43 protein-coding genes and 2 pseudogenes (2 of these 45 only partly in view) are annotated in these 57,671 nt (G+C 44.8%); 32 read left to right on the forward strand and 13 right to left on the reverse strand.

Annotated elements, in window-relative coordinates; all coding sequences use genetic code 11:
• Positions 1 to 667, reverse strand: partial view of an FAD-dependent monooxygenase gene (locus DMB88_RS10440; protein WP_128101295.1) — the 5' portion only. Its footprint begins 458 nt before the window's first position; only the first 667 of its 1,125 coding nucleotides appear in the window; its start codon is at positions 665 to 667; its stop codon lies off the left edge, out of view.
• A 286-nt stretch (positions 668 to 953) separates the two neighbouring features.
• Here DMB88_RS10440 and DMB88_RS10445 point away from each other — a divergent pair, with 286 nt between their 5' ends.
• Positions 954 to 1,436 carry a MarR family winged helix-turn-helix transcriptional regulator gene (locus tag DMB88_RS10445; protein WP_128101296.1) on the forward strand — a complete coding sequence of 161 codons (483 nt, stop codon included), beginning with the start codon at positions 954 to 956 and terminating at the stop codon, positions 1,434 to 1,436.
• 119 nt (positions 1,437 to 1,555) lie between these two features.
• On the opposite strand, the gene DMB88_RS10450 is transcribed toward DMB88_RS10445, so the two are convergent.
• Complete coding sequence (locus tag DMB88_RS10450; RefSeq protein WP_128101297.1) at positions 1,556 to 1,855, reverse strand: hypothetical protein; 300 nt, start codon at positions 1,853 to 1,855, stop codon at positions 1,556 to 1,558.
• 258 nt (positions 1,856 to 2,113) lie between these two features.
• Between DMB88_RS10450 and DMB88_RS10455 the strand changes: the two genes are divergently transcribed.
• The 5 genes and pseudogenes from DMB88_RS10455 to DMB88_RS10475 all read left to right on the forward strand — a co-directional run bounded on the left by DMB88_RS10455 (position 2,114) and on the right by DMB88_RS10475 (position 7,044).
• Positions 2,114 to 4,138, forward strand: a complete 2,025-nt coding sequence (locus tag DMB88_RS10455; RefSeq protein ID WP_128101298.1) for a Na+/H+ antiporter — start codon at positions 2,114 to 2,116, stop codon at positions 4,136 to 4,138.
• Positions 4,139 to 4,231: 93 nt separating this feature from the next.
• Positions 4,232 to 5,170 (forward strand): aldo/keto reductase, encoded by a 939-nt coding sequence (locus DMB88_RS10460; RefSeq protein WP_128101299.1) that lies wholly within the window; start codon positions 4,232 to 4,234, stop codon positions 5,168 to 5,170.
• A gap of 93 nt (positions 5,171 to 5,263) precedes the next feature.
• Entirely contained in the window at positions 5,264 to 6,046 is a 783-nt protein-coding gene (locus DMB88_RS10465) for a polysaccharide deacetylase family protein (RefSeq protein WP_251382997.1), read from the forward strand.
• A gap of 157 nt (positions 6,047 to 6,203) precedes the next feature.
• The gene (locus DMB88_RS10470) at positions 6,204 to 6,410 is read left to right on the forward strand and encodes a YwbE family protein (RefSeq protein ID WP_128101300.1); all 207 of its coding nucleotides are present in this window, start codon (positions 6,204 to 6,206) and stop codon (positions 6,408 to 6,410) included.
• A gap of 41 nt (positions 6,411 to 6,451) precedes the next feature.
• Positions 6,452 to 7,044 (forward strand): annotated as a pseudogene (locus DMB88_RS10475) (DUF4269 domain-containing protein).
• On the opposite strand, the gene DMB88_RS10485 reads toward DMB88_RS10475, so the two are convergent.
• Positions 7,039 to 8,472 (reverse strand): hypothetical protein, encoded by a 1,434-nt coding sequence (locus DMB88_RS10485; RefSeq protein WP_128101303.1) that lies wholly within the window; start codon positions 8,470 to 8,472, stop codon positions 7,039 to 7,041. The pseudogene DMB88_RS10475 and the gene DMB88_RS10485 overlap by 6 nt on opposite strands.
• A 248-nt stretch (positions 8,473 to 8,720) precedes the next feature.
• On the opposite strand from DMB88_RS10485, the gene DMB88_RS10490 reads away from it, so the two are divergent.
• The 21 genes from DMB88_RS10490 (at position 8,721) to DMB88_RS10585 (ending at position 38,981) form a co-directional block, all read left to right on the forward strand.
• Positions 8,721 to 10,637, forward strand: coding sequence for a sensor histidine kinase (locus DMB88_RS10490; protein ID WP_128101304.1), 1,917 nt, complete (start codon positions 8,721 to 8,723; stop codon positions 10,635 to 10,637).
• Complete coding sequence (locus DMB88_RS10495; RefSeq protein WP_128101305.1) at positions 10,637 to 12,256, forward strand: response regulator transcription factor; 1,620 nt, start codon at positions 10,637 to 10,639, stop codon at positions 12,254 to 12,256. The genes DMB88_RS10490 and DMB88_RS10495 overlap by 1 nt, the downstream gene beginning before the upstream one ends.
• 623 nt (positions 12,257 to 12,879) lie before the next feature.
• A complete protein-coding gene (locus DMB88_RS10500; protein ID WP_174715338.1) occupies positions 12,880 to 13,866 on the forward strand; it encodes an ABC transporter permease in 987 nt (328 codons plus the stop codon).
• A 17-nt stretch (positions 13,867 to 13,883) separates the two neighbouring features.
• Positions 13,884 to 14,792, forward strand: a complete 909-nt coding sequence (locus tag DMB88_RS10505; RefSeq protein WP_056700379.1) for a carbohydrate ABC transporter permease — start codon at positions 13,884 to 13,886, stop codon at positions 14,790 to 14,792.
• 123 nt (positions 14,793 to 14,915) lie between these two features.
• Positions 14,916 to 15,482 carry a type 2 periplasmic-binding domain-containing protein gene (locus DMB88_RS31005; RefSeq protein ID WP_254438523.1) on the forward strand — a complete coding sequence of 189 codons (567 nt, stop codon included), beginning with the start codon at positions 14,916 to 14,918 and terminating at the stop codon, positions 15,480 to 15,482.
• The gene (locus DMB88_RS10510; RefSeq protein ID WP_254438524.1) at positions 15,443 to 16,447 is read left to right on the forward strand and encodes an ABC transporter substrate-binding protein; all 1,005 of its coding nucleotides are present in this window, start codon (positions 15,443 to 15,445) and stop codon (positions 16,445 to 16,447) included. The genes DMB88_RS31005 and DMB88_RS10510 overlap by 40 nt, the downstream gene beginning before the upstream one ends.
• 190 nt (positions 16,448 to 16,637) lie before the next feature.
• Positions 16,638 to 17,336 (forward strand): hypothetical protein, encoded by a 699-nt coding sequence (locus DMB88_RS10515; protein WP_128101306.1) that lies wholly within the window; start codon positions 16,638 to 16,640, stop codon positions 17,334 to 17,336.
• Between the two features lie 308 nt (positions 17,337 to 17,644).
• Positions 17,645 to 19,414 (forward strand): sensor histidine kinase, encoded by a 1,770-nt coding sequence (locus DMB88_RS10520; protein ID WP_128101307.1) that lies wholly within the window; start codon positions 17,645 to 17,647, stop codon positions 19,412 to 19,414.
• 89 nt (positions 19,415 to 19,503) lie between these two features.
• On the forward strand, positions 19,504 to 21,123 hold the full coding sequence (locus DMB88_RS10525) for a response regulator (RefSeq protein WP_128101308.1): 1,620 nt from the start codon (positions 19,504 to 19,506) through the stop codon (positions 21,121 to 21,123).
• Between the two features lie 123 nt (positions 21,124 to 21,246).
• On the forward strand, positions 21,247 to 22,935 hold the full coding sequence (locus DMB88_RS10530) for a type 2 periplasmic-binding domain-containing protein (protein ID WP_128101309.1): 1,689 nt from the start codon (positions 21,247 to 21,249) through the stop codon (positions 22,933 to 22,935).
• Between the two features lie 246 nt (positions 22,936 to 23,181).
• Positions 23,182 to 24,072, forward strand: coding sequence for an ABC transporter permease (locus tag DMB88_RS10535; protein WP_128101310.1), 891 nt, complete (start codon positions 23,182 to 23,184; stop codon positions 24,070 to 24,072).
• Positions 24,073 to 24,101: 29 nt separating this feature from the next.
• Entirely contained in the window at positions 24,102 to 24,980 is an 879-nt protein-coding gene (locus DMB88_RS10540) for a carbohydrate ABC transporter permease (protein WP_128101311.1), read from the forward strand.
• Between the two features lie 40 nt (positions 24,981 to 25,020).
• Complete coding sequence (locus tag DMB88_RS10545) at positions 25,021 to 26,100, forward strand: glycoside hydrolase family 53 protein (protein ID WP_251383008.1); 1,080 nt, start codon at positions 25,021 to 25,023, stop codon at positions 26,098 to 26,100.
• Positions 26,101 to 26,165: 65 nt separating this feature from the next.
• Positions 26,166 to 28,238, forward strand: coding sequence for a beta-galactosidase (locus tag DMB88_RS10550; protein WP_128101313.1), 2,073 nt, complete (start codon positions 26,166 to 26,168; stop codon positions 28,236 to 28,238).
• A gap of 215 nt (positions 28,239 to 28,453) precedes the next feature.
• Positions 28,454 to 29,893 (forward strand): NAD-dependent malic enzyme, encoded by a 1,440-nt coding sequence (locus tag DMB88_RS10555; RefSeq protein WP_128101314.1) that lies wholly within the window; start codon positions 28,454 to 28,456, stop codon positions 29,891 to 29,893.
• A 1-nt stretch (position 29,894) separates the two neighbouring features.
• On the forward strand, positions 29,895 to 30,629 hold the full coding sequence (locus DMB88_RS10560; RefSeq protein ID WP_128101315.1) for an HD domain-containing protein: 735 nt from the start codon (positions 29,895 to 29,897) through the stop codon (positions 30,627 to 30,629).
• A gap of 298 nt (positions 30,630 to 30,927) precedes the next feature.
• Positions 30,928 to 31,992: an FUSC family protein gene (locus DMB88_RS10565; RefSeq protein WP_128101316.1), complete on the forward strand. Its 1,065-nt coding sequence runs from the start codon at positions 30,928 to 30,930 to the stop codon at positions 31,990 to 31,992.
• Positions 31,993 to 32,211: 219 nt separating this feature from the next.
• Positions 32,212 to 32,679, forward strand: coding sequence for a pyridoxamine 5'-phosphate oxidase family protein (locus tag DMB88_RS10570; protein ID WP_128101317.1), 468 nt, complete (start codon positions 32,212 to 32,214; stop codon positions 32,677 to 32,679).
• Between the two features lie 395 nt (positions 32,680 to 33,074).
• Positions 33,075 to 35,450, forward strand: a complete 2,376-nt coding sequence (helD, locus tag DMB88_RS10575) for an RNA polymerase recycling motor HelD (RefSeq protein WP_128101318.1) — start codon at positions 33,075 to 33,077, stop codon at positions 35,448 to 35,450.
• A gap of 244 nt (positions 35,451 to 35,694) precedes the next feature.
• Entirely contained in the window at positions 35,695 to 37,551 is a 1,857-nt protein-coding gene (locus DMB88_RS10580) for an adenine deaminase (protein ID WP_128101319.1), read from the forward strand.
• A 509-nt stretch (positions 37,552 to 38,060) separates the two neighbouring features.
• Positions 38,061 to 38,981 carry a hypothetical protein gene (locus DMB88_RS10585; RefSeq protein WP_128101320.1) on the forward strand — a complete coding sequence of 307 codons (921 nt, stop codon included), beginning with the start codon at positions 38,061 to 38,063 and terminating at the stop codon, positions 38,979 to 38,981.
• Positions 38,982 to 39,192: 211 nt separating this feature from the next.
• On the opposite strand, the gene DMB88_RS10590 is transcribed toward DMB88_RS10585, so the two are convergent.
• A complete protein-coding gene (locus DMB88_RS10590) occupies positions 39,193 to 40,107 on the reverse strand; it encodes a helix-turn-helix domain-containing protein (RefSeq protein WP_128101321.1) in 915 nt (304 codons plus the stop codon).
• A 207-nt stretch (positions 40,108 to 40,314) separates the two neighbouring features.
• Between DMB88_RS10590 and yicI the strand changes: the two genes are divergently transcribed.
• The 3 genes from yicI to DMB88_RS10605 all read left to right on the forward strand — a co-directional run bounded on the left by yicI (position 40,315) and on the right by DMB88_RS10605 (position 45,248).
• Complete coding sequence (gene yicI, locus DMB88_RS10595; protein ID WP_128101322.1) at positions 40,315 to 42,633, forward strand: alpha-xylosidase; 2,319 nt, start codon at positions 40,315 to 40,317, stop codon at positions 42,631 to 42,633.
• Positions 42,634 to 42,806: 173 nt separating this feature from the next.
• Complete coding sequence (locus tag DMB88_RS10600; protein WP_128101323.1) at positions 42,807 to 43,817, forward strand: aminoglycoside phosphotransferase family protein; 1,011 nt, start codon at positions 42,807 to 42,809, stop codon at positions 43,815 to 43,817.
• Between the two features lie 132 nt (positions 43,818 to 43,949).
• Positions 43,950 to 45,248 carry a bacillibactin exporter BcbE gene (locus DMB88_RS10605; protein ID WP_128101324.1) on the forward strand — a complete coding sequence of 433 codons (1,299 nt, stop codon included), beginning with the start codon at positions 43,950 to 43,952 and terminating at the stop codon, positions 45,246 to 45,248.
• 112 nt (positions 45,249 to 45,360) lie between these two features.
• Here DMB88_RS10605 and DMB88_RS10610 read toward each other — a convergent pair whose 3' ends face one another.
• The 7 genes from DMB88_RS10610 to DMB88_RS10640 form a co-directional block, all read right to left on the reverse strand.
• Positions 45,361 to 46,665: an MFS transporter gene (locus DMB88_RS10610; protein WP_128101325.1), complete on the reverse strand. Its 1,305-nt coding sequence runs from the start codon at positions 46,663 to 46,665 to the stop codon at positions 45,361 to 45,363.
• Between the two features lie 30 nt (positions 46,666 to 46,695).
• Positions 46,696 to 47,118 carry a MarR family winged helix-turn-helix transcriptional regulator gene (locus DMB88_RS10615; protein WP_128101326.1) on the reverse strand — a complete coding sequence of 141 codons (423 nt, stop codon included), beginning with the start codon at positions 47,116 to 47,118 and terminating at the stop codon, positions 46,696 to 46,698.
• Positions 47,119 to 47,263: 145 nt separating this feature from the next.
• Positions 47,264 to 48,379: a GerAB/ArcD/ProY family transporter gene (locus DMB88_RS10620; protein WP_128101327.1), complete on the reverse strand. Its 1,116-nt coding sequence runs from the start codon at positions 48,377 to 48,379 to the stop codon at positions 47,264 to 47,266.
• A gap of 22 nt (positions 48,380 to 48,401) precedes the next feature.
• Positions 48,402 to 48,608, reverse strand: coding sequence for a hypothetical protein (locus tag DMB88_RS10625; protein WP_128101328.1), 207 nt, complete (start codon positions 48,606 to 48,608; stop codon positions 48,402 to 48,404).
• A 41-nt stretch (positions 48,609 to 48,649) separates the two neighbouring features.
• Positions 48,650 to 49,438, reverse strand: a complete 789-nt coding sequence (locus tag DMB88_RS10630) for a Ger(x)C family spore germination C-terminal domain-containing protein (RefSeq protein WP_128101329.1) — start codon at positions 49,436 to 49,438, stop codon at positions 48,650 to 48,652.
• On the reverse strand, positions 49,402 to 49,797 hold the full coding sequence (locus DMB88_RS10635; RefSeq protein WP_128101330.1) for a Ger(x)C family spore germination protein: 396 nt from the start codon (positions 49,795 to 49,797) through the stop codon (positions 49,402 to 49,404). Before DMB88_RS10635 ends, DMB88_RS10630 begins: the two co-directional genes overlap by 37 nt.
• Positions 49,794 to 51,242, reverse strand: coding sequence for a spore germination protein (locus DMB88_RS10640; RefSeq protein WP_128101331.1), 1,449 nt, complete (start codon positions 51,240 to 51,242; stop codon positions 49,794 to 49,796). The genes DMB88_RS10635 and DMB88_RS10640 overlap by 4 nt, the downstream gene beginning before the upstream one ends.
• 210 nt (positions 51,243 to 51,452) lie before the next feature.
• On the opposite strand from DMB88_RS10640, the gene DMB88_RS10645 reads away from it, so the two are divergent.
• A complete protein-coding gene (locus DMB88_RS10645) occupies positions 51,453 to 51,950 on the forward strand; it encodes a GNAT family N-acetyltransferase (protein ID WP_128101332.1) in 498 nt (165 codons plus the stop codon).
• Positions 51,951 to 52,009: 59 nt separating this feature from the next.
• On the forward strand, positions 52,010 to 52,630 hold the full coding sequence (locus DMB88_RS10650) for a TraX family protein (protein WP_254438525.1): 621 nt from the start codon (positions 52,010 to 52,012) through the stop codon (positions 52,628 to 52,630).
• Between the two features lie 101 nt (positions 52,631 to 52,731).
• Here DMB88_RS10650 and DMB88_RS10655 read toward each other — a convergent pair whose 3' ends face one another.
• Both DMB88_RS10655 and DMB88_RS10660 read right to left on the reverse strand, forming a co-directional pair.
• Entirely contained in the window at positions 52,732 to 56,409 is a 3,678-nt protein-coding gene (locus DMB88_RS10655) for a non-ribosomal peptide synthetase family protein (RefSeq protein WP_128104404.1), read from the reverse strand.
• Between the two features lie 83 nt (positions 56,410 to 56,492).
• Positions 56,493 to 57,671 (reverse strand): annotated as a pseudogene (locus DMB88_RS10660) (methyl-accepting chemotaxis protein) (it continues 563 nt past the right edge of the window).

The raw sequence follows: 57,671 nt of genomic DNA on the forward strand, positions 1-57,671 counted from the left end.
AGAGAGCCAGCTGTTGTCCGTCCATGCTTGCCATTCGTACCGCAGGTTCCCAGCCTACAGGTGCCGGGATGCGAGCCCATAACAGGTCATATCCATGCTTACGAATATCGGGGATCAAGCCTGAATGCTTCCTTACGGCTGAGTATCGTCCATCAGCACCGACGATAACTGAAGCTTCAATGGAAGACGGAATGCCATTTTGACGGACATTGACGCCAACAGGCTTGCCGGTCTTATCTCGCAATATCCCGGTCATAATTGTATTGAAGAGGATATGTTCATGGGTGTGCTCTTGCTGTTGTGACTGGGAGACGATAATCTCTAACAAGTGATCCTGTGGTACATGGATGCCGACGTGCGAGACTTCATCACTTGGGAAGATCGTTTTAATAATCTTGCCGTCTTCCCAATATTGAATCTCCTCCAGTGGGAGTGCTCCGCGCTCAGCGATCGTAGAGTACAGACCATATTTTTTTAAAATAGCTTCTCCATCCGTATTCAGCAGCTCTCCGCGGAACGACTTGTGAAGATGGGGTTGTCGTTCAATTAAAGCTGTAGATATACCCTGTCGATTCAACAGATTGGATAAGAGAGCTCCACCTGGCCCCGCTCCAACGATACAGACATCTACAGTCAGCGTTTGATTTGTTTCATTTGTCGTATTCATATGTTAAAATTCCTTCGCAGTAATATAGGTGATAATCCATATACTTAATAACAATAAATTTATAAAAATCATTAAGTAACTAAAAGTAACTTCTGGCATAAGTCATTATAAACAAACTAATTAACATATTGCAATAGGTTGTTTGCGCTCTATCTCTAAACTTGCCTAAACGTCATGCATTCATCCCATCCGAACCCTTCGAATGCAAACGTATATTTCACAAACAAAATAGTACAAATATGTTACAATATAAGGTAGGTTATGATCATAGGTAGGAGGGACAGTTATGAGTCCGGATACGGAGCGAAACTCTCAATTGGCAAATATCGATCAATTGTTGGAGGCCTTCTTCAGATATAAAAATAAAGTGCTGGATCAGCAACAGAAGAATGAAACAAACTGCAAACTGAATCCAACCAAAAATCATATATTAGCTATGATATTACGTGAAGAACGTTGCATGGCTGTTGATGTGGCAAGACAGCTCAGTCTATCCTCGGGAGCAACAACAATTGTTCTGAATCAGTTGGAGAGCGAGGGGCTTATTCAACGAGTGCGTAGTGAAGAGGATCGGCGGATTGTCTGGTTATCCCTCACACATGAGGGAGAGCAGTTAGCTCGCACTTTGATTGCGAATCGCGGCCGCATGACTTGGGAGTTGTTGCAGGCACTTACAGAAGAAGAACAACAACAGATGATCGGTATGCTCAAAAAAATCGAGTTGAAGTTGCTGGAGAACATGAAAGCACTTGAGCAAGCGAATCGATAAGGTAATACGTTTCAAGCCAAAGCGTCAGCCTTCAAGAATTTCAGACCTTCGTTTAGGTCTAAACCTTGAAGACTGGCGTTTTTTATTGTAGATTAATTTAATTCATTCACTAAAACCTCTTATAGTTGGAATCGGCGAATATGCTCTGTTAGGCCTTCAAACTGCAAAATTTCCTTTTGCTTCTCACCAAGAAGATCAAAATGAGGAAAAGCCTCACGTCGATGAATATAACGAGGATTAAGTCCATGTGTGTGGCACCATTCTTCGAGTCTTTCGAGATCTGCACACCCCACTTTGGTCACACTCTTCACGCCTGGGAAACGGGGATCAATCCAAAAATGAGTAAGATAAGCGATCTCGCCACGGGAAACCCGCTCTTTCCATGCTGCCAGCTCTTTCCGCTTAATTCCAAATGCCATAATAACCAAAATCCTTTCCAAACGGGTATTGTCCTGAACGTATTGTAACATCTTATAGTGGTAGTTCAAAAAAGTCCGCTTTTGATTACGAACTTATAGACAGAATCAATCACAATTGTTTAGACGAAGCTATTATAAAATGGCTTGGCTGGGTAATTGAATATGACAACATTTTTATAACGATTGTTTGTTATATGCTAAAATAAGGATACTTAAAATCAGGCATCCAGGTTCATTATGCGGAAAGGGAATAACATCATGGAACTATTTATCGCTGTCCTCGTTTTACTGGTTCTGATCGGTTTGTCCAATATATTAAACCGATTTGTACCTTTTATCCCGGTTCCGCTCATTCAAATTGCGCTTGGTTTTGTGGTGGCAATGCTACCTGCTGGCGTGCATTTGCCACTGAATCCGGAATTGTTCTTTGTGCTCTTTATTGCTCCGTTGTTGTACAACGATGGTAAACGAACACCACGAAATGAATTGTGGAATCTCAGAGCACCCATTCTACTTCTTGCGCTAGGGCTTGTATTTGTCACCGTACTGGTGGGTGGATATGCGATTCACTGGCTTATTCCTACCATTCCACTTCCTGCTGCCTTTGCACTCGCTGCGATTTTGTCGCCAACGGATGCTGTAGCGGTTGGCGCGATGGCAGGACGTGTACATCTTCCCAAAAGCATACATAGGTTACTTGAGGGAGAGGCGTTAATGAACGATGCCTCTGGATTGGTTGCATTCAAATTTGCGATTGCTGCCACGGTTACCGGTGTTTTCTCACTTGCAGAGGCCTCGGTTAGCTTCTTGATTATCGCCATCGGCGGGCTACTTGCCGGTGCAATATTATCATTTCTGCTCATCCGGCTTGGTGTCTGGATTCGTCGTCTCGGGATGGAAGACGTGACCATTCATATGCTTCTGCAGATTTTGACGCCCTTCGTGATATATCTCGTTAGTGAAGAGATCGGTGTCTCGGGAATCTTGGCCGTTGTTGCAGGTGGTATCATTCATGCGATTGAGCGTGATCGTACAGAATCCGTGCAACTTAAGATGCAAGTTGTGTCGATGAGCACCTGGTCTGTGATTTTGTACATTCTAAATGGTCTGGTGTTTGTTATTCTAGGCGTGCAGATTCCAGATGTGTTAAACACTATTTTTGCCAATGCCTCGTTTAATAATGGTCAGGTACTCGGCTACGTTGGTCTGATTACGTTGTTGTTGTTAGCCTTACGTTTTGTGTGGATTTATGTATTCTGGCGTGGGAATAGATGGTACCGCCCCAAATCTGCGATTGGAAGGCCGAACTTCAAAGCGATGACGTTGATCTCACTCTCGGGTGTGAGAGGAGCGGTGACGCTGGCTGGTGCATTCTCCATTCCATATGTTCTCGAAGATGGATCGCCTTTTCCGGAGCGGGATCTCATTATTTTTTTGGCGGCAGGTGTCATTCTGCTAACATTAATTGCAGCGAGTGTCTTACTTCCGGTATTAGCCAAAAATGATGAGAAAACTACGGATGGCAAGCCGTTTACTACAGAACGTAAAGCACAAGATATTATGCTAAATGCAGCGATACGTGCGGTGAAGTCAGAGATGAACGAGGAGAACAAGGCAGCAGCGCTTGCTGTAGTCTCAGACCTATCGAAGTATATCAGACAGGCAGCTGGTCAGCTCACTGCGGGTAAACGCAAAGATATCCTGAAACAGGAGGCAGCCATTAACCTGATTGGTACTCGTGCTGAACGTAAGGAAGTGCAGAAGATGATGGATGAAAATGTAATTGCATCTGACGCAGCATTCCGGTGTAATAGCTGGCTGGATCGCAAAGAAATGATGCTGGCTAACCGAACCAACACACAAATGATGTTCTCGATCAGTGAGATTGCACGTGTAATTGGACATTTGTTCACCGAGCGTAAAGAAGCTCCGACTTCGTCGTTCATGATCGAAAATGCAGAACTGTTCCAGCAGGTTAAACTTCGTACCTCTGAAGCAGCGATTAAAGCGATCCGTGCCCAGATGAACGATGCCAATCGCACGGTGGCGATAGCGGTCATTGCCAAGTATGAGCGCGTCATTTCCAAATTGCGTAGCTGGAATCAAGGGCAGAAGGAAGATCCATTCGATCAGAACAAGATGGAGCTACAGATGGTAGCGATTCAGGAGCAGCGGAATACGGTACAGCAATTGTATGAGAATGGGGAAATTAACCGGGATGTCGCTGCCAAATTACGGCGCTTTATCAATGATGTTGAGGCTACCGTACTCAAAAACAGTTAATCTGACAAATCCGATATTTTAAATATGGTTATGCGTTTGATATAATACAGGAAGTACGTGAACATACCTTCAGAAAAAGGAGATAGATGAGATATGGCAGAACAACACACTCGTTTAGGCAAAACGGATCTATTTGTTAACCCCATTGGGTTAGGTGCAAATGCAGTAGGTGGACACAATATTTATCCTGATATGTTGAATGATGAAACAGGCAAAGAAATCGTTCGCACTGCATTGAAGCAAGGGATCAACTTTGTGGATACAGCCTTCATCTATGGTCCGGAGCATTCTGAGCGATTAATCGGCGAAGTGCTCAAAGAGACAGGTCAGCGTCAAAATACAATCATAGCAACCAAGGCTGCACATAAATTGGTCGATGGAAAGGTTGAGATCGATAACTCCCCAGCCTTTCTAACCGAAGCTGTTGACCAAGCACTAAGACGTTTACAGACGGATTACATCGACTTATTCTATATTCATTTTCCAGACGAACAGACACCGAAAGATGAAGCAGTAGGTGCGTTGAAGCGATTAAAGGATGCGGGCAAAATTCGAGCAATTGGTGTGTCCAACTTCTCCGTTGATCAGCTTCGGGAAGCGAACCGGGATGGGGACGTAGACGTCTTACAATCCGAATACAATCTTTTCAAACGAGAAGCTGAGCAAGAACTGCTGCCTTACACAACAGAACATCAAATTTCATTTGTCCCTTACTTCCCACTGGCTGCAGGGCTGCTGGGCGGCAAATATAAACGTGATACAACGTTCCAAGATGGTCGAGCAAAGAATCCACTCTTCACCGGCGAGAACTTTATTCGCAATTTGGACAAGGTAGATCAACTTCGTAGCATCGCAGAATCCAAAAATGCTGAGGTTGCACATCTTGTGTTGGCATGGTATCTGTCCCAGCCTTCCATTGATGCCCTCATACCGGGAGCGAAGAAACCGGAACAGGTTATTAATAATTTGAAGACATTGCAGGTAGAATTGTCTGCCGAGGAAATTGCAGTGATAGATCAGATATTTCGCTAGAGTGAGTTTTCTGACAAGTCTTAAATAGTTCCGGGGAATCGGGTAATGCTAACAGGGAAAGTTTAGGTTCAACAACACAGAAAGGATATGAACATGACCCTGACCCTGAAAAAAGCCCGATTAATCGGAATACTCATCGTAATCCTCTTCATTAGCTGCAATACGGTTTATGCGAAGCCTGCGCAGAAGAATCGGCAGTACTACGAGGAACGTGGAGAGATCGTGTGGGAAGTGCCTACACAGGATAAGCTTATCGCCTTAACGTTTGATGATGGTCCCGACCCTGTACAGACACCTGAAATTTTAGCTTTGCTCCAGCAGTATGAAGCGAAAGCGACGTTTTTTGTGTTAGGCAAATGGGCTGAGAAATTCCCGCAGCTTGTCATGCAGGAGCAGCAGGAAGGACATGAGGTAGCTAATCATACGTATGCACATACGTATGCAGGGCGCAATACTGGAGTTGGTACCTATATTCGTGACATGGATGCTGCCGAGAAATCTATCCTTGGTGCGGGTGCGCCTCGCCCACTGTTGTTCAGACCACCTGGTGGTTACTATAATGACATGGTGATTCAGGCCGCCAAAGAGAAAGGCTATACCATTGTGTTATGGTCTTGGCATCAGGATACGCGAGATTGGGCTTCTCCAGGAGTTACGGCCATTACTAACAAAGTGTTAAAAAACGTTCGTAACGGGGATATCGTTCTATTCCATGATAAAGTGGAGGGCAAATCTCAGACGGTACAGGCATTAGCACGAATTCTGCCAAAGCTTAAGCAAGAAGGTTATCGTTTCGTGACGGTTTCGGAGCTGCTCGCCGTTAAGGCGAAGGAAGCAGCAAAGGAAGGCATATCATCCTCGAAAAGTCGCCCATAATTCGCAATCCAAACCCGCCGTCTCTGCAATGTAGAGCGAAGCGGGTTTTTGGATTTAGCAGCCTTGCTTTTGTTTTGACCGCAAAACGTCTACAATAGATGAAGCTTTGGTACAGGCGGCGATATGGATTAGGAATTGAAAAGGAGGAAAAAAACCGATGAACGGACAACAACGGATGAACATTAGAGCAGGCTTAGAAGTAGATATCGTGCTCAAGCAGGATCAGTCTACAGGCAAGCTGACACGGGGAATTGTGAAAGATTTGCTGACCAAGTCACCCACACACCCTCATGGAATTAAGGTTCGTCTCACCAATGGACAGGTAGGACGGGTAAAGCAGATTATCAGTGGAGCAACGCAATGATGAGATACGTGAGTTATTAGATGAGGAGCACAGCAGAAGTAATGGCACATCTCGTAGCAGGAAATGAACGACAGCGTGATGCCTACCGGGTGCTCCAAGAAAGTAGAGTTCTACTGACCTTGGCAGCATTCCACCCTTATCCTGCGGGAACGGTACCTATTGATATTGACATATCAGGCAGTGATCTAGATATCCTTTGTGAAGCAAATGATCTAGATGCTTTTGCAACTCTTATTCACCGAGATTTGGGTAATATGCCGCATTTTCATTGTAGCCATGGTGCTCGAAGCGGTGATGGAGCATCTTATGTGACATGTAACTTTCAGATTGATCATTGGCCTATAGAGATTTTTGCTCAAGCTGTCCCGATTCAACAACAGAACGCATACCTTCATATGAAGGTAGAGTGGGAACTGTTACAACTATGGGGGCTGAGGGACATCGTGAAATTCGAAGATTAAAACGATCAGGTCTCAAGACCGAGCCAGCCTTTGCTCAAGTGCTTGAGTTACAGGGTGATCCCTATGTGGAGCTGCTGCATCTGGCAACGTGGAGTCGTATAGAGCTCAGAGATTGGGCGTGTAAGCAGCCGTCATTCTTTCCGTTTTCTTCAACGATTAATGAACGATTATAATAAAAAAATGGCTACTATGGTCGTAACGGTTAAGCCCAGTAATACAGGCTTCAGGTTTCGACGAGCAAGTTCAAACGGACTTACCCCGCAGATGGCGGCGGCTGGAATTAAGGCCCATGGAATCAAAGTTCCACCGCCGACCCAAATCGCGGCAACCTGCCCTAGAGCGGTAAGCGTAGCTGCAGATGAAGCTGTATCGGCAAACATCGTTGCAATTGAACCAACGAGAGAGATCCCCGAGAACCCCGAACCATCCATACCTGTGACCGCACCGGTCAGTGTGAGAGTAATCGCACCAATTGAATCATTCAGAGGTACTAATCCCGCTAGGGCAACGCCAAGATCATTTACTATACCGTGAGATCCGTCAGGCAAGGGATTGTTAAATAGCTCCGTGATGGCAGCATCCCCAAGATAAAAGAACGCCGCGATCGGGATGACGGGCCCAAATACTTTAAATCCAAACTGGAATCCCTCGATAAGGTAACTGGTCGTTTCTTCAGGGCCTGTGTGACGGTGGGCTACAAGGGTTACTGCGATCAGAATCAGCACAGCTGTTCCACCAATCAGAGCTGTAGCATCTCCACCTTGAAGATTTAACACAAACATAAGAATGACATCAACTGCAAATAACAACGGGATTAAAGTGGCGAATGTTCTTTTCCAAATTGGAGGCATAGGCTGTTGTTCAATGGAGGGAGAAGCTGCTTCCGGTACAGTAGTGAGTGCAGTAGGGGTTACATGCCTTTCTCCTGTGCCTGAGTTACGAAGGGGATCGGCGTGATTCGCTTGCATCTCTTTGCGAAGCATCCAAAATGCCGTAATGGTGGATACGGCACCCATCACGATGACAAGCGGAATACTTGCTGTTATGACTGAGCTTACGGGAAGTCCGGCAGCATCGGCCGTGAGTTTGGGCGCACCTTGGATGATGAAATCTCCTGATAAAGCAATCCCGTGTCCAAACAGATTCATGGCGATGGCCGCTCCGATGGGCGGAAGACCTACACGAACCGCAACAGGTAGCAAAACAGCTCCGACTAGAGCAACTGCAGGCGATGGCCAGAAAAAGAAGGAGACCACCATCATAATGAGGCCGATGCCCCAGAAAGCGACCTGCGGTGACCGGATAAACCGTGTCAGTGGGACTACCATTACTTCATTAATACCTGTTCGAATAAGCACCCGGCTCATAGCTACAATGATCGAGATGATAAATATGGTACTGATTAGCTCTTTCACCGCATAGATAAAACTGTTAAATATGCCTGAGACAGAACCGGTTAATGATTCGGTAGCCAGCAGACCAATGGTCATAATACCAGCAACACAAATAATGGTTGTATCTCTTCGCCGAATCATTACAGCGATGATAAGTACGATAAACGCCAGATATACATAATGCAGCGGAACAAGTTGAATATTCACATTACAAGTCTCCTTCCATCGTGAGAGCCCAAGGCGTGATATATCGTATGCATGTCAGCATCAGGCGTTCATGGAGAAATGCATGGTGTAGGAGGATTTTTTTTACAGATAGAGAACTTAATTAACTATACAATGTGTATCGTTCATACTACTGAATGTCACCAGAGTGGTAGTTAGAGGTAACAAGAGTGCATAGACAATGGAAAGCGAGCATGATTACAATGAACATGCCATCATAAGGAAGAAAAATGGAAAATAGACAACTTATCTTGTACAAGGATAAGAAAGAACATGTATTGTTGATAACGTTTACAATTGAGGGTTTTACCAAAAGTATTTTAATGCTGATCAAAAAAGGACGGTCATCCATGAACTTCATCCGTTCATTGCGATTCAAATTTATAGTGGGTCTGACACTCATCATGCTGCCCCTGTTTCTGCTCATGTACTATAACAATGTGTACGCCATGAATGTTGTACGTGATCAAGTATCACTAACGAATATGAATCATTTAGTGAAGAGCGTTGAACAAAATGAACGTGTGCTTCAGGAAACGAATCGTTATCTATATAGCCTGGGTGAGCGTGACCCAGATATCATCTCCTTGTTTTTTCTAAAATACGGTAGCGGGGATTATATTATTGCCAAGCAACGGATCATGAATAAATTCATGACAGATATAGGCTTCTACAATCTGATTGATTCCTTCTTTTTGTACGACGCGATAAATGATGATCTGTTGCTCGCCACATCCGGTGATTACGATATCAAAATGTCACTCGTGCAGAAGAGCATGCCTGTGCAGATGCAGCAATTCGAAGGGGATATCCAGCAGCCTGAATGGGGGATTGTCCGCGGTGAATCAAGAAATGCACTCGTAAAGACGGTGCGCATCAACCAGCAATTCTACGCCGGTGCTCTTGTGGACATGAATGCACTGAATTATCCAGAGCAATCCACGGAATCGGGAGATCGTAGTGGGGCGGTTATTGTAGACATAGATGGTGTCGCATTGTCCAATTCATCCTTAAGTGCAGATCAGATTAAGCTTGCGGCTGCCCATCTTCCCGGACTGAAGAACCCTTACCAGGTTATCTCGGAAGAAGTATCCAAGGGTAAGGCACGTCAATATTTGATGCTTGGCTTGCCTTCAGCGATGTCCAAAATGAACTATGTTGTGCTTCTGCCAGAAGAAGACATGATGCGAAATTTGCCTTTCTTCCAACGGATCATTCGTTTGCTGCCTATTGGTGCAGCGGTGATTCTTATTACGGCTCTTGTCTTTGTCCGTCAATTGCTGTTCCGGCCAATGAATATGCTTATTCGTGGTATGAGACGGGTGAGTAGAGGTGAGCTTGATGTCAGATTGGAGCCACCCGCCTCTTCGGAGCTGGAGTTTGTTACTCGAAGCTTCAATCAGATGACAAGTCAGATTCAGCATCTTAAAATCGATGTTTATGAGGAGCAGCTAAGAACGAGGGAAGCGGAATTCAAGCAACTACAGATGCAGATTAACCCTCATTTTTATCTGAACTCCCTGAATATCATTCATAGCCTGGCTTCGCTGCAGAAGCATGAACTGGTGCAACAGATGGCAGGCCATCTCGCCGACTATTTCCGTTTCAGCCTGCGAGCTGGCAAACGTGTCATTCGACTTGATGAAGAACTGGAGCATATTCGCCATTATTTGGAGATTCAGAAACTTCGTTTTCCAAATAAGTTTAGTTTTTCGCTGGAAGTCGACACGGGTCTGGGGCACTATGTACTGCCACCATTAACGCTGCAACCCTTCGTTGAAAATGCAATTATTCATGGATTTCAGCGGCGTACAGAGCCTTTTGTCATTCGCATTAAAGGGGAGAGAACAGCATTCGTATCTGGTTCCACTGCGAACGAGGATGAGACAGAACAGCTTCCAATGTTATTTATAACGATAGAGGACAATGGTGTGGGCTTCAACCAGGAGCTGCTGGATCGTCTGCAGCAAGGGCAATATGCAGAAGACCCAGGGGGACAGCACATCGGAATATGGAATGTAGCACACCGATTGATGGTGAAATATGGAGACGTAGCCGGGCTTGCCTTCAGCAACCAAGCTGATGGTGGAGCCACAGTGGTAATTCACATACCCGCACAGACGGAAGAGGAAGAAGGGGGAGCCTAATGCGGAATCTGTTGATCGTGGATGATGAGGTATATGCCCTACAGGCTATGGTTGAAGGGGTGGACTGGCAATCGGCGGGCATTGATCAGGTATTTAGTGCAGGAGATGCTGAAGAGGCGCGAGCGATATTGAAGCGACATGCTATCGATATTATGATCTGTGATATTGAAATGCCTGGCGAAACAGGTCTTGATCTACAGAGCTGGGTTCTTAAGCATGATCCAGGCATGTTGACTATTTTTCTTACAGGTCATGCTTTGTTTGCATATGCACAGACGGCAATTAAACTGAACAGCTTTGATTATGTGCTTAAGCCTGCCCCTGCGGATCAATTGCTCAAAATTGTGAGTCAGGCTGTAGATAAAATCAAAGCAGGTGAACAGCGCACACATACGAATAAACTTTACGAGACCGTCTACAAACGCTGGCAGACTCATAAGCCACTGTTGACAGAGCGGTTCTGGAAAGATGCGATATCTCAACGAATGACATTGACCAAACAGCGCTTGCAGGAATTAGCCGAAGTGTATGGAGCCGAGATTGATCCCAATGCACGTATTGTACCCATCGTCATTTCGGTAGAGGAATGGGTTCGTGAATTTGACCTTCGGGATGAAGAGGTATTGGAATATGCGCTGCGAAACGCAGCTAAGGAGATGTTGTTAGGAGACAGACCAGGTGAAGTATTTCAAGATCATGGCGGTCTAAATATCGTGCTTGCGTATGAACAAGATGGCATCGTAGCTTCCGCGAGTGAGATGGAACAGGATTGCCAGATCTATATTCGAGAATGCGGTACGTACTTCTATTGCCGATTATCCTGTTATGTGGGTGTTCCTGTTGCGGTTACCGAGTTGCAGGGGATGCTGAATGAGCTGATGGACATGGAGCGACGCAATATTAAGGAACTCGCAGGTGTATTTGTATACGATGAGCAAGGCCGAGATACCGAAGATCGTTTTTTACCGATTCCGTGGTTCTCTGAATTATCCATCCTGTTTGAGACAGGCAAAGTAGGAGATTTACGTGAACGTGTTGATGAGATTTTTGAGTTGTTGGCTGGGCAGGAGAGGTTGTCACCAGAGATTCTGCGACTGTACTATCATGCGATGCTGCATGTGGTGTATCCTCTGCTTCATCAGAAAAATGTATCTGTACGTAGTCTTTATCCAGGGGAACGTGAGCCGGAAGAGAGTTTTGTAACACGTTCTTTACCACAATTGAAGCAGTGGACATTGGATCTGATTAGTCGTGTGGTGCCTGTGTTGTATCCAGACGACCATAGTCCAATGACGATCGTAGATCAGTTGTGCATCTACATTGAGAATCATATTGGTGAAGAGCTGATGCGAGAAGAGCTAGCTTCCTTTGCCGGATTTAACCCCGCGTATCTGTCTCGTCTGTTCCGGAAAGAGAAGGGCATGTCTCTATCAGAGTTTATTTTACAGCGCAGAGTAGCAAAAGCGAAAACGTTATTATCCCAGTCTACCGTGAAGGTCACGGATATTGCGGGCAAGGTCGGATACTATAATTACTCTCATTTTACGAAAATGTTTAAGAAGTGCACCGGCATTACACCCCAGGAATTTCGCAAACAATCGCGTACCGTACAGCTATGACGCAGCATGCTGCGTCTTTTGTATTTTCAGAGGTTGTTCAAAAAGTCCACTTTTGATTACGAAGGATGCGCGAGTGGCATCTCAGCATCGAATATGGGGTTCAGCCGAAATGTCCGTTGCTCACGTAGGTTTGCCTACGCTCCGCTACTCCATTTCTAGCTTTATCCCATCTTCTTGGCACTGAAAAGCGAACTTTTTGAACTTCAATTGTATGAGGTTGTTCAAAAAGTCCACTTTTGATTACGAAGGATGCGCGAGTGGCATCTCAGCATCGAATATGGGATTCAGCCGAAATGTCCGTTGCTCACGTAGGTTTGCCTACGCTCCGCTACTCCATTTCTAGCTTCATCCCATCTTCTTGGCACTGAAAAGCGAACTTTTTGAACTTCAATTGTAAGAGGTTGTTCAAAAAGTCCACTTTTGATTACGAAGGATGCGCGAGTGGCATCTCAGCATCGAATATGGGATTCAGCCGAAATACCAGAAAGTCATAATTTGATTATTGAACAGGTCACCACAGTAGATATTGGATCAGTTCTCTCAGCCGTATACTTGAACCACAGGAGACACAAACGGTGCCACATCCTGAGGAAGAATTCAAGAGGAGTGAGGGAGAAGAGGCTATGAAGACACAACCCGAGACGGGTAATCGCGCACGGATATCAGATGTAGGAGCGGGGTCAGTTCGCAAACGTAAATCGGTCTTGTACAATCTTGGAAAGTTTAAAGTGCTTTATCTCATGTTTCTGCCAGGAATTCTGTTTCTGCTGGTGAACAACTACATGCCCATGTTCGGCGTACTCATTGCTTTCAAAAATGTAAACTATGCCGACGGTATTCTAGGAAGTCCATGGAGCGGCTGGGATAACTTCAAGTATTTGTTCTCCACGAGTGACGCGTGGGAGATCACCCGAAATACACTTGCGTACAATACCGTGTTTATCGCACTAAATCTATTTGTCGGCGTAGGCCTAGCGATATTGCTAAATGAAGTTAAGAACAAGGCCATGTCGAAATTATACCAATCACTTATGCTGCTGCCTTATTTCTTATCCATGATTGTAGTCAGTTACCTGGTACTTGCGTTCCTGGGTAAGGATTCGGGGTTCATGAACTCTACCATATTGCAGATCTTTGGTGGACAGCCAATTGACTGGTACTCTGAGCCGAAGTATTGGCCTTATATATTACCGCTGGTGAATACGTGGAAAAATATAGGATATTATGCCGTCATATATCTCGCAGCTGTCGTAGGCATCGATGAGGAGTATTATGAAGCGGCCGTCTTGGATGGAGCGACCAAATGGCATCAAATTCGCTTCATTACGGTTCCGTTTCTCATTCCGTTGATTGTCATTATGACTCTGTTACAGATTGGCCGTATATTCTATGCGGACTTCAGTTTGTTCTATCAAGTTCCATTGGAATCAGGTGCGCTGTTCCCTGTAACGAACGTACTTGATACTTATGTGTACCGTACATTCTTGATCGGCGGCGATATAGGAATGTCCTCTGCTGCAGGTCTCTATCAGGCAGTCGTCGGCTTCGTGCTTGTCTTGGTATCCAATACCATCGTGAGACGAATAGACAAAGATAATGCATTATTTTGAGAGGGGGCAAGTCAACTGTGAAAACACGTGATCCATTGGCCGTTTCGCGGCGTTCCGCTTCGATTATTCACGGCATGTTTCTCTTTTACGCCATAGCCTGTATCGTGCCGATCCTGCTTGTCTTCGCCATCTCTTTCTCGGACGAAACAACAGTAATCGCTAACGGCTATAAGTTAATTCCTGAGAAGTTCAGTCTGACGGCTTATGAGTTTTTGTTTAAGGATATGGATCAGATCATTCACTCCTACGGCATTTCCATTATTGTAACTGTGGTGGGGACGATTACGAGTGTGGCTCTGACTGCATTATATGCTTATCCGCTCTCACGTAGAGATTTGCCATACCGAGGATGGTTTGCATTCTTCATCTTCTTCACTATGTTGTTCAATGGTGGATTGGTACCCTGGTATCTCGTATATGTGAATGTGCTTGATTTGAAAAATTCGATTCTGGCACTTATTTTGCCGCTGCTTCTATCACCGTTCTTCGTACTGGTCATGCGGACATTCTTCGCGAATTCGATCCCGGTCTCCATATTGGAATCGGCTCGAATTGATGGAGCGGGTGAACTGAGAACGTTTACACGCATTGTACTTCCACTCTCACTTCCAGTTATGGCAACGGTTGCACTCTTTAGTACGCTTAACTACTGGAATGACTGGTATCTAAGTATGATCTTTATATCGGATAACCGGACGATCAGCCTTCAGTACTTAATGTACCGAACGCTGCTCGATATTCAATATTTGACTTCTAACTCTAATGTGTCTTCACAGATTTCCTCACAGGGTGGATTGCTGAATCTACCGAACAAAACATTGCAGATGGCAATGGCTGTAGTCGGAATTGGACCTATTGTGTTAGCCTATCCGTTCTTCCAACGGTACTTCATCAAAGGGCTTACCGTAGGTGCAGTGAAGGGCTAACTCCGGCCGGTTAGCGGAGGAAGAGCTGGAGAAACGAAGATAGTTGAAAGGGCATATACAAAAGTGAATTGGGGTAATTGACGGTCAGGTTGTAGGGTTAAACACATGACGGGAGGGGTTCATTTGGTTAAAACGTTAAAGGTATGGCCGCGACTCGCGGCGGCAGTCATGGCACTGAGTCTCGTGCTTGCAGGCTGTTCAACGGACAAAGGCGGAACAACTACAACGCCAGGTGCAGAAGGCGGAGGTGCAGCAGAAGGTGGAGGGAAACCTTATGAAGTGACGCTGTATTATCCAGGAACACCACAGAAGGATGTTGCCTTGGTAGAAGCTGAGATCAATAAAAAGATGGAACCGAAAATTGGGGCAACGCTCAAAATCAATGCGATCGACTGGGGACAGTGGGACAATAAGCTGAATCTGATGATCTCCTCTGGTGAGAAATCAGACATTATCTTTACAGCAGCGTGGCAGAACTACACGGTCAATGTAGCCAAAGGAGCTTTCCTGCCACTGAATGATCTGCTCGAAGAGCATGGTCAGGACATTAAGAAAAATCTAGACCCAGCCTTCCTTGAAGGTTCTCAGGTAGATGGGTCAACTATGGTGTACCAACGAATAAAGAGCTTGCAGCAACACGTGGTGTGCTCGTGCGTCAGGATCTGGCTGACAAATACAAGCTGGACTTAGCGGCGGTGAAAACATGGGCAGACCTGGAGCCTTTGCTCAAAACAATTAAGGAAAATGAACCAGGTATCACACCGTTCTACATGTCTAATACCAACGGTAACGGTTTGTTAGAAAATCTGGATTGGGATTACCTCGGTGATGCATCTGTACCAGGCGTTATCTCGAAGACAGCAGGCTCCACAACAGTACTGAACGAAGTGGAGACGGCAGAATTCAAGGAAGCTGCTGAACTCGCCCGTAAGTGGTACCAAGCCGGATATATCAATAGTGATGCAGCTACATCCAATGTGTTCCCGAAAGACCAAGCCAAAGCAGGCAAAGCATTTATGTGGACAGACGGCATGAAGCCAGGTAAGGACAAGGAAGAGGAAGGCTATGTAGGCTTCCCGCTCACACAGATCGAAATGACGCAACCAACCATTACAACTGGCGATGCTTCCGGTGCGATGCTTGCGATCTCCCGCTCCTCTGAGCAACCGGAGAAAGCGATGCAAGTCATCAACCTGCTGCATTCTGATAAAGAAATCAACAACTTGCTTAATTTCGGTATTGAAGGTCAGCATTATGTGAAGAAAGATGGAGCAGACAACATCATCACACTGCCTGACGGTGTAGATGCGAACAGCCGCACTTACAACCCAGGTGCACAATGGCAGCTCGGTAACCAGTTCTTGAACTACCTCTGGGATAATGAAGATCCGCAGAAGTGGGAGAAATTCAAAGAGTTTAATGCCAAAGGTGTGAAGTCACCTGCCCTAGGATTTACGTTTAACAGCCAATCGGTCAAAAACGAAATTGCTGCGGTAAACAATGTGAACAAACAGTTTAAACCAGGTATGACCTCTGGAGCGGTAGATCCAAATGAGATGATTCCTAAATACTTGGAGAAACTGAAAGCCGCAGGCATTGATAAGATCATTGCAGCTAAACAGGAACAACTGGATGCATTCCTTTCCAAAAAATAATATAACATGTAGATGAACCAAGCCATGAGCAGAGTCTTATATCTGCGCATTGGATACGGAGTCTACAGATAAAGACATCTTCGGCACATAGCCGAGGGTGTCTTTTTGTCGTTTTACACACTCATCTGGATTGTTGATCATAAATAGGAAAAATATGATATAATCAGGTGGTTGATTAGGAGGTGTTTATGTGTCGAGGGCGAAACTTACGTTCTCAATCATTTTTTTGATATTTTCGATCATTTTTACCTTCAACCATCATCTGGGCTTCTCGGTAGGCGATACGATATTGAGTAAAGTGGGATTGTTGCCTTATACAACAACTTATGTCAGAGGTGTTCACATCACACTTTTTATAGGTCTGGGTATGCTGGTCTGCAGTTACTTCATTACACGTAAAGTGTTGGGATCAACGTTCCCACGTCTTGCGAGTATGCTATGGTTAATGGTTTTGGTCACTGTTCTCAGTTATTCCTTCATCACGGATAAAGTCATGTACATCGTTAAGTGGAGTGCAACGGGAACGAATGCCGTTTCCTATGTACAGAACCAAAGTTCTTGTATGTACGATGTCGTTGATGATGGTGATACGCTAGCGACATGTGATCTAATGATTAAAAATTACAGTGGACAACTTATCGTTGCCATGGTCAAACCTGATCTTGCACGTAGTTACAGAAATCAAGACGATCCGCTCTACGAATCGTTAAGCTCTGTTGAGCTGAAGCCTGTACGCATTGAGATTGAACCCCGTAGTACATTTGCGGGTCAGCTTGCATTTTCCGGTTTAGCAGGATCACCGCTCCCTTTTCAAGGCAAACTACATGATATTGTGCTCGATATCGGAATTGAGGGACAGAATATCGTATTTGATTATGAGATGCCTTAGCAGCATAGAATACATACATAACTTCCATTACAATGGATTGAGAAGAGTCGGCGAAAGCCGGCTTTTTTTGGGGTATACAAGCTGGAATTAGTGCAGAAATATTGACATTGTGACCTATCCCTTATCCTTGGAAACGCTTACGATGGAGAGTGAGCTATTCTGTTTGTTATTACGGAAGGGGTAGTGTAGCTACGGTGTCTATGGTGTAAGTGCGAATCGTGTGAAATACGAAAATAATCATTTATGTTTATGGTGTGTATAGCTAAAATAGATGTCACCGACAATTTAAGACAAGGTGAGATGAGAAAATGTCATATCGGACAAACCTATTTTCCAAGATGGTTATTTTGATTTTAATTATGTTAATTCCTGTCGTGTTGCTCTATTGGTATTCCAATCACAAAACAACAGCCGTGCTCCGGGATGAGCTCAATCGCTCGAACAGCAATCAGCTTGAGTTCTTTCAGAACCAGGTGAACACACATATTGAATTGTTATCGTCATGGCCGAATCTGCTCATTCATGACCCCGATATTGCGAGCTTTCGACGGATTTTTGCAGATAGCAAGTATTTTGATCTGGATACGATCAATCTTGTGAAACGAATTCAGAACAAGTTAAGCATTCAGGAGAGCTCTTCCAACTGGGAAACCAAATTGTATCTGTACTCACCATCCTTGGGTAGGGTTGTATCTGAACGGGATGCCCGCTCGTATGACAAGTTGTCATTACGGGATACAATCTCCTCTGGCTGGGATGTACGCCGAATTGCCGGCGTAGCAGGAGAGGACGATCGCTTCATGTTCAGCTGGATTACAGTATCCCCCTATGGGATTAGTGACCCGGCAAAGAATGCGGAAACGATCATTAAACTGGAGTTCGATAGCAGCAATATCCGCGACATGTTAGATAAGTTTAAGGATGACGGAAGGCATGACCCCTTTTATTATCGTGAAGATGCAGGGGTGATCTATAATCGTACCTCAGATCGAACGCTAACGGGTCAACTCATCAATGAGCTGTCCATTCAACAGCTTAAGGATGTAGACAATCGAACCGTTGTTATTGACGGGGAGCCTTATATGGTCAACACGGTGAAATCGAGCACAACTGGCTGGTATTTGGTTGATTATATGCCGCTATCCGCAATTTTGAAGCCAATCCATCAATCGAATCTTTTGTTTTATTCATCCATGCTCTGCCTTTTCTTAATGAGTTTTCTGGCAGCGTATATGTTATATGTTCAGGTACAAGTACCGGTCAAACAGCTCATTCGTGGATTCCAGCGCTTGAAACAGGAGGATTATTCCGTTCGGATTCAGCCTAAAGGTCGTAACGAATTTAGCTTTTTGTCTGAAAGGTTCAATTCGATGGTAGACCAGATTCAGCAGTTGTTCGAACACGTGTATTTAGAGCAAATTCATGTGCGTGAGGCTAGGCTGAAGCAGCTACAGTCACAAATTAATCCACATTTCTTCTATAATTGCTTCTCGTTTATTACGAGCATGGCTAAGCTCAAACGGGTAGATGCCGTTGTGGCAATGTCGCATAATCTGTCCAGATATTATCGTTATACAACGAGACAGGAGCGGGATGTTGTGCCACTAACGGAGGAGATCGAATTCGTGAATTGTTACTTGGAAATTCAGAAGATGCGTATGGATCGCATTCACTACACGATTGATCTATCCGAAGATATATTGCTACAGGAAGTCCCGCCACTGATTGTTCAGCCATTAGTAGAGAACGCGGTGATACATGGGATTGAAGCAGACGCTGAAGCGGGAGAGATCAAGGTCACGGGAGAATATCGTGATGGGATGATGATTCTTCAAGTTGAGGATGATGGACAAGGGATGAGTGCAGAAGGGCGAGGAGCTCTGCAGCTAAAACTCAGTGGAACGATGGATCAGGAAATGGGCTGTGGTCTGTGGAATGTGAATCAGCGATTGCAGCTGAGATATGGCGAGAAGGCAGGTATTTATATTGAGGAATCTTCGCTTGGTGGACTGCGAGTGAAGTTAATATGGCCTGTAGATGAAGAGAAGATTGCAGCGTTACAGTCACCGATGGTTTAAGAGCACGATCTTACAGATGATATATGACCATGTAGAATGTGCAATGAGAGAGCTAGAAAATGTAGCGTTGAAGATGAGGAGTGTGCAAATTGATTGATATTTTATTGGTGGATGATGAGACGTATGTCACAGAAAGTCTGGAACTGACGATCCCTTGGGGTGAGCTTGGAGTTACGACTGTATTTCGTGCTGCTTCTGCCAAGGAAGCGTTAGAGATTATGGAAGAAAATGCAGTAGACCTTGTGGTGACAGATATTCGTATGCCAGGCATGTCGGGACTGGATCTTGTTGCAGAAGTCAGTAACCGGTGGTCACATATCCGTTGTATTTTGTTAACAGGACATAGCGATTTTGAATATGCAAAAAAGGCGATTCAGTTGCAGGCTGCCGATTATATCCTCAAACCAGTCAACGATGATGAATTTATGGCATCTGTATCCGCAGCGATTACGTCACTTCGTGATGAATGGGATGAGTTCGATAAATATCACCGTTTGTTATATAGCCGCAAGTCTGATTACAAAATTTTGCGCGAAAATTTGATGCATGACCTATTGTTAGGCCGTGAGGTTACAGCTCGGGCACTGGGTGAACAGATGCAGCAGTATGAAATTCAATTGGAACCGGAACAACCAGCCGTTATGATGTTGATTCGCCTTGCGGGTCGATTCTCAAGTATGGATCAACAATCCATAGACCTGATGGATTTTGCAGTGGGAAATATCGCCGAAGAGGTGTTTGGAACACAGTTTAATGTTTGGTTTGGTCGTGGGCCGCATGAATGTCTAGTGATGTTGATACAGAATCAGAACTTAAACGGAACTGAAACGATGAATCTGGACGAGATTAAGGAACCTACCGCTACCTTCCGGGAGCATGTCATTCGATATTTGCAGGGAGATATCTCGATGGTCGTAACGCAGCCGTTCCCTTTTGAAGAACTAACGACGGCTTATCGCCGGGGCTTAGGCTCACTTGTGCTTACAGGCCCCGAAGAGAATATGATTCAGTATTTGGATTCGAATTCAACCAAGCGCTCTGACAATGATTCGCAGGTATTGGACGAGTTATACAAACCACCAGTTCTGCCTCAATTGCTTGAAACGAAACAGTGGGAGGCAGCCGCAAGGAAGCTTGATGCTGTATTTGATGAGGCGGAGCGTGTACGTTTGTCACGAGAACATGTCTATGAGGTGTATTTATCCGTAACGAATGCATTCATGTATATCGCACACAAACAGGGACATCTGGTACACGAGATTGATCATGCCGGCTTTGACCTGCTATTGGCACATCAGTTGATTCAATCCCCTGAGAAACTGCGCCGCTGGGCAACAGAGATGTTAACCAAGCTTCAGGAAGAGCTGTCTGACCAAGAAGGAACACAGAGCCGAAGACATGTTATTAAACAAGTCCAGGAGCTAGTAACCCGTGAAACGGGACAAGAGTTATCTGTGAAGATGATTGCGGACAAAGTGTATTTGCATCCGGTATACCTTTCCAAAATCTATAAAGCAGAAACAGGAGAGGGTCTAGGGGACTATATGATTCGCATGCGCATGGAGCGTGCACTGTATCTATTGAAAAATACGAATAAAAAGATATATGAGATTACAAGTGAGCTTGGGTACCAAAATCCTCAATATTTCAGCAAAATGTTTAAAAAACATTACGGGATGACCCCAAATGAGTATCGAGATCAGTCGTAATTACAACATCATTCCAGAATATAGGTTGGCAAAGGTGCAGAAATCTTGATTTCGTATCATAGGAACAAAGGCCTGTCCAGCCTATAATGAAAGGGTAACCAAAACGATTGAAGGGGGAACAACATGAGAGCGCAATCAACGAAAAAGAAATTTTTGTCGCTTCTCGCTACAACGCTGAGTCTGACTGTCGTTCTTGCAGGATGTTCAGGAGGCAGTGCGGAGGAGAGTGCAGCACCAAGTACATCTGGTGTTCAGAATGAATACAAAGAAAAGTATGACCCAGAGGTAACCATTACAACTGCATGGGGGATTGACCCTGAACTGAAATTCAAAAATGGCGAATCCATGGAAAATAACGTAGCGACCAAGTGGGCGAAGGACAAATTCGGCATTAACATTAAATCACTTTGGTCTGTAACGGATACAAACAGTGCATTTGCAACTAAACTGCGTCTTGCAATGTCTTCCGGACAAGAAATGCCTGATATCGTAACGATCGGTCAGCCAGATAACCTGGTTGCTCAAGATTTGATCGACTCCGGCATGTATCAGGAAGCGGGACCGTTGTTCGACAAATATGCTTCAGATACTTGGAAAGAAGCGATGGCTCAAGATCCAAACGTATGGAATCAGTACAGTCGTGACGGCAAGAGAATGGGAATTCCAGTGCTCGACTATGCTTACAACAATGATTACCTGCTCTGGATTCGTCAAGATTGGTTGGATAAGCTGAACCTTGAAGCACCAAAAACCATTGACGAGCTAGAAGTGGTTATGGATGCTTTCAAAAACAAAAACCCGGACGGATTGGCTCCGGATAAAGTAACTCCACTTAGCATCGGTTTCAAAACATCCATGAACACATGGATGGGAGATCCATCTTGGATCTTCGGTGCATACGGCACGCTTCCTACCCAATGGAATGTGGGAGCTGATGGCAAGCTGGAGTATGGTTCAATTAACCCAGGCATGAAACAAGGTCTTGTTAAATTGAATGAATGGTTGACTAAAGGTTACATTCCTCAAGAAGCAGCACTTTGGGATGAGAACAAAACTGCAGAACCAGCAGTTGCAGGTACAGCAGGTATTATCCCTGGTCCTTATTGGATGAGTGGCTGGCCTTTGGCTGATACAGTGAAGAACGTATCTAGCGCTGTGTGGAAGCCAATTGAAATCCCGGTAGGCCCTGAAGGAAAAGCAATGCGTCACGGTACGCAATTCGTTAACGGTGTTACACTGATTAAGAAAGATATGCAGAATCCAGAAGCATTCTTCACATATCAAAACTATCTGTTTGACAACTATGCTAATCCAGCACCAGGCAGTGAGTATGATAATGGTCTCTTTGAAGGCTATGACTTTGAATTAGATGCAAACGGAAAACAAAAACGGTATGAAGATATTGAAGGCGGGTATGTTAACGTAGTACGTTACTTGCTCGTGCGTGATGGCGCCCGTATTCCAGATGCACAGATGAAAGCCTTGATGAATCTGGCTGATGGCAAAGAGCCAGAAACGAAGCTTGAAAAAGATGTTGCCGCAAACTATGGTACAGAAACACCTGCCGCAGCTAAAGTGTTGCTTGCACAGGAAGATATCTCATTCAAGAATATGTTTACTGGCCCTACGACAGCGACAATGAAATCCAAGTTGGATTACCTCAACAAAATTGAGAATCAAACCTTCAATGAAATTATCTATGGCAAAAATCCGGTAGATTCGTTCGATACGTTTGTTCAAACGTGGAAAGCCGGTGGCGGAGATCAGATCACTCAAGAGGTTAACGAGTGGTATGAAGGTGTGAGAAAATAAGGTTTTAACCGGCGCGCAGGCTACTTGTAGTCTGCGCGTTTTTTTATTTTTCTGAGAGGATAAGTAGACGTCATTCATGGAAATTGGTTCCAAGACAAATGGAGCATGATGTGGTTCTAAAGTAGTTGCTTTTGTGCCATTTATATTGCTTTTATGCGCTGTTTGGGTGCCTCAAAAGCTTGATATAATCGCATTATAAGCCACTCAGGGAGTACTTGAGTAGGAAGAACTACAGGGGGAGCAATCATGAGAACTTTGAAACGTACTTGGCCATTCCACGTAATGCTGCTGCCAGCCATCATCTTTCTGATCATCTTCAGTTATGTGCCTATGGGCGGGATCGTTATGGCATTTCAGAACTATAAGCCATGGCTTGGAATTAGCGGCTCCGACTGGGTCGGATTGGACAACTTTAGATACTTGTTTGAACGTGAGGACAGCTTGCAGGTTATCTGGAATACATTAATCATCGCTGTGCTCAAATTGATCTTTAACTTATGTGTGCCGTTTGTATTTGCAATTCTGTTGAATGAAGTTCGTAAGATGGCCATTCAGCGAACCATTCAAACTTTGGTATATCTGCCTCACTTCTTGTCTTGGGTTATCCTGGGTGGGATTTTGCTAGACTTGTTGTCAACTGGAGGATTGGTTAACCGAGTATTGGGAAGCTTCGGACTCGGACCATACTTCTTCCTAGGAGATAACAGCTTGTTCCGACCAACGATCATTCTAACGGATGTGTGGAAGGAATTCGGTTATAACATGATTGTCTTCCTGGCTGCACTTGCTGGTATCAACCCGGCGCTATATGAAGCAGCTGAGATCGACGGAGCGAATCGTTGGAAGCAAACCCTTCATATCACCGTTCCGTCTCTCGTACCGATGCTGATGGTTGTTGGAACACTGGCACTGGGAAATGTATTGAATGCCGGTTTCGACCAGATTTTCAACTTGTACAACCCGCTCGTGTATCAAACAGGAGACATCATCGATACATTCGTATATCGCTCGGCACTGGAAAATGGAGAGATGGGCTTCGCTACTGCGATTGGATTGTTTAAATCCGTCATCAGTATGGTGCTAATCCTCGTATCGTACAGCTTAGCCAAGAAGTATGCCGGATACCGCATATTCTAATCGAATGAACAGAGAAGGAAGGGACTACGATGTATCATAAAACGAGATCATATCGTGTGTTTAACGTTATCAATATTTGCTTTCTACTATTAGTTGCCATCATGTGTATCGTCCCGATGATTCACGTACTGGCAGTCTCCTTTAGTAATAAAGCTGCTGCAGATGCTAACCTGGTCAGTCTCTGGCCAGTAGGCTTCTCCCTTGAAGCTTACAAAAAGACCATGAATAATCCCATTTTCTTGAACTCTCTCTGGATCTCACTGCTCCGTACAGTGATTGGTACTGCAATTACTTTGCTGATTACATTCTTGGCAGCCTATCCGTTGTCTAAAGAAAACAGTGAGTTCAAAGGTAGAACAATCTACTCCTGGATTTTTGTATTTAGTATGATTTTCAACGGTGGACTCGTTCCATTCTACATGGTTATCCAAAAGATTGGATTGATGGATTCCTTCTGGGTACTGGTGCTCCCGGGTGCAGTAAACACATTCCTTGTCATCCTGATGCTGAACTTCTTCCGTGGAATTCCGAAAGAGCTGGAGGAAGCAGCTTTGATGGACGGAGCCAATCATTTTAGAACATTGTTCAGTATCTTCCTACCGATCTCTATGCCGTCGATTGCAACCATTGCCTTGTTCAGTATGGTGTTTCACTGGAATTCCTGGTTTGACGGATTGTTGTACATGAACAATGCCAAGGATTATCCGCTGGCGACTTTCATGCAGACTGTTATTATCAAGCGTGATATGAGTACGATGGCTATGAATCCGAAAGAACTTGAAACGATCTCTCAGACAACGGTAAGAGCAGCACAGATTTTCATTGGTAGCGCACCGATTCTGATTGTGTATCCTTTCCTGCAACGCTTCTTCGTTAAAGGTATGACACTGGGCTCAGTTAAAGGCTGAGCTCAGAACGTAATTACTTCGTTCAATGGAGGTTGATCGTGTGAATAACCGATATAACGGACCATTCATTCTTGGAATGGATGTGTCATTTATGGATGAGATCGAACAGCATGGAGGCAGTTTTAGTGATGTAGATGGTAAGGAACAAGATCTGCTTTCTATTTTAAAACATAACGATACCAACGCCATTCGATTGCGGATCTGGAATGATCCGGTTGGCGGTTTCTGTAACCTGGAGCGTACAGTGGCTGTAGCCAAACGAATTAAGGCTCATGGTCTGCAATTTTTGCTTGATTTCCATTATTCAGATCGTTGGGCTGACCCAGCTAACCAGTGGAAACCGAAAGCATGGGAAGAACTGTCTTATGAAGAGCTTCAACGTGCGGTGTGCAACTATACGGCAGAGGTATTACGAACGCTGAAGGAGCACGATGCCTTGCCGGATATGGTGCAGGTAGGTAACGAGATCACGCCTGGTATGCTATGGGATGAGGGTCGTGTAGGTGGAGAGGAACATGATACCGATGAACAATGGGAACGCTTTGCAGGGCTTGTGAAGTATGGTATCGCTGCCGTGAAATCGATCGATTCGGATATCAATATTATGATCCACATTGATCGTGGCGGAGATAATGCAGAGAGCGTCAAGTTCTATGATCGCTTTGAAGCGCTTGGTGTAGAGTTTGATACGATCGGTCTCTCTTATTACCCTTGGTGGCATGGCACACTTGATGCATTGAAGGAGAATATGCATGATCTGGCGAAACGTTATGGTAAAGAAATTGTCGTTGTAGAAACCGCTTACCCATGGACGTTAGAAGAGCTTGAAGGTCATGAGTGGATTATGAGACAGGAAGATATGCTGTTGCCTGAGTATCCAGCGACCGTTGAGGGTCAACGTCGTTATCTTAGAGATATGTTACAGATCATTCGTGAAGTACCGGGTGGCTTAGGTGTCGGATTCTACTATTGGGAGCCGGCATGGATTCCAAGTAAACCCGAATGGTCAGTTGGACATGCGAATAACTGGGCGAACTTGGCGATGTTTGACTACAAAGGACGTAAGTTGGAATCGTTTGCAGCATTAACGGACGGTCAAGATACGTTAATAACTAAATAGTGTATAGCTTCAGTTGGAACAGGATTTCACAACAATAGATTACATCATTAAAGGAGTTTTTCCCTATGACATACAAATTTCCACCAGTAAGCTCGAAAGCACCACATATGCTACACGGAGCAGACTACAATCCGGAGCAATGGCTTCGTTACCCTGAGGTTCTTGAAGAGGATATTCGCTTAATGAAGCTTGCCAAATGTAACGTGATGTCCATCGGTATTTTCTCTTGGGTATCCCTTGAACCAGAAGAGGGTGTATACACGTTCGAATGGCTTGATCAAGTATTGGATCGTTTTGCGGCAAACGGCATCTATGCTTTTCTAGCAACGCCAAGCGGAGCGAGACCAGCTTGGATGTCTGCCAAGTATCCAGAGGTGCTACGTGTGTCTGAGAACCGTGTACGTAATTTGCATGGTTTCCGTCACAATCATTGTTATACATCACCGGTATATCGTGAAAAGGTGACTGCAATCAATTCCAAATTGGCTGAGCGTTATTCGGATCATCCGGCAGTGATTGGTTGGCATATTTCCAATGAATTCGGTGGAGATTGCCACTGTGATTACTGTCAAGCAGCGTTCCGTGAATGGGTTCAGAACAAATATACAACGCTCGATGAGCTTAATCATGCGTGGTGGACCACATTCTGGAGTCACACGATTACAGATTGGAGTCAAGTTGAGTCGCCTGCTCCGCATGGTGAGACACAGGTGCACGCAATGAATCTGGACTGGCGCCGTTTTGTAACGGACCAGACGGCTAACTTTATCGTTCATGAAACTAAACCTCTAAAAGCTAAAAATCCAGATTTACCAGTCACCACGAACCTGATGGAGTTTTATGGTGGGCTGAACTACTGGAAATTTGCCGATATTCTGGACTTCCTCTCATGGGATAGTTATCCGACATGGCATGATGCGGAAGATGATGGGAAACAAGCATCCAGAATCGCAATGATGCACGACATCGTTCGTTCCATTAAGGGTGGACAACCTTTCTTGCTGATGGAAAGCACTCCTAGCTCAACGAACTGGCAAGAAGTGAGCAAGCTGAAACGTCCAGGCATGCACCTTTTATCCTCATTACAGGCTGTAGCACACGGATCTGACAGCGTGCAGTACTTCCAGTGGAGAAAGAGCCGTGGTTCGAGTGAGAAGCTACATGGTGCGGTGGTAGATCATGTTGGAACAGAGCATACACGCGTATTCCAAGATGTAACTGACGTAGGTACGGCACTTGAAGGCATGGAGGCGATTGTTGGAACAGCAGTTCCAGCAGAAGTAGCCATTATCTTCGATTGGGAAAATCGCTGGGCGGTTAACGATTCACAGGGACCGCGCAATATCGGTGTGAAGTACGAGCAGACAGTGGAAGCGCACTATGAAGCGTTTTGGAAAAAGGGAGTTGCTGTAGACGTAATTGATATGGATGCAGACCTTTCCAAATACAAATTGCTTGTTGCACCAATGCTTTATTTGATGAGAGAAGGTGTTGGAGAGCGCATCGAGAAATTTGTTGAGAATGGCGGAACCTTTGTGGCAACGTATTGGTCCGGCATTGTAAACGAAAATGATCTGTGCTTCTTGGGTGGATTCCCAGGTCCGCTTCGCAAAACGCTGGGAATCTGGTCAGAAGAAATTGATGGACTACATGATCGTGAGCTTAACGGAATCATTCCAGAGAAGGGTAATGAGCTTAAGCTGAATACAGAGTATGATGCGATTGAGCTGTGTGACCTTATTCATCTGGAGGGTGCAGAGTCTCTGGCGACGTATCGTTCTGACTTCTACGCAGGACGTCCTGCATTGACCGTTAATCGTCTGGGGTCAGGTAAGGCATATTATATGGCGGCACGTCTGAAAGCACCATTTTATGATGACTTCTACGGTAGCTTGATCAATGATCTGAACATCGAACGTGGATTGCAGACAGAGCTTCCAGCAGGAACCACTGCTCATACTCGAACAGATGGAACAGCAGATTATGTGTTTGTGCAAAATTATACATCGGAAACGAAGCAAGTGGAGCTGGACGATCAGTCCTATACGGATCTGCTTCGTGGAGAAGCGGTTCCAGCGCAGATCACACTGCAACCGTATGATATCCGTGTGTTGCGCAGAGCTGTAGAGCGTAAATAAAAATAGTTCTTATGGAGGCCACCTTGAACGTCGTAACAGACGTGCAGGGTGGTTTTTTGAGCGGGTTAGGTTAGTCGGTGATCTCTAGGCTATATTCATAAAGCAAATGAACCCTTTTAGACTTTTTCTGGGTAAGATAAAGGAAAAGAGTGCATGTGCAGCGAAGAGAAAAAGGTAACATGCAACTCAAGACTTACAGTCTGGGAGGAATTGGAATGAATCAAAGGAATCTAGATGGCAACAGCATTATTATTCGGCTGGAAATGACAACGAAAGATATCAAGTTTGGCGAAGTGGCATCGGCCATCTCGGAAGCTGGCGGAGACATCATTGCCATTGACGTGATTTCAACGAACCAGGATGTTAGTGTGCGTGACTTAACTGTTGCAGTAACCGATTCGCAGGATAACAGCAAAATTATAGACGCGGTGCGCGAGCTAAAAGGCGTATCCATCGTTAACGTATCGGATCGAACGTTCCTCTTACATCTGGGAGGTAAGATTGAGGTAACTCCCAAAACACCGATTCATAACCGGGAGGATCTGTCCCGTGTGTATACACCTGATGTGGCTCGTGTGTGCTCAGCCATTGCGGATGAGCCCGGCAAAGCCTTTTCACTCACAATTAAGCGTAATACTGTAGCAGTTGTATCGGATGGAAGTGCCGTTCTGGGTCTGGGTAATATCGGCCCGCGTGCCGCAATGCCTGTAATGGAAGGTAAGGCGATGTTATTCAAGCAGTTCGCTGGTGTGGATGCTTTTCCAATATGCTTGGATACGCAGGATACCGAGGAAATCATTCGAACTGTGAAAGCGATATCACCTGCATTCGGTGGTATTAATCTAGAGGATATTTCCTCACCTCGTTGCTTCGAAATTGAACGCCGCTTGAACGAGGAGTTAGATATTCCTGTTTTTCATGATGACCAGCATGGTACGGCGGTTGTGTTATATGCCGGATTAATCAATGCCCTGAAGTTGGTTGGAAAGTCAATTACCGATGTGAAAATCGTCGTGTGTGGTATTGGTGCGGCGGGCGTGGCATGTAGCAATATATTGTTGTCTGCAGGAGCCAATCGATTAATTGGCGTAGATCGTGAAGGTGCCCTTGTGCGCACCCAGACCTATGAGAGCGAAGTCTGGAGCGACTACGCTGCTCGAACGAATCCTGAGCTTGAGACAGGCTCCTTGCGTGACGTTATCCGTGATGCAGACGTGTTTATTGGTCTCTCGCGAGGCAATCTGCTGTCCAGGGAAGATGTACAATCGATGGCGGCAGATCCAATCGTGTTTGCGATGGCAAATCCTGTTCCAGAGATTATGCCTGCTGAGGTGGAGGATATTGTAGCCGTGATGGCGACAGGGCGTTCGGATTACCCGAATCAGATCAATAACGTGCTCTGCTTCCCTGGTATGTTCAGAGCTGTGCTGGATTGCCGTGCGACAGAGATCAATGAGGAAATGAAACTAGCCGCTGCAAAAGCCATTGCTGCTGCCATCTCGGATGAAGAGCGATCGCGCTATTACATTATCCCAAGTGTGTTTAACGACAAAGTCGTCAAGGCGATGCGTAATCGTGTGGTCGAGGCGGCGGTAAGAACAGGTGTGGCTCGCCGTGTACCACGGGAACAAGCGCGTGAAAGCGAGGAATTGTAGGATGGGAGAGCACACTTCTGAGCGATCTACAACAAGTTTGCAGGAATCAGGTGCTAACCAGCAGATCGATGGCATGCGGGTTGGCGAGGGTATTCTTCAAGCCGCGCGCACCTTTGTTCAGGCGGATTCAGCTGCACATGCGGATGGTCATGACTGGTCCCATATCGAGCGGGTCACTGCATTGGCGGTAGAGATTGCGCATCGGATGGGAGCAGATCCATTTATCGTTGAGCTCGCGGCGTTACTACATGATGTGCCTGATGAGAAGCTGAATGAAAGCTTGGAGGCCGGCATGGCGAAGCTCCATTCATGGCTAGATACACAGCCTCTTGAGGCGAGCAAACGCGAGACAGTTGTGAATATTATCAGTACGATCTCTTACGCAGGCGGACAACGTCCTGAAGTCTCCAGCTTAGAGGCTCAGGTTGTGCAGGATGCAGATCGTCTCGATGCGCTAGGAGCGATCGGGATCGCCCGTGCTTTCTCATTTGGCGGTTCCAGAGGACGGGAGATGTACAATCCTGCAATTTCTCCTCGGGAACAGATGACCCGTGAGGAATATCGTAATGGGCGCAGCACAACGATTAACCATTTTTACGAGAAACTGTTTAAGCTGAAGGATCTTATGAATACATCATATGGTAAAGAGCTCGCGGAGGAACGACATGCTTATATGGTTCAATTCGTTCAACAGTTCAAGCGTGAATGGGAAGGAACCGATAAAGACAACGTATAAGCGTATCCTGCATTAACTTGGGGATAACATAAATAGCATGAATGGACCGTTATCTCTTCCACAGAGTTCGGTCTATTCTAGTTGTAACGGATTGAAGTGAAGTCAAAATTGGTTCTAGCCGGTGGATTAGCGTGTATGAATGCACTTTCGAATAGCACAGACTACATATTCCGTGGTACAATGAATCGTTCTTGTGAGAATATGACATGAATATGAAGATCACTACAATGAAATACGGGGTAATAATGATTAATAATGCAGTTTACAGAAAAGATAGGTTAGGTAAGGAGGGGTTGCCGTGTCGTTCGGAGCACGAGTGCTTAAGACAGGGATTGCGGTAACGCTTGCTCTGTACCTCAGTATGTTTCTTAACCCGCAGTCGCCTGTGCCGGCTGCGATCGCGGCGATTTTTGCCATGCAGCCATCCATTTATCGTTCATGGAAATACTTCTTGGATCAGTTGCAGACAACAACACTTGGTGCCATTGTTGCACTACTCGGCGGTATGATGCTGTCCAATGAACCCATCGCGGTTGGATTGATTATTGTGCTCGTCATCATGATCTGTCTTAAGCTGAATATGGGTGAGACCGTAGGTCTGACACTCGTTACCGTGGTTTCCATTATGGAAGCTTCGGGAGATTGGCATTTTGCACTGAATCGGTTTCTCTTAACGCTTATTGGTATTGTGTCAGCCTTCCTTATTAACATTACAGTCTTTCCTCCCAAGCCGAAGGTGCAGTTTGTGAAACAAATTCAGAATGTATTTAACAGTATGTCACTCTTGCTAAGAACGTCCATCTCAGATGAGATTAAGGAAGCCGTATTCCGGGACGAGAAGAGCAACCTGGGTGGCTCCATTAAATCCCTGTCTGATAAGTACAATTTGTTTGAAGAAGAACAGAAGAAGATGAAACGCTCCAAGTTCAGCCAGACCCGCCAAATGGTTGTGTATAAGCAGATGTTACTGAGTCTGCAAAAGGGTTATGAAGTATTGGACTCTGTTGAACGTCACTACTTCCAAGCACAGCGAAGCCCTGAATTGGATCGTTTCTTCGATACTCACTTGGAGAGATTGATTAAATTTCACGAGCACGCACTTCTCAAGTTCGAAGATAAGCTGAAGCCCAATGGTGAGGAGGCAGAGCAGTTTATTTTGGACAATGATCATTTCATGGAGCAAGCGATCACGGAGTTTGATGTTGACCAGAACGGCATGCTTCGACTGTCCATTGTTGCTGCGGCGATCTATGATTATGGCTACCAACTGGAGCGACTCAATCGCCTTGCTGATCATGTACACAGTGGGAGCGATGATAAGGACTCACAGGATCATATCCTGAATTGGATTAAGTGGCCTTAATAGTGAATTGCAGTCGGCGGGATAGTCATATACAATAGAACCACAACTTAGCCCGGACAGCCTTGTCCGGGTTATTTTGTTGCAGGTGTACCAAATCATTAATAATATAAATGCGTTCAAAATTTAAACCCCTTATTTGATGCTGAGATGCCACTAGGCACCTTCGTAATCAAAAGTGGACTTTTTGAACTACCCCTATAATGAATCGAGGGAGATCTTATGACTTCAACAATAACAGAGCTTAACCCTAAGTTAATGCGGTGGTTTGACGGACAGCATTTACAGGACAAAAAACACGAAGCCATGCAACTACTAACCGTTTCGGAAGATGCATGGCCACATCAAGCTATGATTAGTGTGGGCGAACTGGTTGCGATAAGTCCAACAATCTTAAGACTTGCATTGTGGTCTGGCACACAGACAAGCAAGAATATGGAGCGAACGGGTAAGGCTACTTTGATCGCGATTGTAGATCACCAATTGTTAACCATTCGGCTTGCATTACGCACTCTTCCTCCCATAGCTGAGTCTGTTCATCCAAGGGATCGTTACGAAGGTGAAATTACGAGTATTCGTGTAGATCATGCGCCTTACGCCGACATCACCTCTGGGATTACCTATCAATTGAAGGACGAGCCTGGCACATTAAAGCGTTGGGAAGAGACGATTGCAGAGTTGCGATTTTAGAGATTGCTTGAAAGTCTACTTAATTAGTACGTAAACAATCATAATTAACATGTGAAATGATCTATATCGATCCATATGGTGGGTAATAATAAGCTAAGAAGAGACGATGCTGCATAGGATATATGGGGTGTGGGGGAAGAGATAAAGCTAAAGCTTACAACAATACATTGAAGAAATATATAGGAGTTAGAAATTAACATTAGAAAACAACAAAAAACGCCTCCGCTTGCATCGGGACGTTGTCACTGGTACAATAAAAAATGGTTTTCAAAAAATTAGAACTAATTAACATAAATTTAAAATGTTTACTTTCTAATAATTATACCATGGCCTAGTCGGGCTTGTCAAATGGGCTTTTGAGGACACATTCCGGGGAAAGAGGGGCATAGGATTATATGAGTACAGAGCAGCAATGGAGCGAAGAACAGCATCGGGTCAACAGTGTAACCAATCAGATTGAACGTAAAATTACAACTCTTGAACAAGAGGTTGGTTCCTTTCGAGACGAAGTTGTAGAGATGAGAAAGGATTTCTGGGACGAGGTTACGATGAACTTTAGTGAAGCCGATGATGTAGGGGAGACCTCTACAAGTATGCGGCAGCAGTCGCAGGTTTTATCGGATCGGGAGCGTAGTCATTTGAATACGGCAGCGGCACTCGACAAAATGAAAAGACTACATCACTCGCCTTATTTTGGACGCATTGATTTCAAAGAGGACGGCTATCCGCAGGCAGAGCGCATTTATCTTGGCATTGCTTCCTTGCTCGATGAGAAGGAGGAGTCCTTCCTGGTCTACGATTGGCGTGCTCCGATATCCAACCTGTATTATGATGGTGCGCCAGGGCCAATCACATATGAGACACCAAGCGGTGAGATCAGCGGCGACATTGAGATGAAGCGGCAATTTGTCATCCGTGAAGGTCGTATCCGGTTCATGTTTGACACAGGTGTAACCATCGGCGATGAATTGTTGCAGGCTGTTCTAAGCCGGACGTCAGATGCCCAGATGAAAAGTATTGTGGCGACGATCCAGAGAGAGCAAAACCGTATTATCCGTAACGATCGAACTCGTATGCTGATTGTACAGGGCGCTGCTGGAAGCGGCAAAACGTCGGCTGCCCTTCAGCGTGTAGCCTATCTTCTATATAAATACCGTGAACACTTGTCAGCGGATCAGATGGTGCTTTTCTCGCCAAATCCGATGTTCAATAGTTATGTATCCACCGTATTACCTGAGTTAGGCGAAGAGAATATGCTGCAAACGACGTTCCAAGAGTATTTGGAGCGGCGTCTGGGACGGGAATACCAGCTTGAAGATCCGTTTATTCAGCTTGAATATGTGCTCTCCGCTACAGAGGACGCGGCTTACCCTGCGCGCATGTCTGGTATTCGGTTCAAATCATCTGAATCGTTCCTGAAGGTGATTACGAAATACAAAGACAACTTAATGCTGGCTGGCATGAAATTCAAGCCGGTTCGTTTCCAAGGACGTGCTGTTGTTACGGCTGAGGCGATGGCGGAGAAATTCTACAGTTATGAACCATCGGTCAAGCTGGTGAATCGGCTCGAAATGTTAAGAGATTGGATGTTGAAGGAACTCTCCGCATTTGGCAAAAGCGAACTAGAGGCACCTTGGGTAGATCAGCAACTTGATCTGATGGAGCCAGAAGAACTGCAACGAGCTTTCCAACGTCTGAAGCGTAAGCAAAAAGGGAAGGTGGATACGTTTGACGATTTTGTGCAGGAACGCGAGATTCTAGCCAGAATGGTCGTGAGTAGCCGCCTTAAGCCTTTGCGTAAATGGATCAAATCGTTGCGGTTTGTTGATGTTCGCAAGCTTTATTCCCAATTGTTCAAGGATCAAGGACAGCTTGTTCGACTGCTGGATAACGAACCATTGCCTGCGTACTGGGAAGAAATTAGCGATATGACACTTCGGAGAATGAAAGAACAAGAGCTTGCTTACGAAGATATCACACCCTATCTGTACTTACGCGAACTATTGCTAGGGTTCCATATCAACTCTAACATTCGGCATGTGATTATTGACGAAGCGCAGGATTATTCTGCGTTCCAGCTGGCTTTTATGAAAAGATTGTTTCCACGAGCGAAGATTACAGCATTGGGCGATTTCAATCAGGCCATCTATGCTCATTCCTCTGTGCTGAGTGGGACGGGGCCATTAACGAACCTATACGGCCCTGAAAATACGGAAGTCATTGAACTCACCTGTAGTTATCGCTCAACACATGAGATTGTGGAGTTCACGCGGGGAATGGTTCCAAGTGGAGAAGAGATTATTCCGTTTAACCGTAGTGGGGAGAAACCTCAAGTTATCGTCACAACGTCTGAACAGAAGCATCTTGATCTGATTACAGCTGATCTTAATGCCTTAATTGAGGAAGGATATGAGTCTGTAGCGGTAATCTGTAAGACCGCAGAAGAGAGTAGAGAAGTGCATGAGGCACTTAGTAAGGCATTAACTACCGCGCCGAAGCTAATCAAAAAAACGACGTTAGCGTTCGAACGTGGTGTTCATGTCATACCTGCATACTTAGCAAAAGGTGTGGAGTTCGATGCTGTACTCATCTACGACGGTTCTGAAGAGCAATATGCCCAAGAGCATGAACGCAAATTGTTCTATACAGCATGTACGCGGGCTATGCATTTACTTCATATCTATTGTTTAGGTCAACCGAGTCCATTTATCACTTCGCAATCCGAGACGTTATATCATACAGGGAAGATATCTGCTGCTCGGGCAGATTAAGCAAAGTGATATAGGCTTAACGAAACCAAGGAGACTTCCGTCCGAGTGGACGGAAGTTTTTCTATCTATTTTCTGACATTGTAGCTGAGTAGACTTAGCTGGTTTGGATGGTTTGGATAAATTGTGCATCTGAATTTGGATTTAAACACAATTGGTGTAAATTTTCTTTACACTTAGAGTTCGGGCTCATATAATCGAAACAATATACTTTTTTGGAGCGTTTAATTCAGAAGGAGGCAACAACATGAACAAATCATCTTTTGACCGACCACTAATGGCGGATTGTGTACCTGATCTAGTGGCAACAGCACGTGGGGACTTGCCAGCAACATTGGTGATTCGAGGCGGGACATTGGTCAATGTTATATCTGGTGAAATTTTAGAAGGCATGTCTGTGGCCATACAGGGCGCACGGATTGCATATGTCGGCAAAGATGTGAGTCATACGATCGGAGAACACACTCGAATCATTGAAGCGAATGGCAGGTACATGGCTCCGGGACTACTGGATGGACACTGCCATATTGAAAGTACACAGATGAAGGTAACGGAGTTTGCACGAGCGGTACTACCTTCGGGCACAACAGGCGGATTTTTTGACCCTCATGAAATCTCCAATGTCCTTGGACTTCAAGGGCTAAGAATGATGCTGGATGAAGCACGTACGACACCAATGGCTGCGTATATGCAGGTTGCGTCATGTGTGCCTTCTACGCATCCTGGTCTGGAGACGACAGGGGCTTATATTGGCCCAGAGGAAGTGGCTGAGGCTCTCTCCTGGGGACCGGACATGATTGGTCTGGGAGAGGTTATGAACTTTCCAGGTGTTGTGTACGGGGATGACACGATGATAGGAGAGATTCAAGCTACACTACGAGCAGACAAAGTTGCTGATGGGCACTTTACCTGGGCAGCAGATGACTGGCGTTTGCCAGCCTATGCGGCTAGTGGTGTTACTGGAGATCATGAGTGTGTAACAAAGGAAGATGTGGTTGAGCGTCTGCGACTGGGCATGTATGCCAAGATGCGTCAAGGATCGGCTTGGCATGATGTAGCTGAGACGATCAAGGCTTGCACAGAACTTGGCTTGGATACGCGCCGGATGATGCTAGTTACGGATGATCGGAGTTCAGAGTCCTTGTTGAAGGAAGGACATATGGATTTTGTAGTGCGTCTCGCCATTTCACAGGGCGTGAAGCCGGTGACAGCGTTCCAGATGGCAACCATTAATACGGCTGAGCGGTTTGGTGTGGCACGAGATATTGGCGCGGTCATTCCGGGTAATATCGCTGATATTATTTTGTTGGATGGACGACTGGCGGATGTGCACGTTGGCATGACGATTGCGGCTGGGCATGTCGTGGCGGAGAATGGCAAGATGACTGCCGTATGGGATAATTTTATCTATCCAGAAGAGGCATTGAATACGGTAAAATTGGATCCTACAATCACGCCAGAGCAGATGGAGCTTGCTGCGCCGATTGAAGAAGGCACCATTGGGGCTAAGATTATTCATGTAACGGAGAATCATGTGGATACGAAGGAAAAACATCTTCCTGTTACTGTGCAGAATGGTCGAGTCGTGGTATCTACAACAGGGGATGTATGTAAAATTGCAGTGCTGGAGCGCCACAAACAAACGGGGAACCGAGCGGTGGCTTTAGTTGGAGGCATTGGCTTCACCGCACCAGCGGCCATTGCAATGACGGTAGCTCATGACAGCCATAATCTGTTGATTATCGGTAATGATGATGCGTTAATGGCTGAAGCGGGGAACCGGGTCATTCGCATGCAAGGCGGCGTCGCTGTGGTGACAGGTTCAGGAGTGACTGAGTTCCCGTTACGAATTGCTGGACTGATGTCAACGGAGTCCTTTGAAGAGGTTGCTGTTCAATCCGCAGCCGTTAGCGAAGCGTTGCAATCGGTCGGTTGTACACTGAACAATGCATTCATGACCCTATCTTTGCTGGCATTGGTTGTAATTCCAGAGCTGCGCTTATCCGATAAAGGGTTGGTACGAATCTCGGCAGAAGGGATCGAGCTGGTGTCCCTGTTTGATGAGACAACAGAGAACATGAACGCTGCCCCGGCTGGTTCGTAAGTTCATCATTACATCAAGATAACGTTACATCAGAGTTGAAATGTGATTGTATGAGTAAGCCATCTAGAGCTGATCTAGATGGCTTTTTTGTGTTTTGACTGAAGAAGTGGAATGAATCGTTTGAAGAAGCGTAGCTGCAAGCTTGTTGCAGAACTGCACGGAGGGATATACGTCAGCGGTTCATTTTAAATAAATTAGCAAGGAAAACGCTTACTAGGTCTTCTGTCGGTAGGAAACATATGTTCATAATGACTGAAGTCTTGTGTGTTAAAGCGTTAAATAAGGAAATTTTTCGTTAATTGAGACTTTAGAACTATAAATACAGAAGTGTGAATACCCGAAATAATGTTATATGATTCTTTCGTCGTAAGTCTTAGAGATGACATTGCATATAGAAGCAATTCATGGAGGAGAGCTTTTGGTAAATACGCCAAAATGCTTAAATTACGACAGTTTTTTTGCCGGGAGCTAAAGTCAGAGGGGTATAACATTTGAGGGAGTGTACGAATATGCAACAGAAGTCCAAATATTATTTTATCAAACTTGTCAGTTGTCTAATCCTCGTCGCAGGCGTTACGTTTTCATCAAAAACCATTGCGGATGGTTCGGTTGAAAGTTATGAGAGCATCCATGGTGCTATTGAGCAGCCGATCCGGGCTACATGGGTTTGGGATACTACTCAGATTCAAAGTCGGCCACAGGAAGTACTGAAATTTGCCAAAGAAAAAAAGGTGAATACAATCTATCTGCAATTGAACCGGGATGTGAAAATCCCTTATTATACAAGCTTTATTCGTGAGGCTAGAGCGAACCATATTGCAGTTGATGTGATGGATGGCAGATCCGCTTGGGGATTGACTGAAAGTAGGACGCAAATCGCTGATTTTCTGAACTGGATTGAAGCGTATCAAAATCAGGTGCAACCAAATGAAAAATTTGCCGGTATTCATCTGGACATTGAACCCCATGTGCATCCACAGTGGAAAACGAATCAAGCGAGTGTTATTACGCAATGGATGGGAAATGTGCAGTACATCATGGATCGGGCTAAACAAATGAAAATGCCTGTTGGAGCAGATTTGCCATTCTGGCTGGATAATTACAAAGTTCCTGGTTCGACGCAGGCCGTTAGCAATTGGATGATTCAGAAATATGATTCAATCACAATCATGGCGTATCGAGATACGGCAGCTGCAATCTACAATGTGGCGAAGGATGAGCTTATCGATGCAGCACAACAAGGCAAGAAGATATCCATCGCTATAGAGACGAAGCAGAGTAAAGAGGGCGACTTCATTACATTCTATGAAGAGGGTTCGGAGTACATGGAATCTCAGCTCAAACTAGTGGAGAGTATGGCCAAAGTTCATTCATCCTTTAACGGATTCTCAATTCATGAATACACGTCATGGAAAACTTTAAAGAACTAGGGAGTCAATGCTTCTAATTCTAATGTAGAAAAAAGAATACAGCCTTCCCAAAGATGTCGCGACGCTCCCTGTCGCTGACATCTTTTTTTGACTCGGAGTAGGCTGTGAAATGCTTGAAGTAAGCGAGTGAATGAACTTAGCTAACATGTAAGCAGAGAACAATATGTTTAAGCTAAGATGTTGCTGAGTGCCTGCACGCTAATTATGAAGATTAGATAAGCATCGGCTCCACGTCAACCTTCTCGTAGAACATTTTCCGATACTGTGATGGTGTGGTGCTCTTATGTTTCTTGAACGTGGTAATAAAGTAGCTCAGGTGCTCGAAGCCAACGTCCATCGCGATATCTACAATTTTATGGTCGGTATTCTCCAGCAGGTAACAGGCCTGTTGAACGCGATAATAATTAATGTAATCAACCGGGCTTTTCTGCACCATTTGTTTGAAGAATCGGCAAAAGTGTCCTTCACTCATGTTCGCCTCATCTGCTAACTCCTTTAGCCGTAATGCTTCTGGATAATGCTGATGAATGTACGATAGCACCGACTTCAAGCGTTCCACTTTATCATGGCTGCCTGTAGGAAGAGTGCCATTACTAGTAGCTGGACGCATGTGCTCGAACATTCGCGCAAATATAAGGTACAGGTATGCTTTGGTGGACATTTCGCACGTCTCAGAGCGGGTAGCATGTTCGGCAAAAATGCGTTGTAGATACAGCAGGATTTCTTGTCCCCATGGATCACTAGGCTTGATATGGTTGGGAGGGACGAGTGTCTTGTGAACAAGTGGATGAATAAACTTTTCCTGAATCGTATCGAAAGTGCGACTCCCCAGCAACTCAGGACTGAACACAATAGAAGAAAAGACGCAAGGAATAGTTCCCTTCAAATAACCAACGTGAATTTCTCCCCGGTTAATAAAGATCGCTTCTCCAGCTTGTACCTCAACGGTGTTCATATCAATCTGAAAGACAGCACTTCCTTGTGTAACCATAGTGAACTCCATCTCATCATGCCAGTGGCAATCAAGAATGATGTCACCGTCCAACTGTTGAATATCCGGATATACACTGACAGGATACATGGCATCACCGTGTACCCGATCCTCTCGTAAACGTTCACGTTCCATGATGTGGCTCCTTCAATGATCATTATTAATGAAGTAATGACAAGCATAATGAAATTCATTCTAATGTAATCGTTTCCATTGATTGGTGTTATTTATGAAGAAATCGTTCAGAAATATCAAAATCGTGATATATTCAGTCAAAATAGGAGAAGAAATTCATCATTAATATCAATATTATTATAGTATAACCGAAGGGGGTAATCAAAGATGAAATTTACGGACGGCTATTGGCAAACCCGCGAAGGATATCATGTACAAAATCCTGCGGATATTCGAGATATCGTACAAAAGGGTGATTCCTTTACAGTATATGCAGCAACGAAACGCATTGAACGCAAGGGAGATACGTTGAACGGCACATTGCTCAAAGCAACGTACAGCTCACCGATGCCTGACGTGATCCGGGTACAATTGAACCATCACAAGGGCAAAGTGAATCCTGGTCCTGAATTTGCACTGAATACATTAAATACAGATGTAAAGATCACTCGTGATGAGAACGGCGCAGAGTTGCAAAGTGGCAACTTACGTGTAACCGTTAACAAAGCAGGTGGTTGGGACATCGGTTTCCACTATAATGAAAAACGTTTGACAGGAAGTGGCTGGAGAGGCCCAGCATACATTGAGTCTGCAAATGAAGGTGCATTCTTCCGCGAGCAGCTTGAGCTTGGTGTTGGAGAATATGTATACGGCTTGGGCGAGCGCTTTACGCCGTTTGTGAAGAATGGTCAAGTCGTGGATATCTGGAATGAAGACGGTGGTACAAGCAGTGAGCAAGCGTACAAAAACATTCCATTCTACCTGTCGAACAAAGGATACGGTGTGTTTGTAAACCACCCAGAGAAGGTATCTTATGAGATTGCTTCCGAGAATGTATCCAAAGTACAGTTTAGTGTAGAGGGCGAGTCACTGGAATATTTCATTATCGGTGGTAGCAATCCGAAGGAAGTGCTGGACAACTATACGAAACTGACCGGCAAACCGGCATTGCCGCCGGCATGGACGTTTGGTTTGTGGCTGACAACTTCATTTACAACAGACTATGATGAAGCAACGGTTAATCATTTTGTAGATGGCATGGCTGAGCGTGACCTGCCACTTTCCGTATTCCACTTTGACTGCTTCTGGATGAAGGAGTACCAATGGTGTGATTTTGAGTGGGATGAGGATATGTTCCCAGACCCAGTAGGTATGCTTAGTCGTTTGAAAGACAAAGGCCTCAAAATCTGTGCATGGATTAACCCTTACATTGCGGAGAAATCCATTTTGTTTGATGAAGGTATGGAGAAGGGTTACCTGGTTAAAACAGCGGACGGAAGCGTATGGCAATGGGATAAATGGCAAGCGGGTATGGGTCTCGTAGATTTCACGAATCCAGCAGCAACCGATTGGTACAAAGGTAAACTGAAAACATTGATCGAGCAAGGCGTAGATTGCTTCAAAACAGACTTCGGCGAAAGAATTCCAACGGATGTAGTCTATTACGATGGCTCCGATCCAGTGAAAATGCACAATTATTATACGTTCCTATATAACAAAGCTGTATTTGAAGTATTGGAAGAAAACTTGGGCAAAAACGAAGCAGCATTGTTTGCACGCTCTGCAACCGTTGGTGGCCAACAGTTCCCTGTACACTGGGGCGGCGATTGCTCTTCCAACTACTCATCAATGGCAGAATCGCTGCGCGGTGGCTTATCCCTTGGTCTGTCAGGCTTCGGCTTCTGGAGCCACGATATTAGTGGATTCGAGAAAACAGCAGAACCAGACGTCTACAAACGTTGGGTACAATTCGGTCTATTGTCATCCCACAGCCGTCTGCATGGTAATGAATCTTATCGTGTACCTTGGTTGTTCGATGAAGAAGCTGTTGATGTGGTACGTGACTTCACGAAGCTTAAACTTAGCTTGATGCCATATCTGTTCAATTCCGCAGTAGAATCGACAGTTCGAGGCTTGCCAATGATGCGTGCAATGGTTCTGGAGTTCCCTGAAGATCCAACATGTGCAACCATTGATACACAGTACATGTTTGGTGATTCCATTCTGGTCGCACCGATCTTCAATAAAGAAGGCGATGTAACCTATTACCTACCAGAAGGTACGTGGACGAACTATCTGACAGGCGCTAAGGTAGAGGGTGGACGATGGGTTAGCGAGAACCATGACTTCAAAACACTGCCTATGATGATCAAGCCGAACAGTCTTATCGCTGTAGGTGCAGTCGATGGCAAACCAGACTATGACTTCGCTCAAGATGTTTCCTTGCACTTGTTCGAACTGGCTGATGGTCATCAAGCCCAAGCTGTTGTTGTGAATCAAGCTGCTGAGCAGGAGCTTGCTGTTCAAGTATCGCGTAACGGTTCGGTTCTAGAAGTTACGGCAGAAGGTGCAGGGAAACCTTGGAGTCTTGTACTTCGTGGTGTTGGTAGTGTATCGAGTGTTGAAGGTGGCTCCTATGTTTCTGGTGAGCATGGTGTGGTCGTTACGGCAGCATCTGGAGCAAAACAACTCTCCATTCAATTGTAATTTGCTATTGATCTAAATGAAGATAGAATAGAGAAGAGGGACGGTACCGAAAGGTACCGTTTTTCTCTTGTTATTTGTTATGCTTTTTCGACTGTTTAACCTCAAAATTGGTTTAGGTACAATAAGACTTATACCTAGTAAGACATATCATTACAGTTAGGGGATTACGCTATATGGACTCCAATTATTCCAAATTACATCAACCTATTACGCCAGAGATGTTATATACCTTAGTGAAACATACATTTGGCGCAAACACTCAAGTAAAGCAATATGGTTTGTTACAGGGTGGTCTGTTTAACACCACTTATCGTATAGAACTGGATCACCCTAAGTATCCGGACATCATCTTGCGATTAGCACCTGAACGAGTACAAGATGAAGACATTGAACATACACTTGCAGATCCTTTATTTTCATTTGAACGCACAATGATGGCATCTGAACCAATAATCTATGCGTTATATCGCCAGCAGGGAATCCCCTGTGCATCGGTTATTGCCTGTGACTCTAGTGGGATTACGATACCAAGAACGTATATGTTTATGGAGTTCATCCCCAGCCGGCAGTTAAATGATCCTTCATTGTTGGCAAAGGAGAAAGAGGAGCTTTATCGCCAATTAGGCGCTTATACCGCTACAATGCATACCATTGAGGCAGATTCGTTTGGATGGCCGCAGGCGGATGGAACCATCAAGGGATCTACACGCTGGTCAGAGGTGGTATTAGCATATGCAGCAGAGACGGCAGCAAAGGCAGAACAGGCTCAATACATGCACGGAGTAGGGGAAGAGATATTATCAATTCTAGAGGAGAATCAACATATCTTAGACCAGGTGACGAAACCTGTGTTAGTTCATAATGACTTATGGGAAGCCAATGTGTTGATCCATGAGCAACAGGGACAGCCCCGCATTGCGGCCATTATTGACGGGGATCGCTCCATGTTTGCTGATCGTGAATTCGAGGCGCTTTTATCAACCGAATCCACTGATTTTCATATGGGGTATGATCGTCCGCTTGATATGTCGGAAGAAGGACAGTTACGACGGTTTATGTATCGTCTAGTGTCAGCTTATTTTAACGCCTATGTTCATGAGCATCAGGTCAATCAGCATGAAGACGCACAGAAGTATGAACAAAGAACGTTAAGTCTGCTCAAGGAATGGAAAGAACGAAATTAGCCATACAGTGTAAAAGTTCATATATCTGTTGCTAAGTGTGCTTCAATGAACTTTTTACATATCCGAATAAACATCTGCACAATGACCCACAATAACATTGATATTTCCTGATCCCGTAAAGGTGGTTGAGGTATGAGTGATAAAAAGTGGGATCTTGTTGCACTTGCTTCCATTCCGGTAATCATGACTTTGGGCAACTCCATGTTAATTCCGATCCTTCCCCAGATAGAGCGTGAATTAAAGGTATCGTCCTTCAAAGTCAGTATGCTAATTACCGTGTACGCCGTTGTAGCTATTCTGCTGATCCCGCTTGCCGGATATTTATCGGATCGTTTCGGGCGAAAAGTTGTTATTATTCCCAGCCTGATCATTGCGGCTGTTGGTGGTGCGGTGGCAGGTGGTGCAGCATGGTTAATGAACGGAGATGCCGCATACTGGGTGATACTTGGAGGTAGGTTACTGCAAGGTATAGGTGCCGCTGGCGCATTTCCCATCGTGATTCCGCTTGTTGGCGATATGTTCAGTGATGAAAATGAGGTCAGCAAGAGCTTAGGCATTATTGAAACATCGAATACCTTCGGTAAAGTGTTAAGTCCTATTCTTGGTGCAGCTTTGGCTGTCTGGTTATGGTATTTGCCGTTTATGGCGATTCCTGTATTATGTCTGATTTCATTGTTATTGGTTATCTTTCTGGTGAAAACACCTAAGAAAAAAGAGAAACCGCCTACATTCTCAGAATTCGTCGCTTCCATTCGGGCCGTTCTTAAGGAAAAAGGCCGCTGGCTGTATGCGCTTTTTGCCATTGGTGGAATTTGCATGTTTGTCATTTTTGGTGTGCTTTTTTATTTGTCAGAGACCTTGGAATCTGAATTCAAACTAAAGGGTGTGCTAAAAGGACTTGTGTTAGCCATTCCATTAGCGGCACTATGCCTGGCCTCATTTCTTGCAGGAAAATGGATTGGTAAAAGCAAAACACGTATGAAATGGATTGGATTTACCGGGTTAGTGATTTTGACCGTTTCTCTTGTCATCATGGGGTTATGGGACAATATATATGCTGTCGTGGGTTTGTTTACCTTGGGCAGTGCGGGTATTGGTGCAACATTGCCCTGTCTTGATGCATTAATAACCGAAGGTGTGGACAAGAAACAACGAGGGACAATTACTGCTTTATTCAGTAGTATGCGTTTTATTGGGGTGTCCTTGGGGCCACCAGTTATATCTTTGTTAATTGGAAGTGCTCACATCCTTATCTTCGGCATACTTGCTGCAACAGGGGCAGTCGGTGGTTTGCTTACACTGCTTGCAGTGAAACCTGAGAAAAGCAATACTGACGCAGAAGAAGCTACGCATGAAGATGAGGAAGAAGAGAACGTGAATGAGACCAGGCGAGGGATACCGAAACTAGGGAAAAGAAGAAGCCCATTCTAGATTAAATATTTACTTATTGAAAGTCACAACACAAAAATGCGTTGCGCATGAGGAGACTCGGATGTCCTCATGTGACAACGCATTTTTTTATTGGCATCTGGTGTAGAGTTACTTACTGTCGATCTCTATCGTTAGAAGAAGGTGTAGTTTCGCTAGAGGATTGTTCCTTTTCACCACTAATATGGGTGTGCTCTAGAAGAGGGTGAGGAGTTATCGCATAGCCACCACTTCTCTTGCCTTGAATTAAATAGATGAGTAGAAACACAATCATGAACATAACCGAATAGCGGTACATATCTGTATAACTTGTGAGGGATGCAATACCACCAAGCAATAGGGCGCCAGTTGCGATACCTAGATCAAGACTATTCAAAAACATGCCATTCGCCATTCCGCGCTGAGAAGGTGCCACAATTTGAATCATCCAGGTTTGCAGAGAAGACTGCATGGAACCATAGCCAATTCCATAAATAAATGCTGCTACAAATAATGTAGGCATAGAAGTTGCATATGAAAGAATAATTAATCCAATGGCGATAAATATCGCTCCAGGAATCAACAACGCTTTTGGCCCCTTTTGATCATAAAGCCGTCCAGCAAAGGGTCTGACCAGTAGAACTGCAATCGCATTAAATAGGAAGAACAGTGCGGGATTAGAGAGGTTAGCTTCCTTACCGTATAACACGATAAATCCAACAAGTCCACCGTATGTTATGGATAATAGGCCGTTCAGAACACTTGGTAAAATCAATTTACGATTAAAAGGGATTTTTTCACCTTTTGCAGATGTTGTAGGTATTGCTCCTGCTGGAGTGAGGGTTCCTTGATCGCCACGTTGAGCTTTTTTGCGGGTTAGCGAATAACTGAGCGGATAAATGACAGCGACCACGCCTGCCGTACACAACATTAAAGTTACGAAGCCTTGTCCTTGCAGCAATGTCACCCCGATAATTGGCCCCATAGACATGGCAAGACTTGTGGATAAGCCGAAGTAGCCCATACCCTCGCCCATACGTTTAACGGGAACAATATCAGAGGCCATCGTTGGAAAAGCAGTACTGCTCATACCAAATCCTACCCCGAATAACATACGAAGCAATAACAGGACTACGATGCCTGCCGCAAAATAATAGCCTAGTGTAGCTAACAATGCGATAGATAAACCCACATAGATCATCGTGTTCCGAAGACCTTTCTCTAGAGCCTTGGCAGAATACAGTCTTGCAGCAATGGCGCTAAGTGCAAAAAGACAGGTAAACAAACTGACCTCAAATGCATTGGCATGAAAGCGATCCTGTACATAAGCGGGCAGTGGAGAGACAATCATATGCAGCTGCAGAAACAGCAAAAAATTACAAAGCATTAATAATATAAAATCCGTCGTCCATAATTTCACTTGTGTAGATTGTGTATTCATATAACAGAATTCCCCCTGATGTTCTTTTCTCTAAAGGTTGTGGTTGATGAGGGAAAGAGTATGTTTAAATGCTTCCATCTGGTCTTGAGGTATACCTTCAGCAAGTTCTTTATTCATTTCTCTTTCGATGGGAACGAGGATGTCCAGCATAGCTCGACCCTCAGCTGTCAGATAAAGCAGATAAGCCCTGCGATCCTGTTCACTCGTCTGACGCTCAACCCATCCCTTCTTCTCCAGAAGATCGATAATACGGGCAGTTGTTGGTTGATCTTTAAAAACACGTAAAGCAACTTCCTTCTGATTCACGCCTTCGCCTTTACCAATATTGAACAGAACAGAAAACTGCTCTGTTGTAATGTCATATGGTTTGAACCTGGTCGCGAGTAAAGCGACTGCTTTGCGATGCGTCAAACCTAACATGAAACCGACGGATTGCTCCAATGAATAATCCATATTGCGATGAAAACCTCACTTTCAATCAGAATAAATACACTGCACATATATACTTGTTATAACAACTATATGCCAAACAAGTAATTTTGTAAAGGATGGAGAAGAGGTTGTTCTGTATTCACAAATAGATTCAGTGGCATGAAAGTCATGACGAAGGGGTGGGAGAGGGCTGAGCTTTTCTATGTTTTCCATAACGGAGCCAGTGAACAATAACATATAGTATAGGCATGGATTCAATGAGAAGGGTAAACATAGGCACAGCGTAAGATCGTGTAGCTAGCTCATAAGCAGTGACATCTTTGGCGTATTGCATCACAATGGCAGCAGCTGTGCCACCAATCAAATACACAACCGATTTTTGTTGTCTAACACCACTAATTTTGGATAGACACACAGAAGCGACATATAACAAAAATGAACTTCGTGTAAACATGGTTGTTGACCAGATCGCAATCAATACGGGATCAAGATTATCAAGAAAATCGCCATATCGAGCAAACCTGATCATCTCAAGTAAAGGATAACGGAGGCTCGCTGCTACATAAGGACCAAAGTTCATGAGGGTATAGATCCAGAAAAAAACAACAAACAAAATGACGGTGATTCCCGCGAATACCATGCTTCTCAGTAAGGGGCGTCTAAACGCGACAGTCGGAGCGAGAAAGAGAAACATCATCCATTCGGAAAACCAAGGTAGGGTAGAAAAAGAGCCCATGACAATCTCGCCTAGATCATGATGTGTTGTCAAAGCGAGGAGTACATCTGGATTACCACCACTGCCTACGGTCGGGATCAGCAGCGTTGATGTGAGAACTTGCACCAAAAAAATACCTTCGGACATAAAAATAATGGTCACTAGGCCCGAGCGCGCAGACAAGCTGACACATAGCAAGGTTAGTGTTGCGGTAACCCAGATAGGTGTCTCGGGTAAATACATGGATTGCAGAAAAATAATAAAGTTCTCAACATCAATTGTCACTAAATACAAGCACAACAATGCTATCATTCCAACAAAAAAGAGATGTATCCATTTGCCAACAATGTCTTCTCCGAAGCTCAGCCACGGTCGATCCGGGTGGAGGGATCCGAGTCTGTATGTAAAGAATAAGAAGATGAGGCTGATCAGAAATCCACCAATCGTAGACAACCACCCCTGATATCCACTCATCTTGAATAATCGTTGTAGGAGGAAAGCAATAGGTTCAGAGTATAGATAAACAAACATGAAGCGATAAGCTTGCCCAGCCGTTAGATGATTCATAGATAAATGCTACCTCCTCTTCTTAATGAATCATAGGATCAATCCAGCCAAAGATCAGTTGAATGATATCATTGGGATTAGGCCATGCAGACCAGCTAACCGCAAGCGTATTCCAAACGATAAACAGCCCGAGTAGAATGAAGTAACTACGTCTAATCTTTTTTTTGCTCGTTCTTACGGATGCATAGTCGGATAGATAGAGCCCAGCAAACAACAAAACGGCAATCATGATGTTCCTCCTTTAACACATGTCATTGCGGCTTTATCAGATCAATAGCTGGACTCTGATCCAACAAACTGAATGTTGATCTGTGTATTAACGCGGAATTGCAGATTGTTCTTCACATACGTTGTCCATTGAGGACGAAGCTTAGACCAGATCTTAGGATACTTCCACTCCAAGCGGTAACCTAGATTCAAAATATCTGCTCCTTGGTGTTGTGCGGTATCAATGGCTTGCTTCAGATGTTCATTAATTTTTTTACTTGCTTCCACTTGCATCGACTTCACGCTTATAACATCCTTGGCTTTCAAAATCGGGATGACCGAATTCAGCTCGCCCTTACCCGTTAGATTTATGTCGAAGAAGGGCTCCCCATTGACTAATCTGACACGAATGTCTGAGTCCATATTAAAGAGAGTCATGCTGGCTTTTACTTTGTTCGTCTGGATGGAGATGGCCATCGACTCTAGTTTTCGACCAGCCCAGGCAACAGCGCGAGCCTCATCATCTGAAAGTGTCCCCACCATGCGCATTTGCTTGAAGATGGCTCCGCCGATCTGGCTTACCCACTTTTTCTGTTTACCTTCTTCACTTACCATCGGTAGTTGCTTGGCTTGCAACATAGATGCGGCAAAGCCCTGATTCATTTTGTCTGAAGCATAAACGTTAAGTGTCTGCGTCTTTAACAAATTTTCCTCGGTGGAGAATTCGCGCAGTACATCACTTGGTGTTTCCTCGAAGACAGGAGTTAAGTCAGACACGTCTTTTGCCTTACCCATAGCGACCATTACGTAACTGCTCAGATGAAATAGGGGCTCCCTTGCAATCCACTCCATGGTATCTTCGATTCCTGCACGGGCATAAGCTTGTCCAAACACAACAACGCGTGTATGACCCAGGATATTCTTCTCGTAAGGTCTGTCTGAATACGTTCTAAGGCATCGGCAATGGTAGGTGCCACCGCTGAAACAACAGCATAAGGCTCCTTGCCGGATCCCCCTCGATCTGGTGATAAACGGTTAGGGAGTGGCATTGTTAATGAGACCTCAACTTCGCCAGGGTTATCTGTCTTGTCAACATACATAGCCGTTATAAAAGTGCGCTCGTTAATTTCGACTTTAGACCAGCAGCCACCACATAAGAGACAGCATGTCACCAATAAGACGAGTCTTGGCCAAGCGTAGTGAAGGTTCATGGCGTATCCTGCCTCGTTTCATTATCTGCTGCATAAGCTTTGGTTCTTTTTTTCATTAGAAACCAAGGCACGCGAACAAATGTATCTTTAATATCTCGAAGGACAAGTGGCGCAAAGGGCTGCATATAGGGAACTCCGAAGGAGCGTAGGCTTACCATGTACCAGTAGATTAAGTAGATCGAGATGACTACGCCGAACAGACCTAGCGTTCCACCGACGAGTAACACTGGAAATCGAAGAAGTCGAAATGCCAGCCCTAATTCAAAATGTGGAATGATAAATGCGGCAATACCTGTAATGGAAACGACGATCACCAGTGGGGCAGAGACAATACCTGCCTGCACAGCTGCCTGACCAATGACAATACCGCCTATTATGGACACAGTTTGCCCTAACGGCTTGGGAATACGTATCCCAGCTTCACGCAGCCCCTCGAAGGTGATTTCCATAATGAAGGCTTCAACCAATGCAGGAAAAGGAATGTTTTCCCTCGCGGATGCAATAGTAATTAGCAGGTTAGTTGGGATGATCTCCGGATGAAAAGTGGTAACTGCTACGTAGACCGAAGGCAGCAAAAATGCAAAAAAGGCAAATAGCAAACGAATGATCCGAATGAATGAAGCAGAATGAAACCGTTGATAGTAGTCTTCAGAAGATTGCATTAAGGAGAAGAAGGTGACAGGAATAACTAGTGAAAATGGTGTGCCATCCTGCATAACACTAATGCGCCCCTCAACGAGTGCAGCTGCAACAGAATCTGGTCGCTCGGTATATTGATACTGGGGAAATGGAGACAGCGGATGATCCTCTAGAAACTCAGATAAATAACTCACGCCTAAACTGCTATCCATATCAATCTCATTTAAACTGGTCAACACGTTCTCAAGAATATCCGGTTTGCATAACCCTTCAATGTACACAACATAGACTATGGTTTTGGTATATTTGCCGATGGTGAATTGGATCATTTTGAAATCAGGGTGTTTAATTTTGTGCCGAAGTAGAGACATATTTGCATGAATATCTTCAATAAACGCTTCTTGGGGCCCAACCACGACCACCTCGTTCGTGGATTCAGGTATAGAACGTTTCTGATAATTCTGAATCGAGAACACAACCCAATTGGGCAACCCATCTAAATGGAGAACCGCATTGCCAGAGACGATGTCATTCACCAGTTGTTCAGTCGAATCGGTGAGCTGTGAGTCCAGTGTGAAAAAAGAGCCACTAACAATTCGCGCTGTAAGCATGGGGTCAACTTCGCCGCGTGATGCTTCTTCCAGCAGTGGTTTGACGATGGCTTCTCTCATCGTGGCGGTATCTACAATGGATTGGATGTAGATGAGCTCACAATGAATTGAACCAATCTGAAAGGGCTGATAGACAATATCCGTCACGCCCAATAGACGGGTCTTCACCTGTTCAAGCGTACTGCCTGTTTCCATTCCATGTTTCCCTCCTTACTTCGCTAGTCTGTAGAATCACTGGTTATCTACCTGTAGTTTGTGAAGACTGATCTTAAATATTCTTGTATTTGTGGAAAAGTCGAAAAGATTGCAAACTTTGGTGCAAATGATGAATTTGGAATTTCAGATATAACCGATATAATAGGAGGGTATTCATTAAGTGAAAGAGATAAGGGGAGAAGAAACGAGATGCCAGATCAGATTAGAATTGCTGAGCTTGCTGATGCTGAATATGTGAGCGAGTTATTCAATCAATACCGTATGTTCTACAACCGACCTTCGGATCTCGAAGGAGCCATTCAATACATAAAGAGTCGAATGCAGCATAATGAATCAATTATTCTAGTAGCTGAAAAGATTGCGGAATCGGAATTACTTGAACCAATGAATGGTAAGGACAATGGAATAGACCAAACCCTGATGGGATTTGTGCAGTTGTATCCAACGTTCAGCTCACTATCTATGCGCTCAAACTGGACACTGAATGATCTGTATGTTCAGCCGGAATACCGCCAGCAAGGGGTTGCCCGCAGACTATTGCAGGCGTCTAGAGCGCTTGCTGAGGAAAGAGGTGTGGGTGCATTGTCTCTATCCACCGCGGTCAGTAATAAGCAGGCTCAGGCGTTGTATGAGTCAGAAGGTTATGTACTGGACACCCAATTCCTGTATTATGATCTTGATGTATAAAAAATTAGGAATGTGCTTGTGTCAGTGCACCACGAGGAACAGGGGAGGTCTTCATAACCATGATGCAGTGGATCGCCATGATAACGATGCTGATTGATCATATAGGTGCTGTTTTTTATCCACAAGTGGAGGAACTGCGAATCATTGGACGTATCGCGTTTCCAATCTATGCTTTTGCCGTTTACGTTGGCTATAAGCACACACGTAACATGAAGAAATATATTATGCGTTTATTCTGGATTGCGGTCATCTCACAGATTCCTTTTATGGCGGCATTTAACCACTTATCACTGAATGTCGTATGGACGTTATTGTCCGGACTGCTGGTAGTACTGGCGCTGGATCGTTTACCCGTGCGATTGTTAGGCATTCCGATTGTAATAGGTGCAGGATGGATTATGGAAATCACACATATGGATTATGGGATGTACGGGTTACTTCTCGTGCTGTTATTCCGGTACTTCCAAGGTGTGATCCTGGTTGTCGGGCATTTCCTATTAACGGCAGCCTATATTATGCTGTATAGCAGTTCTGTGCAGATGTATAGTGTTATTGCTACCGTAGGAATCGCCATTGCGCAATATTATGGTGCAGGCTTTCGCTTGCAGGGGCCGCGCTGGATATGGCGTTATTTTTATCCGGCTCATCTAGCGATCATTGCTCTCATTCGTTGGTTATAACACGTTGTATATAAATCGGTGGATATAACATAAGAAGCCCCTTTTCCATTAGATTTAATGGAAAAGGGGCTTTTCTGAGAAAAATAAAATCCTGGACAGATCTACTCTAATGTCGGAGAAGTGCCGAATGTTGGCTTGATTGCAGCAGGGAAATATCCAATCGCGACTGCATGCTCAATCATTTTCAAAATAAAACGATCATCGGCTCTAGGGCAGGAAATTCCTGCGGGTTGCACATAGGCCGTTGTAACAGGAGAAGCATATACGTAAGCTGAATCCTTCGCACCGTCCCCTTCAAGCTGAGCGATAGCCAGTTGAAGTGCCTCAGCATCTTTACTGATGCTAGCGTCAAACAACCACTGCGTATATTCGGCAAAAGGAACCGTTTCGACTTCATAACCGGCACGATTAATGGAATTGATCAATTCATCGTAACGGATCGACTCCGGATTACAGATGTGGAACACACGGCCAGCAGTATCTTCGCGTAATGCCAGATGAACAATCGCTTCGCTTGCGTAATCGATTGGGGTAAAGTCTACCAGCCAATCGGCAGCAGGGGCTTTGCCAAGCAATAACATCGCTTTAATCATGCGGTAGAAGGCATTGCTATCAATGTTGGACTGGAAACGTCCTGTTTCCGAATGGCATGTCAGGTTTCCTGCTCGATAGATACTTACTGGAACACCTTCCTCTGCTGCTACCATAAGCACTTTCTCAGCTTCTAGTTTACTGTCGGAGTAGACGTTCTCCACATGCAAGTCGGCTGGGAAATGATCATGCTCCAATGAAGATTCCCACTGACCACTTAGTGCCAGATCTTCCGGGATTCCCATCGTGGACACATGATGGAAGGATGCACCTGGCTTGCTGCGAATTAGATCCAACAGCGCTACTGTTCCTTCTACGTTCGTTTTCGCAAATTGAGCTGCGTCCCCAAAGTGCCGTACATCTGCAGCACAGTGAATGACGCGATCAATTGTGGCTTGTACATAAGTCTTTTGTTCACTGCTCAACCCAAGGTTAGGTTGCTCCAGATCTCCTTCAATGATCTCAACGCGGGATTGCACTTGCAGCGCCAGTTCATTCCCGAAATATCCCTGCATCACATTGCTTAATCGTTGCATGGCTGTTGTTCCATCCGATGGACGACGAACCAATGTGTAGATTTTCGTATTAGAATGCAGGATTAATTGTTGAAGCACATGAGAGCCTAAGTAACCTGTAGCACCTGTTAGGAGAACATGTTCTGGCTTGAGTATTTCCGGATACCCAATTTGTGTAGCAAGCTCAACCGGATGCTCGGACAGTTGGGTGATCAGAACCTTCGTCCCAGATGAAGCCGAGTCAGATTGCTCTGTAGCTTGTGCTAATGTCTCCACTCGACGTGCCAATGCGCGGATCGTTTTCTCTGCAAAGAAGTCAGCAATCTTCAATAATGAATAGTGAGGCTTCAGCAGCACAAGCACATGAATGACCCGGAGAGAGTCTCCGCCGATGGTAAAGAAACTATCTTCGACACCGAAGTCGTCATGCTGAAGGATCTCTTTCCACGCGTTCAGAATAACTGTTTCGGTTTCTGTTGCAGGCAGTACCCGTTCCGCACGATTCTCATGACGTTCTTCATGGGGGAGTGCAACCATCGCTTTACGATTGATTTTCCCTGTTGGTGCAATAGGCATCTCATCTAATTGGCAGATCCATTTCGGCACAAAGTATGAAGGGAGCTTCACGGCAAGCTGTGCCTTGATCTCTTCAACGGACAATGTGCTACCATCGACGGAGGTAAAGTAACCGACGAGCATATTTTGTCCGTCTGATTCTTTTTTAGGAATGACAGCGACATCCTGGATCTGTTCTAAACGTGCAAAATGATCCTCGATTTCTCCAATTTCAATCCGATGACCGCGGATTTTTAGTTGAGAATCACTACGTCCCACATATTCTAGTAGTCCAGTGTCTAGCAATTTGGCAATATCGCCAGATTTATAGATTTTTTCACCCATCGCAAATGGATTCTCGATAAAGGCTTGAGCTGTACGTTCTGGTTGATTCAGATAACCCTTAGCAAGAGCTGGCGTAGAGATATATACCTCACCAGGCACTCCAACCGGGCAGAGTTGCTGTTCTTCATTCACGATGTAGACTTTGTAGTTATGAATTGGCTTACCGATAGGCATATTAACGACATGCTCGGGAACTTGCTCACTGATCCGATGTGTCGTCGTTGCTACTGTACATTCAGTAGGGCCATATACATTGACGATATCGATCTGATTGCCGAATTTCCGTTGGAATGCACGGACTTGTTCACCATATAGCGCTTCGCCCGCAACAGTAATTATTTTGACTTTAGCCAGCTTATGGAAACCTTCATCGGACAGATAGGATGCAAGCTGGTTGAAGAAGATCGTAGGCAGAATTGTAATAATCGTTGTGCCCGTACGTTCAATTGCAGCAGCAAAATCTTCGACGGATACACGTTCTTCCGCAGAGAGAAGATAGAGCTCAGCACCGTAGAACAGGGCACCAATCGTATCCCAGACAGAAGCATCGAAGCTATATGTAGCAAACTGGGTTAGCACATCGTTAGGCATAATATCACAATCTCGCTGAACGACACTACCAAGATTCGTTACACCGCGATGAGCCACGAGAGCGCCTTTTGGTTTGCCCGTAGAGCCCGAGGTGTAGATGATATACGCTAGGTCATCCGGCTGAACATCGACATTAGGGTTGCTTGCTGCAAACCCGGCCAGGCGACCATCTACCGATAAAATTTGACGTACTGTTGTGATGCCCGAGAATAGGCGTGAAGCTTCGGTAAAGGAAGAATCTTTTGTTAGGACAAAGGATGATGCTGTATCTTCTACGATGTAGCTGTTACGTTCTTGTGGGTGCTCAGGGTCAACGGGAACGTAGACACCTCCGGCTTTAAGAATACCCAGAATGGAGATAATGGTTTCCAGGCTTCTTTCCATGAAGATGCTGACAAATTCCCCTTTTTGTAAACCGTTTGATTGAAGAACTCGAGCCACTTGATTGGAACGCTCATTCAATTCACGATACGTATATTTCCCTGAAAGTGACGTGATCGCAGGTGAGTTGGGATATTCGGCTGCAACCGCTTCGAACCAACCATGGATCGTTTGATGTTCAGGCTCTAGAACAGCGGTATCGTTCATCTCACGATATAACAGTCGATCAGAGGCTGATAAAATATCAACAGAGCCAATAGACTTGTCCGTATTGCGGATCATCGCAAGTAGAAGTGTCTCAAAATACTCCGCATATCTCATGATGGTTGCCTCACTTAATAGGGAAGCATCATAGAACGAATCAAGGATAAACTGGCCGCGATCGTCGCGGATGTTCCAGTTTAAAATTTGCGGAGCTTGAGGCAATTGCACACTGTTGTGCATGAAAATCGTTTCAGGGTATGCCCCAGGATGAGTGGTATTGTTGTTCACAATTTGCTCTGAGATTTGCTCAATCAATTCCCGGAAGGTTATTTTCCCATGAATTTGCAGTATCACGTTAGCAGCCGCATGTTCAGGAGCCAATGTGCCAATGGCTAGCTCCTGTTCACCTGATAGTCTGAATAACAAGGCTGCGTATGCGGATAAGAGAGCAGGGTACGTCAATGATGAGCCAAATTTTTGCGCAAGTTCACGACTCAAAGTAGGCTGTAACGGAATATGAGTTGATTCATAAACGAATGATTGCTGACGACGTCCAAAATCCAGCGGAATCTGAAGTACCGGCAATTCAGTTTCCATAATATGATCTGATGAAGAATGATTTTCAATCACTTCAGTTGTTCCTCCTTTGTCCAATTCAAAAATGTAATATTTCTGTTTTCTTAGCCTTTGCTTACATTAAAGTGAGAAATCAATTCTTGGAGCTCCTCAGACATGCTGCTCAGTCGGTTCGAAGAATCTACAAGCGTAATCAGTGAACCTTTTTGTTCGTCAACAGAAGTAGAGATGCGTTCACTACTATCAGCCGTTTTACTTACACTAGATGAGAGATCATCAGCTGTTGCAGTCATTTCTTCAGTACCCGCAGATATTTCCTGCGTAGCGCTGGATACCTCTTGAATCTGGTTAGAAACTTTCTTAGCTGCTTCAAGAATTTCTTCAAACAGTTGACCTGTTTGATCAGCTACATCAAGCCCTGTGTCCACTTCAGCTGTACCTTGTTCCATCGCGCGAACAGCTTGTTTGATTTCGGTTTGAATTTCTTCAATTAACACAGAGATCTGTCTGGTTGATTCTTCGGACTGTTCAGCAAGTTTGCGAACCTCACCGGCTACAACGGCGAAACCACGGCCTTCTTCACCGACACGTGCTGCCTCAATGGATGCATTCAGTGCAAGCAGGTTGGTTTGACTGGAAATACCAGAGATGATATTGAGGATATCTCCAATTTCTTGCGAACGACTTTCAAGTACATTAATTGCCGATGCTGTATTTTTAACCGATTCGGTAATCAGAGTCATTTGTTCAGAGACCTGACGAACAACGGTATTACCTTGTTGGGAACGACGTTCCATCTCATAGGCTTCATCAGCTACATTGGCTGAACTGCTAGCGATCGTTTGAATAACGGTAGCCATCTCTGCCATTGCACGTGCGCTGTCAATTGTCGCTTGTTCTTGTGCGCGAATGTTAGATGCAATCTGGGATACATTGATGTTAATCGTATCCGCATGGTCACTGTTTTTCTCAGAGACTTCATACAGCTCTTTTGCAGACTGGTTCACCTCGTGAGAAGTCATCTGTACTTTGACGATCGTGTCATTAATTTTGCGAACCATCGTATTGAACTTCTCATTCACAAGTCCCAGATCGTCTTTGCCTGTCGGAATGTTGACATTCAAATTACCCCGGCTAACGTCATCAATTCCTTTGATTAAGTGACGAATAGGGGATAGTGTATTTTTAACAACGAGATATTGAATGATAAGGAATAAAAGTAAAAAGGCTACCAAAATGATGATACCGTTTTTGAGCAGTGAGCTCAGACCGGCAGGTACGGC

This window comes from Paenibacillus sp. DCT19 (assembly GCF_003268635.1).
In the GTDB taxonomy this organism is placed as follows: domain Bacteria; phylum Bacillota; class Bacilli; order Paenibacillales; family Paenibacillaceae; genus Paenibacillus.

Coding starts and splice junctions, on each gene's coding strand:
- DMB88_RS10445 (WP_128101296.1), top strand. CDS start 954: ATGAGTCCGGATACGGAGCGAAACTCTCAATTGGCAAATATCGATCAA.
- DMB88_RS10450 (WP_128101297.1), bottom strand. CDS start 1,855: ATGGCATTTGGAATTAAGCGGAAAGAGCTGGCAGCATGGAAAGAGCGG.
- DMB88_RS10455 (WP_128101298.1), top strand. CDS start 2,114: ATGGAACTATTTATCGCTGTCCTCGTTTTACTGGTTCTGATCGGTTTG.
- DMB88_RS10460 (WP_128101299.1), top strand. CDS start 4,232: ATGGCAGAACAACACACTCGTTTAGGCAAAACGGATCTATTTGTTAAC.
- DMB88_RS10465 (WP_251382997.1), top strand. CDS start 5,264: ATGACCCTGACCCTGAAAAAAGCCCGATTAATCGGAATACTCATCGTA.
- DMB88_RS10470 (WP_128101300.1), top strand. CDS start 6,204: ATGAACGGACAACAACGGATGAACATTAGAGCAGGCTTAGAAGTAGAT.
- DMB88_RS10490 (WP_128101304.1), top strand. CDS start 8,721: ATGGAAAATAGACAACTTATCTTGTACAAGGATAAGAAAGAACATGTA.
- DMB88_RS10495 (WP_128101305.1), top strand. CDS start 10,637: ATGCGGAATCTGTTGATCGTGGATGATGAGGTATATGCCCTACAGGCT.
- DMB88_RS10500 (WP_174715338.1), top strand. CDS start 12,880: ATGAAGACACAACCCGAGACGGGTAATCGCGCACGGATATCAGATGTA.
- DMB88_RS10520 (WP_128101307.1), top strand. CDS start 17,645: ATGTCATATCGGACAAACCTATTTTCCAAGATGGTTATTTTGATTTTA.
- DMB88_RS10530 (WP_128101309.1), top strand. CDS start 21,247: ATGAGAGCGCAATCAACGAAAAAGAAATTTTTGTCGCTTCTCGCTACA.
- DMB88_RS10535 (WP_128101310.1), top strand. CDS start 23,182: ATGAGAACTTTGAAACGTACTTGGCCATTCCACGTAATGCTGCTGCCA.
- DMB88_RS10540 (WP_128101311.1), top strand. CDS start 24,102: ATGTATCATAAAACGAGATCATATCGTGTGTTTAACGTTATCAATATT.
- DMB88_RS10550 (WP_128101313.1), top strand. CDS start 26,166: ATGACATACAAATTTCCACCAGTAAGCTCGAAAGCACCACATATGCTA.
- DMB88_RS10555 (WP_128101314.1), top strand. CDS start 28,454: ATGAATCAAAGGAATCTAGATGGCAACAGCATTATTATTCGGCTGGAA.
- DMB88_RS10560 (WP_128101315.1), top strand. CDS start 29,895: ATGGGAGAGCACACTTCTGAGCGATCTACAACAAGTTTGCAGGAATCA.
- DMB88_RS10570 (WP_128101317.1), top strand. CDS start 32,212: ATGACTTCAACAATAACAGAGCTTAACCCTAAGTTAATGCGGTGGTTT.
- helD (WP_128101318.1), top strand. CDS start 33,075: ATGAGTACAGAGCAGCAATGGAGCGAAGAACAGCATCGGGTCAACAGT.
- DMB88_RS10580 (WP_128101319.1), top strand. CDS start 35,695: ATGAACAAATCATCTTTTGACCGACCACTAATGGCGGATTGTGTACCT.
- DMB88_RS10585 (WP_128101320.1), top strand. CDS start 38,061: ATGCAACAGAAGTCCAAATATTATTTTATCAAACTTGTCAGTTGTCTA.
- DMB88_RS10590 (WP_128101321.1), bottom strand. CDS start 40,107: ATGGAACGTGAACGTTTACGAGAGGATCGGGTACACGGTGATGCCATG.
- yicI (WP_128101322.1), top strand. CDS start 40,315: ATGAAATTTACGGACGGCTATTGGCAAACCCGCGAAGGATATCATGTA.
- DMB88_RS10600 (WP_128101323.1), top strand. CDS start 42,807: ATGGACTCCAATTATTCCAAATTACATCAACCTATTACGCCAGAGATG.
- DMB88_RS10605 (WP_128101324.1), top strand. CDS start 43,950: ATGAGTGATAAAAAGTGGGATCTTGTTGCACTTGCTTCCATTCCGGTA.
- DMB88_RS10610 (WP_128101325.1), bottom strand. CDS start 46,665: ATGAATACACAATCTACACAAGTGAAATTATGGACGACGGATTTTATA.
- DMB88_RS10615 (WP_128101326.1), bottom strand. CDS start 47,118: ATGGATTATTCATTGGAGCAATCCGTCGGTTTCATGTTAGGTTTGACG.
- DMB88_RS10620 (WP_128101327.1), bottom strand. CDS start 48,379: ATGAATCATCTAACGGCTGGGCAAGCTTATCGCTTCATGTTTGTTTAT.
- DMB88_RS10625 (WP_128101328.1), bottom strand. CDS start 48,608: ATGATTGCCGTTTTGTTGTTTGCTGGGCTCTATCTATCCGACTATGCA.
- DMB88_RS10630 (WP_128101329.1), bottom strand. CDS start 49,438: ATGGAGTGGATTGCAAGGGAGCCCCTATTTCATCTGAGCAGTTACGTA.
- DMB88_RS10635 (WP_128101330.1), bottom strand. CDS start 49,797: ATGAACCTTCACTACGCTTGGCCAAGACTCGTCTTATTGGTGACATGC.
- DMB88_RS10640 (WP_128101331.1), bottom strand. CDS start 51,242: ATGGAAACAGGCAGTACGCTTGAACAGGTGAAGACCCGTCTATTGGGC.
- DMB88_RS10645 (WP_128101332.1), top strand. CDS start 51,453: ATGCCAGATCAGATTAGAATTGCTGAGCTTGCTGATGCTGAATATGTG.
- DMB88_RS10650 (WP_254438525.1), top strand. CDS start 52,010: ATGATGCAGTGGATCGCCATGATAACGATGCTGATTGATCATATAGGT.
- DMB88_RS10655 (WP_128104404.1), bottom strand. CDS start 56,409: ATGGAAACTGAATTGCCGGTACTTCAGATTCCGCTGGATTTTGGACGT.